35 protein-coding genes (1 of these 35 only partly in view) are annotated in these 40466 nt (G+C 60.9%); 24 read left to right on the forward strand and 11 right to left on the reverse strand.

The genetic code is table 11. The features are described from left to right. On the forward strand, nt 1–276 hold the end of the coding sequence (locus tag BK665_RS28200; protein WP_123409793.1) for a LysR family transcriptional regulator. 618 nt of this gene lie to the left of the window's left edge; 276 of the gene's 894 nt are visible here — the last part of the coding sequence; its start codon lies off the left edge, out of view; the stop codon is at nt 274–276. Between the two features lie 119 nt (nt 277–395). Here BK665_RS28200 and BK665_RS28205 read toward each other — a convergent pair whose 3' ends face one another. The 3 genes from BK665_RS28205 to BK665_RS28215 form a co-directional block, all read right to left on the reverse strand. Beyond that, entirely contained in the window at nt 396–1718 is a 1323-nt protein-coding gene (locus tag BK665_RS28205; RefSeq protein ID WP_123409794.1) for an Nramp family divalent metal transporter, read from the reverse strand. Between the two features lie 94 nt (nt 1719–1812). After that, nucleotides 1813–2343, reverse strand: a complete 531-nt coding sequence (locus tag BK665_RS28210) for a DUF3833 domain-containing protein (protein WP_123409795.1) — start codon at nt 2341–2343, stop codon at nt 1813–1815. 10 nt (nt 2344–2353) lie between these two features. Further along, complete coding sequence (locus tag BK665_RS28215) at nt 2354–2887, reverse strand: chalcone isomerase family protein (protein ID WP_123409796.1); 534 nt, start codon at nt 2885–2887, stop codon at nt 2354–2356. A 165-nt stretch (nt 2888–3052) separates the two neighbouring features. On the opposite strand from BK665_RS28215, the gene BK665_RS28220 reads away from it, so the two are divergent. Together BK665_RS28220 and BK665_RS28230 are read left to right on the forward strand one after the other, a co-directional pair. Continuing rightward, a complete protein-coding gene (locus BK665_RS28220) occupies nt 3053–3808 on the forward strand; it encodes a hypothetical protein (protein WP_123409797.1) in 756 nt (251 codons plus the stop codon). Between the two features lie 236 nt (nt 3809–4044). Further along, nucleotides 4045–4611: a DcrB/PsbP domain-containing protein gene (locus tag BK665_RS28230; RefSeq protein WP_123409798.1), complete on the forward strand. Its 567-nt coding sequence runs from the start codon at nt 4045–4047 to the stop codon at nt 4609–4611. A 12-nt stretch (nt 4612–4623) separates the two neighbouring features. Here BK665_RS28230 and BK665_RS28235 read toward each other — a convergent pair whose 3' ends face one another. From BK665_RS28235 to aotJ, 3 genes are all read right to left on the reverse strand, one after another. Further along, the gene (locus BK665_RS28235) at nt 4624–5340 is read right to left on the reverse strand and encodes an alpha/beta hydrolase (RefSeq protein ID WP_123409799.1); all 717 of its coding nucleotides are present in this window, start codon (nt 5338–5340) and stop codon (nt 4624–4626) included. A gap of 170 nt (nt 5341–5510) precedes the next feature. Then, nucleotides 5511–6623, reverse strand: a complete 1113-nt coding sequence (locus tag BK665_RS28240; RefSeq protein WP_123409800.1) for a succinylglutamate desuccinylase/aspartoacylase family protein — start codon at nt 6621–6623, stop codon at nt 5511–5513. Nucleotides 6624–6826: 203 nt separating this feature from the next. Next, nucleotides 6827–7606, reverse strand: a complete 780-nt coding sequence (gene aotJ / locus BK665_RS28245) for an L-arginine-binding protein AotJ (RefSeq protein WP_123409801.1) — start codon at nt 7604–7606, stop codon at nt 6827–6829. 329 nt (nt 7607–7935) lie between these two features. Between aotJ and BK665_RS28250 the strand changes: the two genes are divergently transcribed. Further along, nucleotides 7936–8574, forward strand: a complete 639-nt coding sequence (locus BK665_RS28250; protein WP_123409802.1) for a type 1 glutamine amidotransferase — start codon at nt 7936–7938, stop codon at nt 8572–8574. 151 nt (nt 8575–8725) lie between these two features. On the opposite strand, the gene BK665_RS28255 is transcribed toward BK665_RS28250, so the two are convergent. Beyond that, nucleotides 8726–9151, reverse strand: coding sequence for a rhodanese-like domain-containing protein (locus BK665_RS28255; protein WP_123409803.1), 426 nt, complete (start codon nt 9149–9151; stop codon nt 8726–8728). A 100-nt stretch (nt 9152–9251) separates the two neighbouring features. On the opposite strand from BK665_RS28255, the gene ftrA reads away from it, so the two are divergent. Then, nucleotides 9252–10226 carry a transcriptional regulator FtrA gene (gene ftrA, locus BK665_RS28260; protein ID WP_123409804.1) on the forward strand — a complete coding sequence of 325 codons (975 nt, stop codon included), beginning with the start codon at nt 9252–9254 and terminating at the stop codon, nt 10224–10226. A gap of 108 nt (nt 10227–10334) precedes the next feature. Here ftrA and cobF read toward each other — a convergent pair whose 3' ends face one another. Both cobF and BK665_RS28270 read right to left on the reverse strand, forming a co-directional pair. Beyond that, entirely contained in the window at nt 10335–11090 is a 756-nt protein-coding gene (gene cobF, locus BK665_RS28265) for a precorrin-6A synthase (deacetylating) (RefSeq protein WP_123409805.1), read from the reverse strand. Then, nucleotides 11090–11662, reverse strand: coding sequence for a histidine phosphatase family protein (locus tag BK665_RS28270; RefSeq protein WP_123409806.1), 573 nt, complete (start codon nt 11660–11662; stop codon nt 11090–11092). Before BK665_RS28270 ends, cobF begins: the two co-directional genes overlap by 1 nt. Before the next feature lie 408 nt (nt 11663–12070). Between BK665_RS28270 and BK665_RS28275 the strand changes: the two genes are divergently transcribed. The 8 genes from BK665_RS28275 (at nt 12071) to BK665_RS28310 (ending at nt 20317) form a co-directional block, all read left to right on the forward strand. Next, entirely contained in the window at nt 12071–12925 is an 855-nt protein-coding gene (locus BK665_RS28275) for a MurR/RpiR family transcriptional regulator (RefSeq protein ID WP_123409807.1), read from the forward strand. Nucleotides 12926–12927: 2 nt separating this feature from the next. Continuing rightward, on the forward strand, nt 12928–13572 hold the full coding sequence (locus BK665_RS28280; protein ID WP_123409808.1) for a cysteine hydrolase family protein: 645 nt from the start codon (nt 12928–12930) through the stop codon (nt 13570–13572). Then, nucleotides 13569–14900 carry a type I glutamate--ammonia ligase gene (locus BK665_RS28285; protein WP_123409809.1) on the forward strand — a complete coding sequence of 444 codons (1332 nt, stop codon included), beginning with the start codon at nt 13569–13571 and terminating at the stop codon, nt 14898–14900. The genes BK665_RS28280 and BK665_RS28285 overlap by 4 nt, the downstream gene beginning before the upstream one ends. Next, nucleotides 14884–15636 carry an N-formylglutamate amidohydrolase gene (locus BK665_RS28290; RefSeq protein WP_123409810.1) on the forward strand — a complete coding sequence of 251 codons (753 nt, stop codon included), beginning with the start codon at nt 14884–14886 and terminating at the stop codon, nt 15634–15636. The genes BK665_RS28285 and BK665_RS28290 overlap by 17 nt, the downstream gene beginning before the upstream one ends. 76 nt (nt 15637–15712) lie before the next feature. Then, a complete protein-coding gene (locus BK665_RS28295) occupies nt 15713–17062 on the forward strand; it encodes an APC family permease (RefSeq protein ID WP_123409811.1) in 1350 nt (449 codons plus the stop codon). Between the two features lie 121 nt (nt 17063–17183). After that, on the forward strand, nt 17184–18200 hold the full coding sequence (gene astA, locus BK665_RS28300) for an arginine N-succinyltransferase (RefSeq protein ID WP_123409812.1): 1017 nt from the start codon (nt 17184–17186) through the stop codon (nt 18198–18200). Between the two features lie 61 nt (nt 18201–18261). Then, on the forward strand, nt 18262–19296 hold the full coding sequence (locus BK665_RS28305) for an arginine N-succinyltransferase subunit beta (protein WP_123409813.1): 1035 nt from the start codon (nt 18262–18264) through the stop codon (nt 19294–19296). A gap of 151 nt (nt 19297–19447) precedes the next feature. Next, complete coding sequence (locus BK665_RS28310; RefSeq protein WP_123409814.1) at nt 19448–20317, forward strand: oxaloacetate decarboxylase; 870 nt, start codon at nt 19448–19450, stop codon at nt 20315–20317. A 267-nt stretch (nt 20318–20584) separates the two neighbouring features. Here the strand turns inward: BK665_RS28310 and BK665_RS28315 are convergent, their stop codons facing one another. Both BK665_RS28315 and BK665_RS28325 read right to left on the reverse strand, forming a co-directional pair. Further along, on the reverse strand, nt 20585–21826 hold the full coding sequence (locus tag BK665_RS28315) for a M20/M25/M40 family metallo-hydrolase (RefSeq protein ID WP_123409815.1): 1242 nt from the start codon (nt 21824–21826) through the stop codon (nt 20585–20587). 423 nt (nt 21827–22249) lie between these two features. Next, nucleotides 22250–23323 carry a diguanylate cyclase gene (locus tag BK665_RS28325; RefSeq protein ID WP_123409816.1) on the reverse strand — a complete coding sequence of 358 codons (1074 nt, stop codon included), beginning with the start codon at nt 23321–23323 and terminating at the stop codon, nt 22250–22252. Nucleotides 23324–23622: 299 nt separating this feature from the next. Between BK665_RS28325 and BK665_RS28330 the strand changes: the two genes are divergently transcribed. The 11 genes from BK665_RS28330 to BK665_RS35440 all read left to right on the forward strand — a co-directional run bounded on the left by BK665_RS28330 (nt 23623) and on the right by BK665_RS35440 (nt 40378). Beyond that, complete coding sequence (locus tag BK665_RS28330) at nt 23623–25077, forward strand: flavin-containing monooxygenase (RefSeq protein WP_123409817.1); 1455 nt, start codon at nt 23623–23625, stop codon at nt 25075–25077. A gap of 23 nt (nt 25078–25100) precedes the next feature. Beyond that, a complete protein-coding gene (locus BK665_RS28335; protein WP_123409818.1) occupies nt 25101–26027 on the forward strand; it encodes an alpha/beta fold hydrolase in 927 nt (308 codons plus the stop codon). Nucleotides 26028–26159: 132 nt separating this feature from the next. Then, the gene (glcD, locus tag BK665_RS28345; protein WP_123409820.1) at nt 26160–27659 is read left to right on the forward strand and encodes a glycolate oxidase subunit GlcD; all 1500 of its coding nucleotides are present in this window, start codon (nt 26160–26162) and stop codon (nt 27657–27659) included. Continuing rightward, nucleotides 27659–28708, forward strand: coding sequence for a glycolate oxidase subunit GlcE (gene glcE, locus BK665_RS28350; RefSeq protein WP_123409821.1), 1050 nt, complete (start codon nt 27659–27661; stop codon nt 28706–28708). The genes glcD and glcE overlap by 1 nt, the downstream gene beginning before the upstream one ends. A gap of 1 nt (nt 28709) precedes the next feature. Further along, a complete protein-coding gene (gene glcF, locus BK665_RS28355; RefSeq protein ID WP_123409822.1) occupies nt 28710–29930 on the forward strand; it encodes a glycolate oxidase subunit GlcF in 1221 nt (406 codons plus the stop codon). Between the two features lie 88 nt (nt 29931–30018). Beyond that, nucleotides 30019–31410, forward strand: coding sequence for a 2-oxoadipate dioxygenase/decarboxylase HglS (hglS, locus tag BK665_RS28360; protein ID WP_123409823.1), 1392 nt, complete (start codon nt 30019–30021; stop codon nt 31408–31410). A gap of 375 nt (nt 31411–31785) precedes the next feature. Continuing rightward, the gene (locus tag BK665_RS28365) at nt 31786–32301 is read left to right on the forward strand and encodes an Hcp family type VI secretion system effector (RefSeq protein WP_054051032.1); all 516 of its coding nucleotides are present in this window, start codon (nt 31786–31788) and stop codon (nt 32299–32301) included. Nucleotides 32302–32432: 131 nt separating this feature from the next. Next, nucleotides 32433–34475: a type VI secretion system Vgr family protein gene (locus BK665_RS28370; RefSeq protein ID WP_123409824.1), complete on the forward strand. Its 2043-nt coding sequence runs from the start codon at nt 32433–32435 to the stop codon at nt 34473–34475. Then, nucleotides 34465–35208: a DUF4123 domain-containing protein gene (locus BK665_RS28375; RefSeq protein WP_123409825.1), complete on the forward strand. Its 744-nt coding sequence runs from the start codon at nt 34465–34467 to the stop codon at nt 35206–35208. The genes BK665_RS28370 and BK665_RS28375 overlap by 11 nt, the downstream gene beginning before the upstream one ends. Beyond that, nucleotides 35205–40073 carry a DUF1308 domain-containing protein gene (locus BK665_RS28380; RefSeq protein WP_123409826.1) on the forward strand — a complete coding sequence of 1623 codons (4869 nt, stop codon included), beginning with the start codon at nt 35205–35207 and terminating at the stop codon, nt 40071–40073. The genes BK665_RS28375 and BK665_RS28380 overlap by 4 nt, the downstream gene beginning before the upstream one ends. Before the next feature lie 53 nt (nt 40074–40126). Further along, entirely contained in the window at nt 40127–40378 is a 252-nt protein-coding gene (locus BK665_RS35440) for a DUF3349 domain-containing protein (protein WP_375538956.1), read from the forward strand. The last annotated feature ends 88 nt before the right edge of the window (nt 40379–40466 follow it).

Below are 40466 nucleotides of genomic sequence, written 5' to 3' on the forward strand. Positions count from 1 at the left end.
GATGCCGGGGGCGTTGAAGCCAGCGCGGTGCTGAGCGAGAACATCATCCTCAACGACCCGGCGGCCATGCGCGAAGCGGCGCTGCTGGGGCTCGGCGTGACGCTGCTGGTGTTGCCCGATGTGGTCACGCAAATCCAGCGCGGTGAACTGGTGCGCCTGCTGCCGGACTGGCACGCGGACGCGGGGCCGATCTCGCTGTACTACCCGAGCCGCACCTTGATGCCAGCCAAGACCCGGGTGTTTATCGACTTTGTGATGGCGGCGTTTGGCGGGTGACGCGCTCGTTCCCACGCTCCGCGTGGGAATGCCTCAAGGGACGCTCCGCGTTCCAAGGGGACGCAGAGCGTCCCGGGCTGCATTCCCACGCGGAGCGTGGGAACGATCAGCCTCCCAGCTCAAACCACCAACTGCAAAATCAACCACGCATTCGCCGCGCTGATCACCCCGAACAATCCCCACGCCAACACCCGCGTCGGCAAGCGGTTCACAAACGGCCCCATCAATTTGGAGTCGTTGGTCATGCTGATCAACGGGTACAACGCAAACGGCAGTTGCAGGCTCAGCACCACCTGACTCAGCACCAACAACTTGCCAATCGCGTTGTCGCCCATCAGCCACACGCCGATGAACGCCGGGATCAACGCCAGCCCACGGGTGATCAAACGCCGTTGATAGCAAGGAATCCGCAGGTTCAGGTAGCCCTCCATGATCACTTGGCCGGCGATGGTCCCGGTAAAGGTCGAGCTCTGCCCCGACGCCAGCAACGCGACGCCGAACAGCACGCTGGCCAAGGCCCCGCCCACCAGTGGATCGAGCAGGTGATAGGCGTCCTGGATGTCCACCACATCGCTGTGCCCGGTGGTGTGGAACGCGGCCGCCGCCAGGATCAGGATCGCGGCGTTGACCAGCAACGCCAGGGCCAGGGAACCAATGGTGTCGATGCGCGCCAGTTTCACCGCGTCCTGCTTGCTCGCCAGGTCCTTGCCGATCATGCGGGTTTGTACGATTGAGGTGTGCAGGTACAAGTTATGCGGCATCACCGTGGCGCCGAGAATGCCGATGGCGATGTACAGCGGCGCGGCATCGCCGATGGCCGCCAGTGACGGCGTGAAGCCCCGGGCGACGTCCGGCCAGTAGGGTTTGATCAGCAGCAATTCGACGAAGAAGCACGCACCGATGGTCGCGACCAGCACCAACATGATCGCTTCCAGGCGGCGGAAGCCACGGTTCTGCAAGGCCAGCACCAGCAACGTGTCAAACGCGGTCAGGGCGATGCCGACAGTCAGCGAACAACCGAGCAGCAAATGGAACGCCAGGGCGCAGCCGAGCACTTCGGCAAGATCCGTAGCGATGATCGAGATTTCCGCCAGTACCCATTGGGTGCGCGCGGTGCGGGTGCTGTAGCGCTCCCGGGACAGTTGCGCCAGGTCGCGCCCGGTGGCGATGCCCAGCCGCGAACACAGACACTGCACCACCATCCCCGCCAGGCTCGCCAGCAACACGATAAACAGCAAGCTGTAGCCAAACCGCGAACCGGCCTCGATGGCCGTGGCCCAGTTGCCGGGGTCCATGTAGCCGATCGACACCAGCAAACCGGGGCCGGCAAATCGCAGCAGGCGCTTGAAGAACGACGCACTCGGGTCGACGGCAACGCTGCCGGCGACTTCAGGTGGGCAAAACGGCGCGGTGGCGATTTTGGGCAAAAAACTGAATTTCACGCAAACATCCAGAAACAATTGGAAAGGCGCAGCTTAGACGGTTCGCACCTCTACAGGCTACCTGTCAACCGACGCAGGAACTGCCAGGCAGCGCCTACGACGCACCGTGCCGGCGGAAGAATAACGTCACCTGACCCAGTTCGAAGCCGAACTTGGTCATCGCCGAGCGGTTGGCCATGGTGTTTTCATCGAGCAGGTACATCCAGTCATCGAAGTGCACCTGGTAGACCTTGCCGTCCACCGGCAGGCTCAGAATGTAGCGCCAGTGCAACGCGTTTCCGGCCACTTCACCGCTGGACTCGCCAACTACATCGCCGGCCGTACCGCGCCAACGGCCGGGACCGTCCGGGTGCAGGGTCCAGGTTCGAGTCTGTTTCGTGCCGTCGCTGTAGGTAAAGTCCTCGTGCATGATCAGATTTGGCCCGTCCATGCGGCTGTCAATCAGCACATGAAAGCGCTTGACCACCTCGCCCGAACGCTTCTGGAACATTCCCCAACCATCTACCCGGCCGACAAAGAATCCCGGCAAATCAAGCTTGGGATTTTGCTCGCTGTAGCGCTGCACATCCACGCCGCTGCAACCGGCCAGGCAAACGAACAACACCAGCAACACCTTCTTCAACATAACGATGCCCTCAAGGCTTGGCTGTATCCAGTAATTGCTGGCGCAGTTCGGGGTTACGGGTGCGCGGATCGAGCCAAATGTCGAAAAAGGCGCGGGCGAATTGCGGGTCCTTCACTTCGTGTTGCAGTTGCTGGCCGACAAAGAATCGCGCGCCCTGCCCCGGCAAATACACCCCGGTGATGCGGGTGCCCGCCTGGACATCAACGAACGACTGTTGCATTTGCGTCTGCCAGCCGGCCAGTTGCCCGGCGCTGACCGAGGTGCCGGACAAGCGCTTGATCTCATCGACGCTGGCCTTCACCAGATCGTCTCGGGAAATGCTGCGCTGGTAGATCAGTTCCAGGGCAAACGGCTGGTCCGCCGCGAACGGCCGCGCCGCGCTCCAGAGCCGGGCGTTGTAGACATCGAAGCCAAACACCCGAAACTCGCCGGCACCCACGATCTGCGCACCGGGCAGCGCATCCTGCCAATTGGCCAGCGCGTGGCTGCCGAGCAAAGCGAGCAGCCCGAGGCCGAGACGAAAACGTGAATGTGATCTGTTCATGGCGGCTCGAGTGGCACTGAAGACCTCTTTAAAACTTATACGCAAAAGGCTTTCTTGTACAATTTTTGAAGGCGAATGTTTTGTATACAAAACCCGAGCATTCCTAGAGCAATCCATCGCTCGCAATGCTAACGTGGCCGCCTCACACAGGTCGGAGGTGCGTGCGTGTTGATGCTTAAGTTGCTGGTGATTCCCGGATTCCTGCTGCTGATTTCCCTGGCGGGCAAGCGTTGGGGGCCGAGCGTGGCGGGTTGGCTGTCGGGGTTGCCGGTGGTGGTCGGGCCGATTCTGTTTTTCCTCGCCATCGAGCAAGGCCAGGTGTTCGCCGCCCAGGCTGCGACTGCCGCGCTCTCGGCCATGTTCGCGATGATCGCTTTCTGCGTCACTTACGCCCAAGTCGCGCAACGAGCCGGTTGGCCATGGGCGCTCGCGATTTCCTTGCTGGTGTGGGCGACGACGGCCGTTGTGCTTTCGCTGATTCCGCCATCCCTGACGTTCTCGGTGATCGCCGCCGCTACCGCACTGCTGGCCGCGCCTTATCTGTTTCCGTCGGTGCAGCCCAGCGTGTCCGGCCCCAGGCCCAAGTCCGACAAACTGCTGCTGCGCATGGTCGCCGGCGCGCTGCTGACCTTGGCCGTGACGCTGCTGGCCAGCACCGTGGGCGAACGCTGGAGCGGCTTGCTCGCCGTGTTCCCGGTGCTGGGCAGCGTGATGGCGGTGTTCTCCCAGCAAACCCGTGGCCCGGCGTTCACCGCCGCGTTGCTGCGCGCCACCGCCACCGGGATGTATTCGTTCGCGGCGTTCTGCCTGGTACTGGCGCTGACCTTGCCCAGCCTCGGTCTGACGGCGTTTGCCCTCGGTGTGGCCGTGTCCGTGGGCATGCTCGGCGTGACCCGGCGTTTGCTAAGAAACCCGGCGTAGTCTGTTCCCGCAGAACCCAGCCAACTGACACCCCCCATGACCCTGTGGGAGCGGGCTTGCTCGCGAAAGCGGTGTATCCGTCAACGATGATGTTGACTGACACGGCCTCTTCGCGAGCAAGCCCGCTCCCACAGGTTTTTGCGTTTAACCGGACAGGCTGCGGAATTCGGGCTGGAGTGACCCGCAACCTCCATGGGATGATCGCCCCATAGCGCGACCATCCCCGGAGAGTTTCAATGTCATTGTTCAGTAAAAAAGCCGTTATCCTGTTGCTGACGGCGGTTGCCAGCCTGGGGGCGTTGAATGCTTATGCCGCCAAAGCCAAGCCCGGCGACGCCGCGCCGATCAAGGTTTCGATGCTCAGCGGCAAGTTCACCTTCACCCTGCCCAAAGGTTTCGTCGCCAACCCGCTGCCACCAGGCGCAACCGGGGCGACGGGCACCATGTACGCCAATGAAACCACCAAGACCGTGGTCATCGCCGCTGAAAACAACCTGGCGCCAGGTGTCACGGTCAAAGACAACGACGGCGAATTCCTCGACAGCACCGCCGCCGACTTCGACGTGGCCGAACACAAGAACCTGCCGGACTTCACCAAAATCAGCGAAAAAAGCCTGACCATGAAAGGCACCGGTCTGGGCCTGCGCCAGGTGGACAGCACTGCCACCCAGGGTGGCGGCAAAACCCTCAACACCACGCTGATGGCCGGCTCCGGCAATCGCATGGCGGTGATTCAGGTCATCTCGCGCCCATCCGATAACGTTAACCACGACGCGCTGGTCAAACAGATCACCGGCAAGTAACCCCCGGACGATTCAGGGGTTGAGACGCAGCAACCAGGCGTTCAAGTCCTGAATCTCGGCGGCGCTGATGCTGTGGCCCAGGCCTTCGTAGGTATGGAATTCAGGCTTGAGTGACAGTTTCTGCAACAGGCTGTTGGCCGCCGTGCCGTCGACCACTGGCAAGCGTTTATCCACGGTGCCATGACCGATGAAAATCGCCAGTGACTGGCGTTTTTCATCCGGTTTCAGCTCGGCTTTGAGCACCGGCAGAATCCGTCCGCTCAACGCGGCAATCCCACCCAAGGCCTCGGGATGACGCAAGCCTACCTCGTAGGACATGATCGCGCCCTGGCTGAACCCCACCAGGAATACCTTGTTGGCCTCGGTGTGATATTTCTTCGTCGCCTGGGCGATGAAATCCAGCAACACCTTGCCGCTGGTCTTCAGGTCATCGGTCTCACCGTTATAAGCACCGTCGCCCTTCTTGCGAAACCACTGGTAACTGTCCGCATCCAGCGCCACCGGCGCCTGCACCGACAGGTAGTTGTATTGCGCGGGCAGTTCGTCCTTGATCCCGAACAAGTCCCGCTCGTTACTGCCGTAGCCGTGGAGGAAAATCACCAACGGCTGATCAGTCGAATCCGGGTTGGCCTGTTCCAGATATTTGAGCGGCAGATCGGTGTGCAGCGGGGTTTGCGCGTGGGCCGTGGCGGATGCCAGGAGCATGAACAGAGCGAGAAACTTCAGCATAAACCTTCCTTCGTGGGGCGCAGGATTCGGGGGATACCCTAACACTGCGGGCATCGATGGTGTGGCTGATGCCGCCTTCGCGAGCAAGCCCGCTCCCACATGGGAACGCATTTCAATGTGGGAGCGGGCTTGCCCGCGAAGAGGCCATCACAACCAACGAATAATCTGGATCAATCGTTGGTCAACTTCCCAACCCGAAACGGCACCCGCCCCGCCACTTTCGCCTGCCACGTCCCCGGCTGGGTATAGCGCCCACGATCAATCGCAAACAACACGCCACTGGTGCCGGCGCGCACGGTGGTGACCCGGTCGCTCAACGGATCGACCACTTCAAACAACCCATCCCCTTGCTCCACCCACTCGCCGGCCTCGCGCAGGAAGCTGACCACGCCGTGGTGCGGGGCGAACAGGTATTCGGTGCCTTCGAACGGCAGGCCTTCGCAGCACTCGTTCGGCGCCGCCGGCCAGGTGCCGCTGATGAAACCCTGTTCGGCGAGGAAGCCCAGGATCGCCTCGCAATTGGCCTGGGCCTGATCGACCCGGGTATCGCCCATGCTGCCCAGTTCCACGGTGGTGGCCAGGTTGGCCAGGGGAATCGCCGCCTCGGGGAAGGCCCGGGCCAGGCGCAACCACGGCGTGGAACAGGATTCGTCGAATGAACTGCCGCCGGAGTCTTCGCACAACAACGCCACGCCGGCCTTCAAGCGTGCCGCCAGGGACTGCCACCGGGGCCAGTGCTGCGGCAAGGCATACACATGAATCGCCGCGTCGAAGTCGCAATGCAGATCCAGGGTGATGTCGGCGTCGCAAGCGTGGCGCAATAGCAAACGGTGCATGGCTTCCAGTTGTGACGCCGGCGCCGGCAGACCATCGAGCACCTGGCCCATGGTCTGGCGGATCAGCGCGATGTTGGCCTCGGCATCAGCGCCCAGTTGCGCGCCGATCAACGCGGCCACCGGCGCACTGAGTTCGACGAACGCACGGTTGAAATTCTTGCCGCTGCCCAGTTCGAAACGGCCCATGTGCGCGCCTTGCAAATGCTGATCGAGACCGATGGGGTTAGCCACCGGCACCAGTTCGATCACACCTTGCAACTGGCCCTGGGTTTCGAGTTCGGCCAGGCGTTGTTTCAGCTCCCAGGCCGTGCGCATGCCCGGCAGTTCATCGGCGTGCAGGCTGGCCTGGATGTAAACCTTGCGCGGGCCGGCGCCATAACGAAATACGCTGAGGCTGCGCTCGGTGCCCAGGTGGCTCCAGGGCAGAGGGTGGTCGATGCGTTGCATGGGAACTCCTGAATATCAGGGTAGTGAGGTCCCCTGTGGGAGCGAGCTTGCTCGCGATGAGGCCCTGTCGGTCAACATTGATATTGCCTGACAAACCGCCATCGCGAGCAAGCTCGCTCCCACAGGGGATCTCATTCCAATTGAAAAGGGCACAAAAAAAATGGCCACCGCGTCAACGGTAGCCACTTTTTCATTCGGCTGGATTATTCGCCGTACACATCAAAGTCAAAGTACTTGTCCTGCACTTGCTTGTACTTGCCGTTGGCGCGGATCTCGGTGATGGCGGTGCTGAATTTGTCCGCCAGCTCCTTGTCACCCTTGCGCACAGCGATACCAGCGCCGCCGCCGAAGTACTTGGCGTCTTCGTAGGTCGGGCCGACGAATTCGAAGCCTTTGCCAGCGTCGGTTTTCAGGAAGCCGTCGCTCAAATTGACCGAGTCGGCCAGCATCGCGTCGACGCGACCGGCAACCATGTCCAGGTTGGCTTCCTGCTGCGAGCCGTAGCGCACCAGATTAATCCCGGCCGGCACCAGCACTTCAGTGGCGAAACGGTCGTGGGTACTGGCGCGCAGTACACCGACTTTCTTGCCCTTGAGTTCGGTCAGCGGGTCCTTGACCCCGGAACCTTCCTTCATAACGAAGCGCGCCGGGGTGTGGTAGTACTTGATGGTGAAATCGACGTTTTTCTTGCGATCGTCAGTGATGGTCATGGACGACAGGATCGCATCGATTTTCTTCACTTTCAGCGCCGGGATCAGGCCGTCGAACTCTTGCTCGACCCACGTGCACTTCACTTTCATCTGCTCGCACAACGCGTCGCCGATATCCACGTCGAAACCGGTGAGTTTGCCGTCGGGGGTTTTCATCGAGAATGGCGGGTAACCGGCTTCAATACCGATGCGGATCGGCTTGGCGTCTTCGGCCACGGCGGTCAGGGACAACATCGACAGTGCCAGGGCACCGAACATCACTAGCTTCTTCATTTATAACTCCTGTGTGCGGAGGCTTTTATTGGCAGCTTTCGATTGGTCGCTTTCGGCAGGTGAAGCCGAAGTGGCCGGCAGTCTAGAGCGGCTACAGGAGGGCAAATTGTTCCTAAGCGACAAATACTTATAGAAAAATGACTGACCGATCGGACTGTTTAGTATCGTGCGCCATGACGGTGCAAAGACCGTAGGACAAGTCCTGCTTTGGGATAAAACCTACGGGTTTGCGGTGTTAATCCGACCGATCGGTCGTATGGCACGTCGCTGGCGATGACCCGTGTTTTGCGGCACATTGAGCGCCATCCGCCCCTCGCAAGAGAAACCTGATGCCTGAGTTGAACCTGATCCAGCACCACCCCGCCGAAGGTCCTGGCGCCATTGCCGAATGGGCGCGGCTACGCGGGATTACGCTGAACGTCTTTCGCGCCGATCTCGGGCAGTTGCCGCCCGTGGGTACGGCGCCCGTGATCCTTTTGGGCGGACCTTACGAATCCAACGCCGGGCCGGCGTGGCTGGACGCGGAGCGTCAATGGCTGGCGGCCAGTCTTGATCAAGGCGCGGCGGTGTTTGCCATTTGCCTGGGGGCGCAGTTATTGGCCTTGAGCCTGGGCGGGACGGTGCGGCGCATGGCCGATCCTGAAACCGGATGGACCACCGTAAACTTCGCGAATGGCCAGGCGTTGCAGGTGCTGGAGTGGCACGAAGATGCGATCGACTTGCCACCGGGCGCGCAATTGCTGGCCAGCAGCGCGGCGTGTGAGCAGCAGATGTACCGGGTCGGGCCGACGCGGGTGGGGTTGCAGTTTCATCCGGAGTGGAATGGCGAATCGGTGAGGCTGCTGAATGCGCATTTTGCTGAGGAGTCGCCGTTGCCTCGGGGGCAGGACGACAGTGCCGAGCATGCGGCGGTATTCAAGTGGTTGCAGGGGACGTTGGATCAGTGGTGGGCTGACGCATCGAACTGATGGTGAAAACGCCGTTGTGGCGAGGGGGCTTGCCCCCGTTGAGTTGCGCAACAGCCCCAAAAATCTCGGCTGTATCGAAGATTTTTGGGAGCGCTGCGCACTCCAACGGGGGCAAGCCCCCTCGCCACACTTGATTAGTTGTGTCTGGGGATCAGCATTCACAACCGACTGGTCCGAGCACGGCTTCAACACTCAACGCAAACCCCTCATCCAGCCACCCCGTGACCCCGCCGATCATTTCCTTGACCGGGTAACCCAGCGCCGCCAGTTTCACCGCTGCCTTGTTCGCACCGTTGCAGTGTGGCCCGGCGCAATAGACCACGAACACCGTGGATTTCGGGTAAGCCGACAGCATTTCGGCGGTCATCAAACGGCCGGGAATATTGATCGCCCCCGGCACATGCCCGCGTTCAAAGGCCAGCGGACCACGGGTGTCCACCAGGACAAAATCCACCTCCCCGGCCTGCTGGCTGGTATGGACGTCGGAACAATCGGTTTCGAACGTCAGGCGATTGCTGAAATGCATCAGGGCAATGGCGGACGGGGCGGCGGGAATGGCGCAAACCGGGCTGGTCATGGTTGTAGTCCTACGTCTGTGTGGGTGTAGGCAGACTTTATCTGCCCGTCACTTGCGGCTACAGTGGCGCACAAGACACTCACCGGGAACTTTCCGCCAAATGCAGCCCACCCCTGGATTAGTCGCGATCTTGGCCTACGACGGCCTCTGCACATTCGAATTCGGCATCGCCGTGGAGATCTTCGGCCTGGCCCGGCCCGAGTTCGATTTCCCGTGGTATGAACACCGGATCGTCGCTGTGGACGAAGGGCCGATGCGTGCCATGGGCGGCATACAGGTGCTGGCGGACGGCGGCATGGAACTGCTGGAACAGGCCCGGACCATCCTTATCCCCGGTTGGCGCGACCGTCAGGCGCCGGTGCCCGAAGCGCTGCTCGCCGCGTTGCGCCAGGCCCATGCCCGGGGCGCAAGGCTGCTGTCGATCTGCTCCGGGGTGTTTGTGCTGGCGGCCACCGGTTTGCTCGACGGGCACCGCGCCACCACCCATTGGCGCTACACCCGCGAATTGGCCGAGCGTTTCCCCAATATCCAGGTGGACCCGGACGTGCTCTACGTCGATTCCGGCCAGTTGATCACCTCGGCCGGCAGTGCGGCAGGCATCGACGCCTGCCTGCACCTGGTGGCACGGGACTTCGGCACGCAAGTGGCCAACTCGGTGGCGCGGCGCCTGGTGATGTCGCCGCAACGCACCGGCGGCCAGGCGCAGTTTATTCCTACGCCGGTCAGTCCGACGCCCCGCAGCGATTTGTCCCGCGTCATGCAATGGGCCCGGGAACGCCTGCACGAACCGCTGGAAGTACGGGACCTGGCCAGTGAGGCGGCGATGAGCGAACGCACCTTCCTGCGCCGCTTTACCGAGGCCAGCGGTTTGTCACCCAAGACCTGGTTGCAGCACCAGCGGCTGGCGAGGGCGCGGGAGTTGCTGGAGAGCACGAGCCAGAACACCGACCAGATTGCCGAGCGTTGTGGGTATCGGTCGGTGGAGAGTTTTCGGGTGGCGTTTCGCAGTGTGGTCGGGGTGCCGCCGTCGGTGTATCGGGAAAGGTTTGGGCGCGGCGAACAGGCTGTTTTTTGAGGTGTTCTCTCAGGCCTCTTCGCGGGCAAGCCTCGCTCCTACAGGATTATCGCTATCCTTGTGGGAGCGGGCTTGCTCGCGAAGGCGCCCGCCCAGACCCCCATTACTTCAAGGTTTACGCAGCAAATAGGTATCCATAATCCACCCATTCGCCAGCCGCGCAGCCTTGCGCACCCGTTCAATCTCATCCGCCACATCCTTGAGCTTGCCCGAGATCAGAATTTCATCCGGCGTGCCCAGGTAGGCTCCCCAGTAAATCTCGGTCTCCTGATCCGCCACGTGATGGTAGGAATCTTCTGCATCAAGCATCACCACCAGACTGTCGGCATCGCTCACCTGCCCCGCCGCCAGCCGCCGGCCGGTGGTGATTTCGATCGAGCGGCCGATGCGGTTCAGCGGCACTTTATGCTGCGCCGCCAACGCCTGGACGCTGGTGATACCGGGGATCACTTCGAACTCGAACGCACAACGCCCCGACGCCAAAATCGCCTGCAAGATACGCACGGTGCTGTCGTACAACGCCGGGTCGCCCCACACCAGGAAACCGCCGCACTGGCCGTCGGACATTTCCTCATTGATCAAGCGTTCGAAGGTCTGCTGCTTGGCCAGGTTCAGATCATCGACACTGGCCTTGTAGTCCACATCCCCACGCTCGCGCTCGGGGCTGTGGGCTTCGACGAAGCGGTAGTCAGGGTCGGTGATGTAGCGCTCGCAGATGTCCCGGCGCAGGTCGATCAACTTGTCTTTGCTCTGGCCCTTGTCCATGAGGAAAAACACGTCGGTGCGATTCAGCGCTTTCACCGCCTGCATCGTGATGTAGTCCGGGTTACCGGCGCCGATACCGATGACCAGCAAGGTTTTCATCAAAAGCCTCCGTCAGCGTCAGTGCTCATCAAACGTAGGCGCCAGCGACCGGTGAACCGCAGTTCGATGGCCGATAACGGTTCGACGTCGATCAGGTTGAACGCCGTGCTTTGCAATACATGGGTCAGCACGGCACGAACGACATAGGGATGGGTGATGGCGACGATGTCGCCCGGCGTCGTCTCCAGGGTCGCCAGCCAGGCTGCTGCGCGCTCAGCGAGTTGCACCACCGACTCGCCGCCGTGGGGGGCGGAATGCGGGTCTTCGAGCCAGGCCTTGAGCGCCTCGGGCTCGTTTTTTTGCAGTTCACTGATGCGTTGACCTTGCCAGCGACCGAAATCGCAATCGCGCAAGGCGTCGACGATGTGTGCATCGCTGCCAAACAGCTCGGCGGTCTCGCGGGTCCGGGCTTCGGGACCGCACACCAGACGCGGCGCGACCTTGGAGGTTCCGCGCCGGGAACACTTGGCCGATTGCCAGACCATTTCCACCGACTCATCCATAGGAAAACGCGCCAGTTTTTGTGCGACGGTTCGGGCGTGGCAAATCAGGGTCAAACGGGTCGCCTGCACGGGCTATTACTCTTTTATTGGAGAGGCAGAACGGCAACATGCCGCAAACAATTCCCCGATTGTGCCGCAAGACGATCAGCTAAAGCACAAAACCTTGTGGGAGCGGGCTTGCTCGCGAATGCCCAGTGTCAGGCGGGAAAGATGCTGACTGACACGGCCCCTTCGCGAGCAAGCCCGCTCCCACAGGGATTTTCGTGGCCTTCAAAGGGCGATGTCCGACAATGAAATGGACAATGTCCTACACACCCAATCGCCATCCGCGAAGTCCTTATTACACGGGCCTTTCGCACCATTTTGGCGCCATTGCTTGCCATGCAAAAATTCACTAGACATGTAGCGTGTATTACATAAATACTGTTTTAGCGATTAGTGAAACAAAACCGACACACCCATCCAGCAGGAGCCCGGATGCCCCCTCTCAGAGACCTGATCACCGATCCCGGCCTGGACCTCACGCCGTCGGAACGCAAAGTCATCCGCGCCTTGCTTGACCAATACCCGCGTAACGGGCTGGGCCCGATGTCGCGTTTGGCCGAACATGCCGGTGTCAGTGATCCGACCATCGTGCGGCTGGTAAAAAAACTCGGTTTCGGCGGTTACGCCGAATTCCAGGACGCCCTGCTCAGCGACATGGACCACCGCCTGCGCTCCCCCAGCACCTTGTTACAACCCCGCTCCCACCTGCAAAAAGACGATCCGTGGAGCCATTACCTGGCGCACACCCATCGCTCAATGGTGGAAACCCAGGCCCTGACCCAACCCGAAGACGTGCGCATCCTCGTGGAATGGCTGCTCGATGTGCGCCATCAGGTGCATTGCTTCGGCGGGCGTTTCAGCAGCTTCCTCGCCAACTACCTGCTCAACCATCTGCGCCTGCTGCGCCCCGGCTGTTTTGCCCTGGAGGACAACGCCCAGTTGCCGGACCGTTTGTTCGACGTGCAGCGCCAGGATGTGGTGCTGGTGTTCGACTACCGCCGCTACCAGTCCCAGGCCCTGCGGGTGGCCAGCGCGGCGAAAAATCGTTATGCGCGGGTGGTGTTGTTCACGGACATCTATGCTTCGCCGTTGCGGGAAATGGCCGACCTGATCATCAGTGCGCCGGTGGAGTCGGTTTCGGCGTTCGACAGCATGGTCCCGGCGCTGGCGCAGATTGAAGCGTTGATCGCCTGCCTGACCCTGCGCAGCCCGGATCTGGCCGATCGCCTGGAAGGCATCGATAACTTGCGCGCCGACTTCGACACACACCTGCTGGAGGAAAAATAAGGATGTTTACGCTCCCCCACCGCTCACCCCGCGACTTGCCGTTTGTCAGCGACCACACCGTGCTGCTGCTGGTCGACATGCAACGGGCCTGGCTCGAACCGCAGTTCGACCCGCACCTCAACGGGCCGGACGCCGAGTATTTCCTGACCCGTACCCACATGCAGGTGGTGCCCAACCAGCGGCGTTTACTCAGCGCCTTTCGCAGCGCCCGGCAGAACGTGCTGCACACCCTGATCGAAAGCCTCACCGCCGATGGCCGCGACCGCTCCCTGGACCACAAACTCTCGGACATGCACTTGCCCAAGGGCAGCCCCCAGGCGCGGATCATCGACGACCTGACGCCCACGGAAAACGAAGTGGTGCTGCCCAAGACGTCCTCCGGCGTCTTCAATTCCACCAACATCGACTACGTGCTGCGCAACCTCGGCGTGCGCCACCTGGTCATCGCCGGCATCGTCACCGACCAGTGCGTGGACATGGCCGTACGTGACGCCGCCGACCGTGGCTATCTGGTGACCCTGGTGGAAGACGCCTGCGCCACCTACACCCAGGAACGGCATCAGGCCTGCCTCAACGCGATCAAAGGTTATTGCTGGATCACCGACACCCAAACCGTGCTCGGCCGCTTGCTGGAGATGCAGCCATGAGTGCGCGTCTGTTGCCGGTGCCGATGACCACGATCGTGACCACCGACCTGATTGGCGTGACCCGCGGCCGCTCGTTTCCCACCGACGAACTGGAGCACTATCAAGCCTCCGGGTGCGGTTGGGTGCCGGCCAACAGCGCGTTGACCCCGCAAGATGTCATCGCCTCGACCAATCCGTGGGGTGCCTACGGGGATTTGCGTTTGATCCCGGATATGGCCAGCCGCGTGATGGTCAGCAACGGTCCCGACACCAACGCCCCGGCCCTGGATTTTATCCACGGCGACATCTGCGAAACCGATGGCCGGCCATGGGGCGCTTGCCCGCGCACGCTGTTGCGCAACGAAGTGGAACGCTATCGCGCCGAGCTCGGTTTGCAAGTCAACGCCGCGTTCGAACACGAATTCAATCTGGATGCCGGGGCCGCCGAACACCTGGCGTTCACCCTTGAGGCCCAGCGCCAGGGCGCCGAGTTTGGCGGCTGGCTGCTCAGCGCGTTGCGCGCCGGGGGCGTGGAACCGGAGATGTTCCTGCCGGAATACGGCAAGCACCAATACGAAATCACCTGCCGCCCGACCCTCGGGGTAGCGGCGGCGGACCGTGCGGTCAACGTGCGGGAGATCACCCGAGAGATTGCCCGGCAAATGGGCCTGGGCCTGAGCTTCGCACCGAAGACGGCCGAGCATGCGGTGTGCAACGGCGTGCACCTGCACGTCAGCCTGCAAGACCTGGCCGGGCACCCGACGCTGTATGACGCCGGCACCACCAATGGCCTGTCGACCCTCGGCCAGCATTGGGCCGCCGGGGTTCTGCACTATTTGCCGGCCCTGTGCGCCTTCACCGCGCCGACGCCGGTGTCCTACGAGCGCTTGCAGCCCCATCACTGGAGCGCGTCCTATGCCTGCCTGGGACAGCGCAACCGCGAAGCGGCGCTGCGGATTTGTCCGACCGTGAGCCTGGGCGGCAAGTCCGTGGCGGCGCAGTACAACCTGGAATTCCGGGCCATGGACGCCACCGCTTCGCCGCACCTGGCCATGGCCGCGCTGCTGATCGCCGGACGCCTGGGCATCGAACAACGCCTGGCACTGAACGCCATCACCGATGAAATCCCCGATGCCTTGAACGAAGAACAACGCCAGGCCCGGGGCATCGTTGCCCTGCCCGCCTCGCTGGCCCAGGCCCTGGACTGCCTGCGCAATAGCGAGGCGCTGATCGAAGCCTTGCCCACGGCATTGCTCGACACTTACTTCGCCCTGAAAACCGAGGAACTGACGCTGACGGAACAGCTCTCGCCCGCCGACCTTTGTGAGCACTATGCCCGTCTGTACTGAATCCGTTGAACTGGGGCTCTACACCGAGCCCCCGTACACCCTGAGCCAGGAAGCTTCCGAGCACCCGTTGATCCTGGTGTGCGAACACGCCAGCCGTTACATCCCACCGGCGTTGAACGACCTGGGCCTGAGCCATGAGGCCGCCCGGGAACACATCGCCTGGGACATCGGTGCTTTGGCCCTGGCCCAGCGTTTGTCGCAAACCCTCGGCGCCACGCTGCTGGCGGCTAATTATTCGCGGCTGTTGATCGACCTCAACCGCCCGCGCCATGCCCCGGACAGCATTCCGCCCCAGAGCGAGATCTATCAGGTGCCGGGCAACCAGCAACTGGACGAGGCCTCCCGGGAATACCGGCGGCAGATGCTGTTCAAGCCGTTTCACACGCGGCTGCAAACCCTGATTGACGAACGTGTGGCCCAGGGACGTCCAGTGCGGGTGGTGGGGATTCACAGTTTCACCCCGGTGTATTACGGCCAGCCCCGGACGCTGGAGGCCGGCGTGTTGTTCGGCGAAGCCGGGCATTACGCCCAACGCATCATCGACGGGCTGAGCCAGCATCCGCTGAAAGTCGCTGGCAATCAGCCGTACAAGATCGACCCGTTGGGCGACATGACCGTGCCGGTGCACGGCGATGCCCGTGGCCTGGAATCGGTGTTGATCGAAGTGCGCAACGATTTGCTGCGTACCCCGCAAGCCATTGAACGCTGGGCCGGCTACCTGGCCCCGCTGCTGTAGGAAAAAAGTAACCGCTGTGCTGTGCCGGTATAAAAACTAAAAGATTGCCCGAATGACTGATAAGGAGATGCGCTTCATGGAAATAGAAGAATTCGGCTACAAGCAGGAGTTGAAACGTAGCCTGTCGCTGACGGATCTGGTGGTGTACGGGATGATCTTCATGATCCCCATTGCCCCGTTCGGCGTGTATGGCTACGTCAATGCCGAGGCCCCAGGGATGGTGCCGCTGGCTTATATCATTGGCATGGTGGCGATGCTGTTCACCGCCCTCAGCTACGGCAGCATGGCCCGGGCGTTTCCGATTGCCGGCTCGGTGTATTCCTACGCCCAACGGGGCTTGAATCAACACGTCGGCTTCATCGCCGGCTGGCTGATGCTGCTCGATTACCTGCTGATTCCGCCGCTGCTTTATGTGTACGCGGCGATGGCGCTGAATCACCTGTACCCGGACATCCCCAAAGTCGGTTTCATCCTGGCGTTCCTGGTCAGCGCGACCTTCGTCAACCTGCGCGGCATCACCTTCACCGCACGGATGAACATCATCTTTCTGCTGGCGCAACTGGTGGTGCTGGGGATTTTCCTGTTCTACGCCTGGAATGCCCTGCACAACGGCGGCGGTCACGGCGAACTGACCCTGGCGCCGCTGTACAACCCGAACACTTTCAACTTCGCCCTACTGATGCAAGCCGTGTCGATTGCGGTGCTGTCGTTCCTGGGCTTCGACGCGATTTCCACCCTGGCCGAAGAGATCAAGGGCGACCCGGGCCGCAGCGTCGGCAAGGCCGCGCTGATTACCCTGGTGGTGATGGGCGTGATTTTCGTGGTGCAGACCTGGATTGCCACTGACCTGGCGGCCGGCATGGGCTTCAAGTCCGCCGATACCGCGTTCTATGAAATCGCCGAAATCGCCGCCGGCAGTTGGCTCGCAACCCTGACCGGCGTGGCCACCGCCCTGGCCTGGGGCGTGGCGGTGGCGATTACGTCACAAGCGGCGGTGTCGCGGCTGCTGTTCGGCATGGCCCGGGACGGCAAGTTGCCGAAGGTGCTGGCCAAGGTCCATCCAAAACACAACACGCCGTACATCAGCATTTACCTGGTGGCGGTGTTGTCCCTGGTGATTTGCTACCTGTTCATCAACTCGGTGGACACCCTCACCTCCCTGGTCAACTTCGGCGCCTTGAGCGGCTTCATGCTGCTGCACCTGACCGTGATCAATTACTACTGGCGCCGGCAGAAGTCCGGTCAGGTGATCCGTCACCTGCTGTGCCCGGTGGTCGGCTTCATCATCGTCGCGGCCATCATGTACAACATGGGCGTGGATGCACAAAAACTCGGCTTGATCTGGATTGCCCTGGGTCTGGTCTATCTGTTCTTCCTTAACAAGCTGGGCGCCAGCACAACGCTGCCGGACCCGAGCAACGTCTGACAAGAAAAAGGGCGGCGTCTGACACGAGATCAGGCGACCGCCGCTTCCGCGCGTGGAAACCGACAGTGATAGTCAGGTTCGACGGCACTACCGCCGGACCCTTTGATACAGGAGTACATCCATGCTGGTCCTACGCCCAGTCGAGTTAACCGACCTGCCCCAGTTGCAACAATTGGCCCGTGACAGCCTGGTGGGCGTCACGTCCCTGCCCGATGACAGCGAACGCCTGCGGGAGAAGATCCTCGATTCCTGCGCCTCGTTCGACAAAGAAGTTGAAGGCAATGGCCCGGAAAACTACTTTTTCGTCCTTGAAGACCTGGACACCCGGCGCCTGACCGGGTGCTCTGAAGTCCTCGCCACCGCCGGTTTCAGCGAGCCGTTCTACAGCCTGCGCAACCGCCACTTCACCAGCGCCTCCCGGGAGCTGAACATCGAGCACGGGGTGCCAGCGCTGTCGTTGTGCCACGATCTCAGCGGCCATAGCTTGCTGCGCGGTTTTCACATTGATAGCGCACTGGTGTGCACGCCGTTTTCCGAATTGCTGTCGCGGGCGCGGTTGTTGTTTATCGCGGCGCACCCGGGGCGTTTTTCCGACGCCGTAATCACAGAAATCGTCGGCTACAGCGATGAACAGGGCCAATCACCCTTCTGGGACGCCGTGGGCAAGCATTTTTTCGACCTGCCTTATGTCGAGGCCGAAAGGCTCTGCGGCCTGGAAAGCCGCAGCTTCCTCGCTGAATTGATGCCGCAATACCCGATCTACGTGCCGATGCTGCCGCAAGCGGCCCAAGACTGCATCGGCCGGATTCACCCCGACGGCCAGGAAGCGTTCGACATCCTGGAACGCGAAGGCTTTGAAACCAACAGCTACATCGACCTGTTCGACGGCGGCCCGACGCTGTATGCGCGCACGCCGGGTATTCGCTCCATCGCCCACAGCCACACCGGCACCGCGCAGCTCGTCGAGTCGATCGATGCCCGTGGCAGCTATCTGGTGAGCAACGATTCGCTGAAGGACTACCGGGCCATCGTCGCCGAACTGGCTTACGACGTCGGGCAACCGGTGGGGTTGAGCGCCGAAATGTGCGCCGTCCTGAACGTGAACGATGGCAGCCCGATCCGGCTGATCGCCCTGTGAGCATCACCCGGCCCCGCGCCCAACGACAGCGCCCGAGCATGCGCGCACGAGGAGTTGCATCATGATTGTCCGTCCGGTTCACGTCACCGACCTGCCCGCCCTAGTGGCGCTGGTACAACAGGCCGGCCCGGGGTTCACCACCCTGCCGGCCAACGAAGAACGCCTGGGCCATCGCGTGCGCTGGTCCCAACGGACCTTCGCCGAACAGGTGGAGCGGGCCGATGCCGACTATTTGTTCGTGCTCGAAGATGACGATCAGCGCGTGGTCGGGGTCAGCGCCCTGACCGGGGCCGTGGGTATCCGCGAGCCCTGGTACAACTACCGGGTCGGGCTGACGGTCAGTTCGTCGCCAGACCTGGGCATCCAGAAGCAGATCCCGACCCTGTTCCTGAACAATGAAATGACCGGGCAATCGGAACTCTGCTCGCTGTTCCTGCGCCCGGATCAACGCCAGGGCAACAATGGCCGGTTGCTGTCGTTGGGGCGCCTGCTGTTTGTCGCCGAGTTCCCGCAACTGTTCGGCGAAAAGCTTATCGCCGAACTGCGCGGCACTGCCGACGAACAAGGCTGCTCACCGTTCTGGGACAGCCTGGGCCGGCACTTTTTCCAGATGGATTTCAGCTACGCCGATCATTTGTCGGGGCTGGGCAACAAATCCTTCATCGCCGAACTGATGCCCCGCCAACCGCTATACACCTGCCTGCTCACCGAACAGGCCCAGGCGGTGATCGGCAAGGCGCACCCCAATACCCAACCGGCGCTGAAGATCCTCAACGCCGAAGGTTTTGCCCACAAGGACTACATCGACATCTTCGACGGCGGCCCGGTGATCGAAGCCCAGGTGTCTAAAATCCGCACCGTGCGCGACAGCCAGCCACTGGTGCTGGGCATCGGCACCCCGGACGACCAGGCCCCGGTGTGGCTGATTCACAACCGCCGCATGGAAAACTGCCGCATCACCACCGCCCGGGCGCGCCTGGTGGGCAACAGCCTGATCGTCGACCGCCTCACCGCCAAACGCCTGCAACTGCAACCGGGCAACTCGGTGCGGGCGGTGCCATTGTTGAATCAGGAACAGCAGGCGGTGGCGGCCTGATCAGCCCGCCATTGTTGCAGTGGGTGCGGTATCGTTTCACCCACCTGTAAATTCGTCATCCTATTGACCCCGCCCGCGTGATAGCCTTTTGTTCCTTCGGCGTTGACACTTTTGCTCAAGCCCTTCCATTCCAATGCAGTGGTGGAACTCTATGTCCAGGCTTTCCCATCAAGATTTGCGCCGTAACTTTCGCCAATTACTGGCTTCCGACACGTGTTACCACACCGCTTCGGTGTTCGACCCGATGTCGGCGCGCATCGCCGCCGACCTGGGTTTTGAAGTCGGGATCCTCGGTGGTTCGGTGGCCTCGTTGCAGGTCCTGGGCGCCCCCGACTTTGCCTTGATCACCCTCAGCGAGTTCGCCGAACAGGCCACCCGCATCGGCCGCGTGGCCCAATTACCGGTGATCGCCGACGCCGACCACGGCTACGGCAACGCGCTGAACGTGATGCGCACCATCGTTGAACTGGAACGCGCCGGCATCGCCGCGCTGACCATCGAAGACACCCTGTTGCCCGCGCAATTCGGCCGCAAGTCCACGGATTTGATCGGGGTCGCCGAAGGCGTCGGCAAGATCCGCGCAGCGCTGGAAGCCCGGGTCGACAAGGAAATGGCGATCATCGCCCGCACCAACGCGGGGATCCTGCCGGTCCAGGAAATCATCAGCCGCACCCAGCAATACCAGAACGCCGGGGCCGACGGGATCTGCATGGTCGGCATCCAGGACTTCGACCAACTGGAAAAAATCGCCGAACACCTCAGCGTGCCGCTGATGCTGGTCACCTACGGCAACCCGGCCCTGCGCGACGACAAACGCCTGGCAGAACTGGGTGTGCGCGTCACCATCGACGGCCACGGCGCGTACTTTGCCGCGATCAAGGCGACCTACGACAGCCTGCGCGAACAGCGGCAGATCTTTACCCAGGCTTCGGACCTGAGCGCGACCGAACTCACACACACCTATACACAGCCTGAGGATTACATTCGTTGGGCGGAAGAGTTTATGCGCGTCAAAGAGTGATGCGTGAACCGGCAGGACGCCTTCGCGAGCAAGCCCGCTCCCACACTGGATCGCCGCTGAGCACACATCGTGTGACCAACACTGAATCACTGTGGGAGCGGGCTTGCTCGCGAAGGGGCCAGCCGCCACACCGCTAAACTGCAGATGTCCGATCGTTCCCACGCTCTGCGTGGGAATGCAGCCGGGGACGCTCTGCGTCCCATCTAAAGCCGAACGCGGAGCGTCCGTTGAGGCATTCCCACGCAGAGCGTGGGAACGATCAGTGGCTTACCGCTTGGCCAATTCCATAATCATCCGCGACAACAGATAAATCCTCGGCGCCACGCTTTCCACTTCCGCGTATTCCTCCGGCGTATGGATGTTGCCGCCGACAATCCCGAAGCCATCCAGCGTCGGTGTACCTACACCAGCCGAGAGACTGGCATCCGCTGCCCCGCCGCTGCCTTCTTCGGTCAACTTGCGGCCAATTTCGCCGTAAATGCCCTGGGCCATGGCCATCAGGCGATCCGATTCCGGCGTCTGCGGCATCGGTGGCAACCCCCGTTGCAGGGTGGTGGTGACTTCGGTGTCCGGGATCAATTTATCCTGAGAGACCCGTGCCAAATCCTTCTCGATCCGGTCGAACTCTTCCGGCACGGCGGCGCGTACGTCGGCCTTGGCGGTGGCCTGGTCCGGGATCACGTTGGTGCGATCGCCGGCCTTGAGCACCGTGAAGTTGATGGTGGTTTTCTTCGCTTCATCACCGAGTTTGCCCAATTGCAGAATCTGGTGCGCCGCTTCCATTGCGGCATTGCGCCCCAGTTCCGGGGCGACGCCGGCGTGGGCGGCCTTGCCCTTCACTTCGACCACCGCCGTGGCGCTGCCCTTGCGCCACACCACCAGCCCATCGGCCGGGCGGCCAGGCTCGAGGTTGAGGGTCACATCGTGGGCCTTGGCGGTTTTCTTGATCAGGTCGGTGGCAACGTCCGAGCCGGATTCTTCGCTGGCATCCAGCAAGAAGGTGATTTGCGCGTAATCCTTGAAATCGAGGTTTTTCAGGACTTTCAGCGCGTAGATCCCGGCGACGATACCGCCCTTGTCGTCCATCACGCCCGGCCCGTAGGCGCGACCGTCCTTGATGTGGAACGGGCGCTCGGTGGCCGAGCCTTCCTTGAACACCGTGTCCATGTGCGCCATCAGCAGGATTTTCGCTTTGCCGGTGCCTTTGAGGGTGGCGATCACGTGGCTGCTTTTATCCGGAGTGTTGGGCACCAGCTCGATGCTGAAACCGAGTTTTTTCAACTCATCGACGGCAATGTCGCGCACCTGGGTCAGTCCCGGTTCATAGCCGGAACCGGAATCGATGTTGACCAGTTTCTCCAGCAGTTTCAGCGCATCGGCCTTGTATTGCTCGGAATCGGCGAGCACTTGTTTGTGCGGTTCGGCGAAGGCTGCGGGAGCGAAAGCGCCGAGGGCGAAAGTCAGGGCCAGACTGGTGGCCAGCGGGGAGCGAGAGAGTTTGAACGTCATGAATCGATCCTTGTTTCTTGTCGGGGAGTGATTGAACCCTACCTCAGTGCGGGGCTGGGCTCTATACCGGATGCGACATTGGGCGTTCGGCTTTGGACCGAGGTGCGGCCATCGCGAGCGAGCTCGCTCCCACAAGGGTCCGGGTTGACTACAGAATTTGTGGGCAACACAGATCTACTGTGGGAGCGGGCTTGCTCGCGAAGGCGGAGTGTCAGTCGACATCGATGTTGGATGTGACGGCCTCTTCGCGAGCAAGCCCGCTCCCACAAGGGGCCGGGTTGACCACTGAACTTGTGGGCAACACAGATCCAGTGTGGGAGCGGGCTTGCTCGCGAAAGCGGAGTGTCAGTCGACATGGATGCTGGATGTGACGGCCCCTTCGCGAGCAAGCCCGCTCCCACAAGGGGAAATGAGTTGAGTCAGTCAGACCGAGTCGAGTAGCTCGTGGCGGGGTTTGCCGTCGCGGCTGCAGATGACGCGGTTGCGGCCGGTGGTCTTGGCTTCGTAGAGCGCCTGGTCGGCGTCGTTCAGCCATAGGGTCGCCTCGGTGTGCGCCGGGTTGAACGCGGCCAGGCCGATGCTCAGGCTGACTTTCAGCGCCGGGCTCTGTTCGTAGCCGAGGGTAGCGAAGCGATCGCGCAAGGCATCCATGGCCGCGGCGGCGCGGTCGAGGGGCAGGTCCGGGAGGATCACGCAGAATTCGTCGCCGCCATAGCGCCCGGCGACATCCGCCGCCCGCAGGTTTTGCTTGAGCATTTTGCTCAGTTGGCGCAACACGATATCCCCGGCGACGTGGCCATAGGTGTCGTTGATGGTTTTGAAGTGGTCGATGTCGATCAGCGCAATGGCCCCGCCCTGGTTCTGCCGCTGGCAGCGCTGGAATTCGATTTCCAGTTGATCCTTCCAGGCGCCATGGTTGAGCAGGCCAGTGAGGCTGTCGGTGCGGCTCAGGGCCAGCAATTCACGTTTTTGTCGGCCGAGGGTAATGGCCTGGCGAAAGCAGATCCAGCCCAGCGCCAGCGGGTACAGGCACAACAAAGGTAAGCAGGCGTAGAGCTGCAACGGACTGGTGTGGGGGATAAACGCGGGGGTGAAAATCAGCAGGCCGACGCCAACCCCGAGGATTTGCGCCACCGTGCCGGCCAGAAGAAAACGCAAGCCGCCAATGGCCACATTGTTCATCGCCATCATCGAAATGGTGGTGGCGCTGGGCAAGGGGTTGAACTGCATGGCCGCGACCCAGACGCCGCCGAGAAAGGCGTCCACCAGCAGGTTACGGTGTTCAGCGTGGTACGGAAGTGTGGCGCGGCGGGCCCATTGGTAGGCCAGATGCGGCCAGACAATGGCATTGAACAGCATCACGCCCCAGACCCACGGCGCCGGATCGAGCGGGTACATCGCCGCGCTTACACACATCAATCCCAGGGCCAAACCCAAGGTGCGCGACGTGTATAGCCTCCTGGCCAGTGAAAGTCCCTTTCCTCCCGTTTTTGCCATAGAGGCCTCTACCACTGAACGGAATCTGATTACACCGGGGGTTGCGGGTGTGAACGGAGTCTATCAGGGCAACGTCAAATAGCCATCACCGGCTGGCGGTGAATACCCGGACATTTGTTTAAACCCCACAACCCTGTGGGAGCGGGCTTGCTCGCGAAGGCGTAGTGTCAGCCAACCTCTATGTTGAATGTGACGGCTCCTTCGCGGGCAAGCCGCGCTCCTACAAAAGCGGCGGCATCGACTGACAGATTGGCTATACATGAAGGGAGCGTTTGATAAACAACGACAACAGGAGGCCCATGCAAACCTTTCAGGTATTGATCATCGGCAGCGGTTTTGGCGGCCAGTGTGCGGCGATCAATTTGCTCAAGGCCGGCATCAGCGATTTTCGCCTGCTGGAACGGCGGGACTTTTTCGGCGGCACCTGGTGCCAGAACACCTACCCCGGTGCGGCCGTCGACGTGCCCTCGCCGCTGTATTCGCTGTCCTTCGCGCCGTACCAGTGGACGCAGATGTTCGCCGAACAGGCCGAACTGCACCGCTACACCCAGTACGTGGTGGAGCACTTCGGCTTGCGCGACAAAGTGCAACTGGACACCAACGTCGAAGGCATTGAATGGGACGAGGCCAACAAACGCTGGGCCGTGCACACCGCCAGCAAAGGCACGTTCTACGCGCAGTTCCTGATCAACGCCACGGGGCCGCTGAGCCAACCGGTGGTCCCACACTTCGACGGCCAGGATCGCTTCCAGGGCAAAACCTTTCACACCAACAATTGGGATCATTCCTACGACTACAGCGGCAAACGGGTCGCGATCATCGGCAGCGGCGCCAGTGCGGCCCAGGTGATCCCGGCGATTGCCCCGGACGTCGAACACTTGCACGTCTTCCAGCGCACAGCCCATTGGGTGCTGCCCCGTGCCGACCGGACCTTCGGCCCTTTCCAACGCTGGTTGCTGGGGTTGAAACCGGCCTACAAGCTGCTGCGCTGGACGATTTACTGGCTGTTCGAAACCCGAGTCATCGCCTTCAAATACTCGAAACCAGCGATTCACCTGGTCCAGCAACAGGCCCTGCGCTTTCTCAAACGCCAAGTGCCCGACCCCGAACTTCGGCGCAAGCTGACCCCGGATTTCACCATCGGCTGCAAGCGCGTGGTGGTGTCCAGCACGCTGTACCCGGCGCTGGGCCGGCCCAATGTGACGCTGCACAGCCGTGAACAAGGCATCGCGTCCCTCGATGAAACCGGAATCAACACCCTCGACGGCCAGCACATCGATGTCGACCTGATCGTCTGGTCCACCGGTTACGACGCCACCGACGGGGTGATTTCCTACCCGGTCATCGGCAAACACGGCAAGCATCTGAAAGACTTCTGGGCCCAATACCCTCGGGCCTACCTGGGCACCAGCCTGCCGGACTTCCCCAACCTGTTTATCGTCACCGGCCCCAACACCGGCATCGGCCACACCTCGGCGCTGTTCATCATCGAGTCGCAGATGAACTACATCCTCGGTTGTATCCGCATGCTAAAAGAACAGGGCCTGCACAGCATTGAAGTACGCCCCGAAGCGGAACGTACCTACACTGAAATGATCCATCGGGAAATGGAACGAACCGTGTGGAAGTCCGGTGGCTGCCACAGTTGGTATCAAAGCAAGAGCGGTCATGTCATCGCCATGTTTCCGGGGTTCAGTTTCAGCTATCACCGCTTGACCCGAACACTCAAGCCCGCCGACCACATATTGTCCTGATCACGTCATAAGGAAGATGCCTGATGCTTTTGTTGGTAGTTGCGATTGCGGTTTTCGTCGCCTGGAGCTGGCTCAGTTACCCCGCCGTGGGCCATTGGATATACGACTTGAGCATGGCCCTGGAAGCCAAGCTGTATCGGCTGCACAAGATCGTTGTGCCGATCAGCGAAATGACCGTTTCGACCTGGCAAGGCGGGCCGTACGAAGCCTCCAGCAGCATCTTGATGCTGCACGGTTTCACCGCCGACAAAAACCTGTGGCTGCGCTTTGCCCGGCACTTTGTCGACGACCACCGGGTGATCATCCCCGACCTCGCCGGCCATGGTGAAACCGGGTTCAAGGCCGGTGGCGGCTACGACATCGGCGTGCAAGCCAAGCGCATGATCCAGTTGCTCGACGTGTGCGGGGTCGAGAAGGTGCACGTGATCGGCAGTTCCATGGGCGGCTATGTCGCCGCATGGCTGGCGGCCACTTACCCCGAGCGCATTGCTTCGCTGGCGTTGCTCGACCCGGCCGGCGTCACCGCCCCGCAAATCAGCGACATGGATCGCCAGATCAACAAGGGGCACAACCCGTTTTTGATCCACTCAAGGGAGGAGTTCCAGTACTTCTACAACATGTCCATGGCCAACCCGCCGTGGGTGCCTGGTGTGGTGATGGCCGCCATCGCTCAGCGCTACGAACAAAGCCGCGATGCCTTTGCGGAGATCTTCAAGGACTTCCGCGCCAGCCCGCCGATGGAGCCGAAACTCCCCGACATCAAATGCCCGACGCTGCTGGTGTGGGGCAGCAAAGACCGGATGATCGATGTCAGCAGCGTTGCGGTGTGGAGCAAGGGCATTGATAACTTGCGGGTGGACATCTGGGAAGGCATTGGTCATCTGCCGATGGTCGAACAACCGACGCGGGCGGCGCGCTTGTATGAGGAGTTTTTGGGACCGCGAAAATGAGAGAAATCGTTGGAATGTGGACTGCTGTTGTGGCGAGGGAGCTTGCTCCCGCTCGACTGCGCAGCAGTCGCAATCCGGAGGCTGCTACGCAGCCTAGCGGGAGCAAGCTCCCTCGCCACAGGAGTCGGTGTCATGAACATTCTTTATGACGAACGCATCGACGGCACCCTGCCTGACGTGGACAAAGTCGCCCTGCTCAACCGCTTGCACCAGCAAATCCCCGACCTGGACCTGCTGTGGCGCGAAGAGGAACTCAAGCCCTACGAGTGCGACGGCCTCTCCGCCTACCGCACCACGCCAATGCTGGTGGCCCTGCCCCGGCGTCTGGAGCAGGTACAAAAACTCCTCGAAATCTGTCATGCCCAACACGTACCGGTAGTCGCTCGCGGCGCCGGCACCGGGTTGTCCGGCGGTGCCTTACCCCTGGAAAAAGGCGTGCTGCTGGTGATGGCGCGCTTCAACAATATTCTGCACATCGACCCCGCCGCCCGCACCGCAAGGGTCCAGCCCGGGGTGCGCAACCTGGCGATTTCCCAGGCTGCGGCGCCGTTCGGTTTGTATTACGCGCCGGACCCGTCCTCGCAAATCGCCTGTTCGATTGGCGGCAACGTCGCGGAAAACGCCGGCGGCGTGCATTGCCTCAAGTACGGCCTGACTGTGCACAACCTGCTGAAACTCGAAGTGCTGACCATTGAAGGCGAGCGCCTGACTTTGGGCTCCGAAGCCCTGGATTCACCGGGTTTCGACCTGCTGGCACTGTTCACCGGTTCCGAAGGTTTGCTCGGGATCATCACCGAAGTCACGGTCAAATTGCTGCCCAAACCGCAAGTCGCCAAAGTGCTGTTGGCCAGTTTTGATTCGGTGGAAAAGGCCGGTCGCGCCGTGGCCGATATCATTGCCGCCGGGATCATCCCCGGCGGCCTGGAAATGATGGACAACCTGGCGATTCGCGCCGCCGAAGACTTTATCCACGCCGGCTACCCGGTGGACGCCGAGGCGATCCTGTTGTGCGAACTGGACGGCGTTGAAGCCGATGTCCACGACGATTGCCAGCGGGTGCGCGAAGTGATGCAACAGGCTGGCGCCAGCGAAGTGCGCCAGGCCCAGGACGAAGCTGAACGCGTGCGCTTCTGGGCCGGGCGCAAAAATGCCTTTCCGGCGATTGGGCGCCTGTCGCCGGATTACTACTGCATGGACGGCACCATCCCCCGCCGCGAACTGCCCGGCGTGCTCGAAGGCATCGCCCGCCTCGGCGCCGAACATGGCTTGCGCGTGGCCAACGTGTTTCATGCGGGCGATGGCAACATGCACCCGCTGATCCTGTTCGACGCCAACCAACCCGGCGAACTGGCCCGGGCTGAAGCGTTGGGCGGGCAGATCCTCGAACTGTGCGTGAAGGTCGGCGGCAGCATCACCGGCGAGCACGGCGTGGGCCGGGAGAAAATCAATCAGATGTGCGCCCAGTTCAACAGCGACGAGTTAACCCTGTTCTACGCGGTGAAAGCCGCGTTCGACCCGCAGGGCCTGCTCAACCCCGGCAAAAACATCCCGACCCTGCACCGCTGCGCCGAATTTGGCGCGATGCACATCCATGCTGGACAGTTGCCGTTCCCTGAACTGGAGCGTTTCTGATGGCGGACTTCGATGCCAGCGAAGCGTTGCTCGCCCAGGTCAACCAGGCCCGGGAGAACGCCACGCCGCTGCGGATCCAGGGCAGCAACAGCAAGGCGTTTCTTGGCCGCGAGGTGGCCGGGGAAGTGCTCGACACCCGTGCCCATCGCGGCATCGTCAGCTATGACCCGACGGAATTGGTGGTCAGCGTTCGCGCCGGCACGCCGTTGAGCGAACTGCTGGCAGCGCTCGATGCCAAGGGACAAATGCTCCCCTGCGAGCCGCCGTCATTCGGCGAAGGCGCCACGGTCGGCGGGATGATCGCGGCGGGGCTGTCCGGGCCACGGCGGCCGTGGTCGGGTTCGGTGCGGGATTTTGTCCTCGGCACGCGAGTGATCACCGGCCTGGGTAAACACCTGCGTTTCGGCGGCGAGGTGATGAAAAACGTCGCCGGTTATGACCTGTCGCGCCTGTTGGTGGGCAGTTACGGCTGCCTCGGCGTGCTCACGGAGGTCTCGCTCAAGGTGCTGCCAAAACCTCGGCAATGTTTGAGCATCAGTCTGGAAATCGACAGTGCCCGGGCCTTGGTCAAACTCGCCGAATGGGGTCAGCAACCGTTGCCGATCAGCGCCGCCAGTCATGATGGGCAGCGCTTGTTTCTGCGACTTGAAGGGGGCGAAGGTTCGGTGACGGCGGCTCATCAACGGCTGGGTGGCGAGCCTTTGGATTCTGCGTATTGGACTGAGTTGAACGAGCAACGCCTGGCATTTTTTGATGAAGGTCTGCCGCTGTGGCGACTGTCCCTGCCCAATAATCTGGGGCCTTTGTCGCTGCCCGGCGAGCAACTGATCGACTGGGCCGGCGCGCAACGCTGGTTGAAATCCGAAGCCGATAACATTCAGGCACTGGCCCACGAACTGGGCGGTCACGCCACCTGTTTCAGCCACGGCGCCAGCGCCTCACCGTTCCAACCGCTGGCCCCCGCGCTGTTGCGATACCACCGGCAACTCAAGGCGCAACTGGACCCGCAAGGGCTGTTCAACCCTGGCCGGATGTACGCGGAGCTCTAGCATGCAAACCACCCTCAGCGAACAGTCGCGCAAACTGCCAAGGGCCGCCGAGGCGGAAAAGATCCTGCGCACCTGCGTGCATTGCGGGTTCTGCAACGCCACGTGCCCGACCTATCAACTGCTGGGGGATGAACTGGACGGCCCACGCGGGCGCATCTATTTGATCAAGCAAGTGCTGGAAGGCGCCCCCGCTACGGCGAAAACCCAGTTGCACCTCGACCGCTGCCTGTCGTGCCGCAACTGCGAAACCACCTGCCCGTCGGGGGTGGATTATCACAACCTGCTGGATATCGGCCGGGCCGTGGTCGATCAAGCGGTGCCGCGCCCGGCCGGCCAACGGTTGTTGCGTGAGGGATTACGGGCCTTGGCGCCGAATCCGAACCTGTTCAAAGCGCTGCTGCGGATCGGCACGACGTTCCGTCCGTTGTTGCCGCGCACGGTTGAGATGAAGTTGCCCCACGACCTGCCGGCCACGGGTGAGCGCCCTGCCCCTCGGCATGCGCGCACCGTGTTGATGCTCGAGGGCTGCGTGCAACCGGGCCTGTCGCCCAATACCAACGCCGCGGCGGCGCGGGTTTTGGATCGGTTGGGAATCAGCGTGATTGCGGCACCCGAGGCCGGTTGCTGCGGTGCGCTGGACTATCACCTCGACGCCCAGGCCAAGGGGTTGGAGCGCGCCCGGCACAATATCGACGCCTGGTGGCCGCACCTGGAAAACGGCGCCGAAGCCATCGTGCAAACCGCCAGCGGTTGCGGCGCGTTCATCAAGGATTACGGGCATTTGCTGGAGGACGATCCGGCGTATGCGGCCAAGGCGTTGCGGGTCAGTGCGCTGGCGCTGGATCTGGTGCAAGTGTTGGCCGATGAACCGCTGGAGCGAGTCTGCGCCGCCACTGACCAACGCATCGCCTTCCACTGCCCCTGCACCTTGCAGCACGCGCAGAAACTCGGCGGTGCGGTGGAGGCGGTGTTGACCCGATTGGGCTTCAACCTCACGGCGGTTCCCGACAGTCATTTATGTTGTGGTTCGGCCGGCACTTACTCCCTGACCCAACCGGAACTGGCCCGGCAACTGCGGGACAACAAGCTCAACGCCCTGGAAAGCGGCCAGCCGTCCCTGATCGTCACCGCCAATATCGGCTGCCAGAGCCACCTCGCCAGCGCCGGGCGCACGCCGGTCCGGCACTGGATCGAACTGGTGGACCAGTCGCTGGGAGAATGAAGTCCGTAGGAATCTTCGTTTGTCGGCGCCGCAGAAGGCTGCGATCTTTTGCCCCATCCTCTCTGTCACCGCGCCAGGAATTTTTTTCATGAGCCACCCCGCCTTCGTCAGCCCCGACCTGATCCGCCAACGCTTCTCCAAAGCGATGTCCGACATGTACCGCGAAGAGGTGCCGCTGTACGGCGCGCTGATGGAACTGGTGGAACAGACCAACCGCGACGTGCTGGCGCAAGATCCGCAGATTGCGCGCCAACTCGAAAGCACCGGTGAAATCCAGCGCCTGGACCTGGAGCGCCACGGCGCGATCCGCGTCGGCACCGCCACCGAACTGGCGACCCTTGCCCGGTTGTTCGCGGTGATGGGCATGCAACCGGTGGGCTACTACGACCTCACTCCGGCGGGCGTGCCGGTGCATTCCACGGCGTTTCGCGCCGTGCATGAAACGGCGCTGCAAGTCAGCCCGTTCCGGGTGTTCACCTCGCTGCTGCGCCTGGAGTTGATCGAAGACCTGGAACTGCGCGCCTTCGCCCAATCGGTGCTGGATAAACGCTCGATCTTCACTGCCGAGGCGTTGGCCCTGATCGAACACGCCGAAACCCACGGCGGCCTCACCGAAAAGCAATCCTGGGACTTCGTCGAACAAGCCTTGGAAACCTTCCGCTGGCACCACAGCGCCACCGTCACTGCCGCGCAATATCAGCAACTCAGCGCCCAGCATCGACTGATCGCCGACGTCGTGGCATTCAAAGGCCCGCACATCAACCACCTGACCCCGCGCACCCTGGACATCGATATCGTCCAGGCGCAAATGCCCGCCCACGGCATCACCCCCAAAGCCGTGATCGAAGGCCCGCCGCGCCGCCAGTGCCCGATCCTGCTGCGTCAGACCAGTTTCAAGGCGCTGGACGAACCGATCGCCTTCACCGATCAAGACCAGACCCGTGGCAGCCACAGCGCCCGTTTCGGCGAGATCGAACAACGGGGCGCGGCCCTCACGCCCAAAGGCCGGGCGCTTTACGATCGTCTGCTCAATGCGGCCCGAGATGAGTTGAAGGATTTCCCGAATGAAGCCAATGCCGCGCGCTACAACGAATTAATGGCCCAACACTTTGGCGAATTCCCTGACACGCTGGAGGGCATGCGCCGACAGGAACTGGCGTACTTTCGTTACTTCGTGACGGAAACAGGCCTGGAGGCGAATGGGTTGGACGGCTTGGCGCTGGAGGAACTGCTGAGTGCCGGGCATGTGCGGGTTGAACCGCTGGTGTACGAGGACTTTTTGCCGGTGAGTGCGGCGGGGATTTTCCAGTCGAACCTGGGGGATGCGGCGCAAACCCACTATGGCGTGCATTCGAACCAGCAGGCGTTTGAGCAGGCGCTGGGGCGTAAAACGATTGATGAGTTGGGGCTGTACGCCGAGACGCAGCAGCGGTCGATTGAGGATTGTCGTGTAGCGCTGGGATTGTCGAACCTGGGCTGACCTTTGTGGCGAGGGAGCTCCCACGCCACAGAAAAGTGTTCAGGCCAGTTTCGGCAACAGGTGGGTGATGGCGCATGGCCTTGATGCGCAAGAAGTTGCGCACTCCTGCCGCAAAAAGCCCTACCTACGACCCTGAGCGCCAGGCCCGCCAAGCCTTCCAGCCAAGTGCGCAAGAAGTTGCGCAGTGGTGCGCAACTTCTTGCGCAGCTTGCCGGGTGATCTCGGTTCGAATCCGCTCAAGGATGTTATCGGGATGCCTTGAGCCCCCGGTTTATATGGCCTCCGGCATTTCTGGCACGGACCTTGATAACTGTCAGGCACCCACCGGGCGATACCGCCTCCCGGGCACCCTAACTTTTAGCAAGGAGCACATCCATGGCTACACCAGCGTACATGTCCGTCACTGGCGAAAAACAAGGTCTGATCACTGCCGGCGCGTTCACCGCCGACTCGGTTGGCAATACCTACCAGGAAGGTCACGAAGACCAGGTCATGGTTCAGGCTTTCAGCCACGACGTCATCATCCCGCGTGACCCGCAATCCGGCCAACCTACCGGTCAGCGCGTTCACAAGCCAGTTGTAATCACCAAGGTCTACGACAAGGCTTCGCCACTGCTGCAAGCGGCCCTGACCTCCGGCGAGCGCATGAGCGAAATCGTTATCCAGTGGTATCGCACTTCGGCCCAAGGGACCCAAGAGCACTACTACACCACCAAACTGGAAGACGCGATCATCGTCGCCATCAACAACAAAATGCACAACTGCCAGGATCCGTCGAACTCCCACTTCACGCACCTGGAAGAAGTACAGTTCACCTACCGCAAAATCACCTGGACCCACGAAGTATCCGGTACTTCGGGTTCCGATGACTGGCGTCAGCCAGTCGCTTAATCGCGGCTGAACGCTTCACGCATCGGCCAGCTCTGCTGGTCGATGTTGTTTGCGCACTTCAAGAATTCTAGCGTCCGCCAGCGCCCTGCCCGGGTGCCGCGTACGCCGCAGCACTGCACGAGGAACAAGGGATGTTCGCGCCGGCCAATCAGACTCACTTTGCCCTGACTATTGAAGGTCTGGACAACGATTTCCAGGTTCTTGCCCTGCAAGGTCGGGAAGCCATCAGCCAGCCTTTTGTGTTTGAGGTGGAGCTGGTCAGTGAACAGCCGTCCCTGGACCTCGAAACGCTCCTGCACAAACCGGCCTTTTTGCAGCTCTCGCCTGACGGCAGCGGCATTCATGGCCAGATCTATCGCGCCGCCCAGGGTGATTCCGGCAAACGCCTGACCCGCTACGCGGTGACCCTGCGTCCGCAACTGTCCTACCTGGCGCACCGCATCAACCAGCGCATCTTCCAGAACCTCAGCGTGCCGAAAATCGTCGGCATGGTCCTCGAAGAGCATGGCATCCAGGGCAACGCCTACGAATTCAAGGTCGGGGCGATTTATCCCGAACGCATCTACTGCGTTCAGTACGATGAGTCGGACCTGCAGTTCATCCAGCGCCTGTGCGAGGAAGAAGGTATCCACTACCACTTCCAGCACAGCGCCACGGCCCACAAACTGGTGTTCGGCGATGACCAGACCGTCTTCCCGAAACTGGCGCCAGTGGCCTACCAGCAAGACTCCGGCATGGTCGCCAACGACCCGGTGATCAAGCGCTTCGACCTGCGCCTGGAAACCCGCACCAGCCGCACCACCCGCCGCGACTACGACTTCGAAAAACCGCGCATCACCCTCGAAAGCGAAAACCGTGGCGACGCCCTGCCCGACCTCGAAGACTACGACTACCCCGGTCGCTTCATCGACCGCGAGCGCGGCAAGCATTTGGCCAAACGCGCCCTCGAACGGCACCGCAGCGACTTCCAGTTGGCCGAAGGCCGCAGCGACCAGCCGATCTTGGTCAGCGGCCACTTCCTGGCCCTGACCCAACACCCGAAAGCCAAATGGAACGACCTGTGGCTGCTCACCGAAGTCCTCCACGAAGGCAAACAGCCTCAAGTGCTGGAAGAATCGGTCACCAGCAATACCACGGCGCTGAAGGACGACTTTCACCAGGGCTATCGCAACCGCTTCCAGGCCACGCCCTGGGACGTACCGAACCGCCCGCCGCTGAACCACCCCAAACCGCGAATCCTCGGCAGCCAAAGCGCCGTGGTCACCGGCCCCAAGGGTGAAGAAATCCACTGCGACCAGTACGGCCGCGTCAAAGTGCAATTCCACTGGGACCGCGAAGGCCAGGCCGACGACAAGACCAGTTGCTGGCTGCGCGTCTCCTCCGCCTGGGCCGGCGCCCACTACGGCGGCATCGCCATCCCGCGCATCGGCATGGAAGTGCTGGTCACGTTCCTTGAAGGCGACCCCGACCAACCGCTCATCAGCGGCTGCCTGTACCACAAGGAAAACGTCGTCCCCTACGAGCTGCCGGCGAACAAGACCCGCAGCACCTTCAAGACCCTGAGCTCCAAGGGTGGCGGCGGCTACAACGAACTGCGCATCGAAGACAAAAAAGGCCAGGAACAAATCTTCCTGCACGCCCAGCGCGACTGGGACGAAAACGTCGAGCACGACCAGAAAATCCGCGTCGGCAACGAACGCCACGACACCGTCGAGCAAAACAGCTACAGCGAATTCAAGGCCGAAGAACACCACACCGTCTACGCCGACCGCAAAGTCGAAACCCGCGCCAACGACCACCTCACCGTGGGCGTGAACCAGCACATCAAGGTCGGCACCGGCCAATTCATCGAAGCCGGCCAGGAAATCCACCTGAGCAGCGGCATGAAAGTCGTGCTCGAAGCTGGCAGCGAACTGACCCTCAAGGGCGGCGGCAGCTTCATCAAGATCGACGGCAGCGGCGTAACGCTGAGCGGGCCGGTGATCAACATGAACTCCGGCGGCAGCCCCGGCAACGGCACAGGCGCGGCACCGCTGATGCCCGGCGTGCTGAAACAGGCCGACGCCGACACGGCCGGCCAGGTTTTGACCCCGGCGCAGATCAATACGTTGAAACGTAATGCACCGTTCTGTGAAGAGTGTGAAAAATGCAAGGCAGGTGCTTGTGCGATCTGATCTTTTGACCCCGCAGGCGTGGCTTGCTGAACGTCCTTTGCAGACAGGCGAACGTCTCTACTTGATTGTCAGCGCGGCCAGTGATGCCGAAGCGCTGAAGACCCTTTATCAAGTCGAACCCACCACCCAAGTCACCCCGATATGGGGCGGCACACCCTACGCAGCCTGGCAACCGGTGATGCCCTACCTCACAGAGATCAAACCCAACTCTAACTTCCTGCCGTGGATCGCCGAAACCGATGCCCAGGACTGGGGTTGGCTGGCAGTGTCCCGCAGCACGCCTGACGTGGTGTTTGAACATCTGCGCAGTTTGACGCAAGTGAAGATGCCGGATGGGACGGAGGTGTTCTTCCGGTTTTGGGATGGGCGGCACATTTATCCGATTCTTGAAGGGCTGGGTGAAGCGGCCGGGGAAGTGTTGCCGGTGTTTGATCGGTATTTGATTAATGGCCAAAGCCTGGTGGTTGGACCGAGGGTTGTGCCACCGGCGAAGGACTGGCCTTGGTGGGACGTGCCGGAGGGGTTGTTGGATGGGCTGACGAAGAAAAACCCATCGACCGTCATTGGCAACATGATGCTGTGGTTGAAAGAGGATCATGCCGAGCTGTACTTCTCGTTCCCTGAATCCAACCTGCGAGAAAAAGTGGCGCGCTTCGTAAAACGCACGCCACTCACGGAAGAAAACTACACCGGGCTGCTAAAAGCCCACTTGGAAAATGAGGTGGCCGTATGAGCATTTTGATGGGTTCGATCATTGGGAACCTAACCGCCAAACAACCAGACGCTCAGGTCATCCTCAGTGATTTCAAGAAGTGCATTGTCGACTACCGTGCCCATGCCGAAGCCTGGTATGGCGGTGTGCTGGATGCGGAACAGCAGTTTCAGGTCGGTGACGAAGTCGGCACTCAAGACAAAGACAGTAAAGACAGAGTAGATCTTTACGCAAACTGCCCGGCCAACGGCAAGCTCAAACTGGTTCACAGTTTCGAGTCTGCACGTTTTGTCCCGATCGGTAATACGCCCGTTCGATTGGTGCCTGTGGTTGATGGAAAGCTGTTTGGCAAAAATGAGGCCGGCCAAGCTATTACCAAGACAATTCCTGCCAGCGGGATTCTTGAAGTCGAAGGTCTTACGCCGAACCAGCAGTACAAGATCACGTTTTTCCCCAACCCTACTCCTGCGCAAATCGACGCTCTTTTCGGTTCCTATCAGGGGGTGATCGGCGATCTGAGCGGCTGGCTACAAACCCAGTGGACCACCGACTTTCTGCCGCTTTGGCAGGAACACAACAGCGCATCGATGACCGGCCGCGTCTTGCAAGACCTGGAAGCTTCCTGGAAAGGTTTCCTGAAAGCGATCATGAGTTTGTGGGGGGATATCCAAAATCTCTACGACTTGGTCGCACACCCTCGAGAGCATTACGAAAAGCTCAAAAAATTCTTCACCGAGGAGGAAATCAAGCGCATCTACAACGCCTCAGCCGAAGCTATTCACACCGCCCTGCTAATCGCCAGTGACGAGCCGCTGATGTGGGTCTACGTGGCCGCGATCATGGCATGGGTCAAGATGTTGCCCCCACAGACCTGCACCGAAGTGATGGCCGAACTGACTACCGAAGTTCTGCTGAACATTCTGGTCGGTGTCGTCCTGACCGGCGGTCTGGGGCTCGCGGTGCGCGTAGGCACCAAGGCACTCAACGCCACACAAACCGGTGGCAAGGTGCTGAAGTTGATTGAGGACTTCACCGGCATGCTGATGAAAATCAGCAGGAAAAACGCCACGGCCCATACCGAAGCCGCCAAACCTCTGTTGCTCAACGGCAATTCGGCCGTCAATCAGGCTCGCAAGGCCACCGTTGAAATCGCGGCCCCCAAGCCAGCGGTCACGGCCACAGCACCAAAGAAAAAACCACCGATCTCAGGCGGCAAGGTAGAAACAGACGCGCAAATCCATACGCGCGGAAAGAAAGACAGCAGCACACATATCGAGCAAAAAGAATTGGTCGACAACGCCCCCGATCAATCGAAGACCCCAGCAGATAAACCAGCACAGTGCGTTGATAAAACCTGTTCCGACGGCGAACCTGTTTCGATGGTCACCGGGGAAGAACTGCTGACTCTCACAGATGGCCAACTTGGCGGCCTATTGCCGCTGGAGTGGACACGCCTGTATCGCAGCAGCGCCGTTGAAATCGACAGTCGCCTTGGTTTTGGCTGGAGTCATTCGCTGTCCCATCGCCTGCAACTGGATGATGAGGGCGTGCTGTGGACGGACAATGAAAACCGTCAAACCCGCTTTCCGATGCCGAGCGAGCAGCGCCCCGCTATCACTAATAGCCTGGCTGAAGCAGCCATTTACCTCGGCGATGCGCCGGGCGAACTGATCCTGACCCAAGCCGGGCCGCAAACACGCTTCTACCACTTCCGTGCCGGGCGCCTGATCACCATCAGCGATGCCTACGACAATCAACTGCACATCAGCTACGACATGGTCGATCGCATTCAGCGAATCGATAATGGTGCGGGTCGCTCCCTGCTACTTCGCTACGACGACCGTCATATCGCCGCGGTGGACTATCAACAGCAACGTTCGGAATACAACGAACGCGGTGAGCGGCAGGATCCGTGGCAGACGGTGCAGAACTTAGTCACGTACCGCTACAACGAACGCAATCAGCTCGTACGCTCCACCAATGCCGCCGGTGAAAGCGAGCATTACCGCTACAACGACCAGCACGTCATTCTCGAGCGGCAATTGGCGGGCGGCGCCAGTTTCTTCTGGGAATGGGAATATGAAGGCAAGCTCTCTCGTTGCGTGCGCCACTGGGCAAGTTACTCGCAACTGGAAGCCCGCTACGTTTGGGACGATAAAGGCACGGTCACCATCCATAACGCCGATGGTAGCGAACAGGTATACGTGCATGACAAGAATGCACGCCTGATCAGTGAAACCGCACCGGATGGCGCAGAAACGCAAAGAGCCTATGACGACGATGGGCGCCTGATCGCAGAGAAAGACGCACTTGGCGCCGTCACCGAGTATCGGTACAACGATGCCGGGCGACTGATGGCAGTCATTCCTCCAGAAGATGAACCGACCCGTTACAACTACTTCGATGGGCAGCTTATTGAAGTAAAACGTGGCAGAGCGCGTTGGCAGTACGAGCGTAATCGTCAGGGTGATATCACCCAACAGATCGATCCCCACGGCAACGAAACCCATTACAGCTACGACCGCCAAGGTCGTCTGGTGGAAATCCGTCACCCCGATGGCAGCCGTCATCAATTGGGTTGGAACAACCTCGGCCAATTGCTGGAAGAACGCTTGCCCGACGGCGGCCAGCGTAAGTACCGCTATGACGCACTTGGCCGGCAGATCACGCGCCAGGAAGAAAGCGGCGCCATCACCCACTATCAATGGGACGCCGTTGATCGTCTGACGCAGGTCACCCTCCCCGGCGGCGCCACCCGAGCGTTTACCTACAACCCTTATGGTCGCGTCACCGCCGAACGCGATGAACTCGGTCGCGTCACGCGCTACGAATACGCCGATGGCCTGCACCTGGTCAGCCGCCGGATCAATCCGGACGGCAGCCAGTTGCGCTACCGCTACGACAATTCGCGCCTGTTACTCACCGAAATCGAAAACGAACGCGGCGAGCACTACCACCTCGATTATTACGCCAACGGCCTGATCCAGCAGGAAACCGGGTTTGACGGTCGTCGCACCGCTTATGAATACGACCTCAACGGCCAGTTGCTGAAGAAAACCGAATTCGGCGATGACGGCAGCGAGTTGGCCACTGAATACCAGCGCGACGCCGCTGGCCGTTTGTTGGTGAAAACCCTGGCTGATGGTGAAGAGATTCACTACAGCTACGACGCGCTTGGCCGTCTCGTTAATGTCGACGACGGTAACTGGCCACTGGCGTACGAATACGACCTGCAAGACCGCCTGATCACCGAGCACCAAGGTTGGGGCACTACGCGTTACGAGTACGACACCGTCGGCCAGTTGAAACACTGCCGTCTCCCGGACGGCAGCAAGCTTGATTATCGCCACCAGCGCGGCGGGAAGTTGAGCAGCATCGACCTTAACGGCTCGCGCCTGACCACCCACCAATTCAACGCCGGCCGCGAACAACAGCGCCAACAAGGTCTGCTGCTCAGCCAATACCAGTACGACGAACAAGGTCGCCTGCAGGCCCACAGCGTTAGCCAGCAGGATCGCAACCTGTTCCAACGCCGCTACGCCTACGATGCCAATGGCAACCTCGCCGGCATCGACGACACCCGCAAAGGCAACCGCAGCTACCACTACGACCCGCTCGACCGCCTGGTCAACGTCCGTGGCAGTACCCCGGAAAGCTTCGCCCACGACCCCGCCGGCAACTTGCTGGGCCAAGGCGAACAACCGGCTGCCAACTTGGCCAACGTCAAAGGCAATCGCCTGCTGATGCAGGGCGACCGCCACTACGACTACGATGCCTACGGCAACCTGAGCCGCGAACGCCGTGGCACCGGACAGAAACTCGTCACCGAGTACCGCTACGACTGCCAACACCGCTTGATCGGCGTCAGCCTGCCGAGCGGCAGCACCGCAAGCTACAAGTACGACGCCTTCGGCCGCCGTATCGAAAAAACCGTCGACGGCAGCACCACGGAATTCCTGTGGCAAGGTGAACGCTTGATCGCCGAAAGCGCCGACAACCGCTATCGCACCTACATCTACGAACCGGGCAGCTTCCGCCCGCTGGCAATGCTCGACGGCGAAGGCCCGCTGAAAGCAACGCCGTTCTACTACCAACTCGACCACCTGGGCACCCCGCAAGAACTCACCGACTACAGCGGCGAGATCATGTGGTCGGCGAAATACCGCGCCTATGGGAATCTCGCAGCACTCGACGTCGCTGAAATCGACAACCCGTTGCGTTTCCAGGGTCAGTATTTCGATGCCGAGACGGGCTTACACTACAACCGCCATCGCTACTACAATCCGGGGACTGGACGGTTTTTGACACCGGATCCGATCAAGCTTGCGGGTGGGCTGAACAACTACCAGTACGTGCCTAACCCTACGGGGTGGGTGGATCCGTTGGGGTTGAACGGTTGTCCGGGTAGTGGTGGCGGGTCATCATCGACGGGAGTCGAGAATCCTGCAACCAAGGCAATGGTTAATGAAGGTCAGCCAGAGTTAGTCAATATCGATACAGGTACTGCGAACGCATTCATATCTCAGGATTCACCAATCAGACATGAACTGAAAGCCGGCGTGCAAGGCAAACAAATGGTGATGACAGAAACCGCGGCCGGTGAATTCACCAACATTACAAGTAAAATCGCAGGCCCACTCGAAAAAGCAAGAGCAGAAAAATTTATGGAGAGAGTGAAGGTCGTCCCGGACGACCCTTCAGAAAGAGCAATGAATTTATTGGTGACTAAAAAAGTCGGGGCAAACGACAAAATAATTTTTGGCACTGGTGATAAGCTCGGGGCAAAAACAATGACCTCCGACGCTAAATTCGTGAGAGGCGCTTCAAGCCAAGGCGTTGATTTTGACGTTCACGTCCACGACCCAGTCCCACTAAAAGGAAAGTAACTAAAATGACAACCCCTGCGGAACTACACGAATCTTTGCTAGATACATTTAACATGCTAAACAAAGCGTATCCAGATGGAATTAATGAACGCGATTACTTCCCTATTCTCGCCCTCTTATACGAGTTCTTCTCCGATAGAAATCTGGCAAACTTAATATCAAACATCACTAAAAAAGATCCAGACTTGGTTTTAAACGATATTTACGCGTCCGTCAGCACAAAAAAGCCAAGCGACACAGAAATACAATCAATCAAAACCCACCTAAACAAATACGACTTTAGCTCTATTTGCACAGACGACTGAATTAAGAATATAAAGAAAGGGGACACCCATTAGCCGGTCTCCAGTCAAGGCTAAAAGCCAACTCTCCCTGCAGTTTTTAACTGCAGGG

This window comes from Pseudomonas frederiksbergensis (assembly GCF_003732665.1).
GTDB lineage: Bacteria > Pseudomonadota > Gammaproteobacteria > Pseudomonadales > Pseudomonadaceae > Aquipseudomonas > Aquipseudomonas frederiksbergensis_G.

What these genes read in the sequence shown, in the direction of transcription:
- BK665_RS28250 (WP_123409802.1), top strand. Translation starts at nt 7,936, where the DNA reads ATGCCTGAGTTGAACCTGATCCAGCACCACCCCGCCGAAGGTCCTGGC.
- glcF (WP_123409822.1), top strand. Translation starts at nt 28,710, where the DNA reads ATGCAAACCACCCTCAGCGAACAGTCGCGCAAACTGCCAAGGGCCGCC.
- BK665_RS28255 (WP_123409803.1), bottom strand. Translation starts at nt 9,151, where the DNA reads ATGACCAGCCCGGTTTGCGCCATTCCCGCCGCCCCGTCCGCCATTGCC.
- BK665_RS28285 (WP_123409809.1), top strand. Translation starts at nt 13,569, where the DNA reads ATGAGTGCGCGTCTGTTGCCGGTGCCGATGACCACGATCGTGACCACC.
- BK665_RS35440 (WP_375538956.1), top strand. Translation starts at nt 40,127, where the DNA reads ATGCTAAACAAAGCGTATCCAGATGGAATTAATGAACGCGATTACTTC.
- BK665_RS28275 (WP_123409807.1), top strand. Translation starts at nt 12,071, where the DNA reads ATGCCCCCTCTCAGAGACCTGATCACCGATCCCGGCCTGGACCTCACG.
- BK665_RS28235 (WP_123409799.1), bottom strand. Translation starts at nt 5,340, where the DNA reads ATGCTGAAGTTTCTCGCTCTGTTCATGCTCCTGGCATCCGCCACGGCC.
- BK665_RS28315 (WP_123409815.1), bottom strand. Translation starts at nt 21,826, where the DNA reads ATGACGTTCAAACTCTCTCGCTCCCCGCTGGCCACCAGTCTGGCCCTG.
- BK665_RS28370 (WP_123409824.1), top strand. Translation starts at nt 32,433, where the DNA reads ATGTTCGCGCCGGCCAATCAGACTCACTTTGCCCTGACTATTGAAGGT.
- BK665_RS28295 (WP_123409811.1), top strand. Translation starts at nt 15,713, where the DNA reads ATGGAAATAGAAGAATTCGGCTACAAGCAGGAGTTGAAACGTAGCCTG.
- BK665_RS28230 (WP_123409798.1), top strand. Translation starts at nt 4,045, where the DNA reads ATGTCATTGTTCAGTAAAAAAGCCGTTATCCTGTTGCTGACGGCGGTT.
- BK665_RS28290 (WP_123409810.1), top strand. Translation starts at nt 14,884, where the DNA reads ATGCCCGTCTGTACTGAATCCGTTGAACTGGGGCTCTACACCGAGCCC.
- glcE (WP_123409821.1), top strand. Translation starts at nt 27,659, where the DNA reads ATGGCGGACTTCGATGCCAGCGAAGCGTTGCTCGCCCAGGTCAACCAG.
- BK665_RS28335 (WP_123409818.1), top strand. Translation starts at nt 25,101, where the DNA reads ATGCTTTTGTTGGTAGTTGCGATTGCGGTTTTCGTCGCCTGGAGCTGG.
- hglS (WP_123409823.1), top strand. Translation starts at nt 30,019, where the DNA reads ATGAGCCACCCCGCCTTCGTCAGCCCCGACCTGATCCGCCAACGCTTC.
- cobF (WP_123409805.1), bottom strand. Translation starts at nt 11,090, where the DNA reads ATGAAAACCTTGCTGGTCATCGGTATCGGCGCCGGTAACCCGGACTAC.
- BK665_RS28240 (WP_123409800.1), bottom strand. Translation starts at nt 6,623, where the DNA reads ATGCAACGCATCGACCACCCTCTGCCCTGGAGCCACCTGGGCACCGAG.
- BK665_RS28310 (WP_123409814.1), top strand. Translation starts at nt 19,448, where the DNA reads ATGTCCAGGCTTTCCCATCAAGATTTGCGCCGTAACTTTCGCCAATTA.
- BK665_RS28305 (WP_123409813.1), top strand. Translation starts at nt 18,262, where the DNA reads ATGATTGTCCGTCCGGTTCACGTCACCGACCTGCCCGCCCTAGTGGCG.
- astA (WP_123409812.1), top strand. Translation starts at nt 17,184, where the DNA reads ATGCTGGTCCTACGCCCAGTCGAGTTAACCGACCTGCCCCAGTTGCAA.
- aotJ (WP_123409801.1), bottom strand. Translation starts at nt 7,606, where the DNA reads ATGAAGAAGCTAGTGATGTTCGGTGCCCTGGCACTGTCGATGTTGTCC.
- BK665_RS28380 (WP_123409826.1), top strand. Translation starts at nt 35,205, where the DNA reads ATGAGCATTTTGATGGGTTCGATCATTGGGAACCTAACCGCCAAACAA.
- glcD (WP_123409820.1), top strand. Translation starts at nt 26,160, where the DNA reads ATGAACATTCTTTATGACGAACGCATCGACGGCACCCTGCCTGACGTG.
- BK665_RS28325 (WP_123409816.1), bottom strand. Translation starts at nt 23,323, where the DNA reads ATGGCAAAAACGGGAGGAAAGGGACTTTCACTGGCCAGGAGGCTATAC.
- BK665_RS28330 (WP_123409817.1), top strand. Translation starts at nt 23,623, where the DNA reads ATGCAAACCTTTCAGGTATTGATCATCGGCAGCGGTTTTGGCGGCCAG.
- ftrA (WP_123409804.1), top strand. Translation starts at nt 9,252, where the DNA reads ATGCAGCCCACCCCTGGATTAGTCGCGATCTTGGCCTACGACGGCCTC.
- BK665_RS28215 (WP_123409796.1), bottom strand. Translation starts at nt 2,887, where the DNA reads ATGAACAGATCACATTCACGTTTTCGTCTCGGCCTCGGGCTGCTCGCT.
- BK665_RS28210 (WP_123409795.1), bottom strand. Translation starts at nt 2,343, where the DNA reads ATGTTGAAGAAGGTGTTGCTGGTGTTGTTCGTTTGCCTGGCCGGTTGC.
- BK665_RS28365 (WP_054051032.1), top strand. Translation starts at nt 31,786, where the DNA reads ATGGCTACACCAGCGTACATGTCCGTCACTGGCGAAAAACAAGGTCTG.
- BK665_RS28280 (WP_123409808.1), top strand. Translation starts at nt 12,928, where the DNA reads ATGTTTACGCTCCCCCACCGCTCACCCCGCGACTTGCCGTTTGTCAGC.